Annotated in this window: 33 protein-coding genes and 2 riboswitches; of the genes, 18 read left to right on the top strand and 15 right to left on the bottom strand. The window is 69.8% G+C overall.

The features are described 5' to 3' along the window. The 5 genes from VSO01S_RS13660 to VSO01S_RS13680 all read right to left on the bottom strand — a co-directional run. The coding region (locus VSO01S_RS13660; RefSeq protein WP_153305263.1) for a CinA family protein at positions 1–321 on the bottom strand (321 nt) is incomplete at its 3' end. Between the two features lie 13 nt (positions 322–334). Beyond that, on the bottom strand, positions 335–901 hold the full coding sequence (locus VSO01S_RS13665) for a phosphatidylglycerophosphatase A family protein (RefSeq protein ID WP_068643269.1): 567 nt from the start codon (positions 899–901) through the stop codon (positions 335–337). A gap of 75 nt (positions 902–976) precedes the next feature. Continuing rightward, positions 977–3,535 (bottom strand): DNA ligase D, encoded by a 2,559-nt coding sequence (gene ligD / locus VSO01S_RS13670; RefSeq protein WP_068643271.1) that lies wholly within the window; start codon positions 3,533–3,535, stop codon positions 977–979. A gap of 30 nt (positions 3,536–3,565) precedes the next feature. Then, positions 3,566–4,591 (bottom strand): non-homologous end joining protein Ku, encoded by a 1,026-nt coding sequence (ku, locus tag VSO01S_RS13675; protein ID WP_084241860.1) that lies wholly within the window; start codon positions 4,589–4,591, stop codon positions 3,566–3,568. 93 nt (positions 4,592–4,684) lie between these two features. Beyond that, positions 4,685–5,689 (bottom strand): M14 family metallopeptidase, encoded by a 1,005-nt coding sequence (locus VSO01S_RS13680; protein ID WP_068643273.1) that lies wholly within the window; start codon positions 5,687–5,689, stop codon positions 4,685–4,687. Positions 5,690–5,779: 90 nt separating this feature from the next. On the opposite strand from VSO01S_RS13680, the gene VSO01S_RS13685 reads away from it, so the two are divergent. Then, positions 5,780–6,034, top strand: a complete 255-nt coding sequence (locus VSO01S_RS13685; protein ID WP_068643275.1) for a hypothetical protein — start codon at positions 5,780–5,782, stop codon at positions 6,032–6,034. Positions 6,035–6,059: 25 nt separating this feature from the next. Here VSO01S_RS13685 and rpe read toward each other — a convergent pair whose 3' ends face one another. After that, complete coding sequence (rpe, locus tag VSO01S_RS13690) at positions 6,060–6,743, bottom strand: ribulose-phosphate 3-epimerase (RefSeq protein WP_068643277.1); 684 nt, start codon at positions 6,741–6,743, stop codon at positions 6,060–6,062. A gap of 70 nt (positions 6,744–6,813) precedes the next feature. Here rpe and apaG point away from each other — a divergent pair, with 70 nt between their 5' ends. The 9 genes from apaG (at position 6,814) to VSO01S_RS13735 (ending at position 22,314) form a co-directional block, all read left to right on the top strand. Continuing rightward, complete coding sequence (apaG, locus tag VSO01S_RS13695) at positions 6,814–7,215, top strand: Co2+/Mg2+ efflux facilitator ApaG/CorD (RefSeq protein ID WP_068643279.1); 402 nt, start codon at positions 6,814–6,816, stop codon at positions 7,213–7,215. A gap of 66 nt (positions 7,216–7,281) precedes the next feature. Further along, positions 7,282–8,547, top strand: a complete 1,266-nt coding sequence (locus tag VSO01S_RS13700) for a cation:proton antiporter (protein WP_068643281.1) — start codon at positions 7,282–7,284, stop codon at positions 8,545–8,547. 23 nt (positions 8,548–8,570) lie between these two features. Further along, the gene (locus VSO01S_RS13705) at positions 8,571–9,692 is read left to right on the top strand and encodes a YbdK family carboxylate-amine ligase (RefSeq protein ID WP_068643323.1); all 1,122 of its coding nucleotides are present in this window, start codon (positions 8,571–8,573) and stop codon (positions 9,690–9,692) included. Positions 9,693–9,734: 42 nt separating this feature from the next. Further along, positions 9,735–10,712 carry a thiamine-phosphate kinase gene (thiL, locus tag VSO01S_RS13710; RefSeq protein WP_068643324.1) on the top strand — a complete coding sequence of 326 codons (978 nt, stop codon included), beginning with the start codon at positions 9,735–9,737 and terminating at the stop codon, positions 10,710–10,712. Positions 10,713–10,842: 130 nt separating this feature from the next. Then, the gene (locus VSO01S_RS13715; RefSeq protein WP_068643283.1) at positions 10,843–11,265 is read left to right on the top strand and encodes a YciI family protein; all 423 of its coding nucleotides are present in this window, start codon (positions 10,843–10,845) and stop codon (positions 11,263–11,265) included. Positions 11,266–11,548: 283 nt separating this feature from the next. Then, entirely contained in the window at positions 11,549–13,684 is a 2,136-nt protein-coding gene (locus tag VSO01S_RS13720; RefSeq protein ID WP_245684207.1) for a CHAT domain-containing protein, read from the top strand. Beyond that, on the top strand, positions 13,681–15,471 hold the full coding sequence (locus tag VSO01S_RS13725; protein WP_245684208.1) for a ShlB/FhaC/HecB family hemolysin secretion/activation protein: 1,791 nt from the start codon (positions 13,681–13,683) through the stop codon (positions 15,469–15,471). The genes VSO01S_RS13720 and VSO01S_RS13725 overlap by 4 nt, the downstream gene beginning before the upstream one ends. A 26-nt stretch (positions 15,472–15,497) precedes the next feature. After that, the gene (locus VSO01S_RS13730; RefSeq protein ID WP_084241862.1) at positions 15,498–20,747 is read left to right on the top strand and encodes a two-partner secretion domain-containing protein; all 5,250 of its coding nucleotides are present in this window, start codon (positions 15,498–15,500) and stop codon (positions 20,745–20,747) included. Between the two features lie 10 nt (positions 20,748–20,757). Next, positions 20,758–20,864: riboswitch (glycine riboswitch) on the top strand. Position 20,865: 1 nt separating this feature from the next. Continuing rightward, positions 20,866–20,987: riboswitch (glycine riboswitch) on the top strand. A gap of 55 nt (positions 20,988–21,042) precedes the next feature. Further along, entirely contained in the window at positions 21,043–22,314 is a 1,272-nt protein-coding gene (locus VSO01S_RS13735) for a D-amino acid dehydrogenase (RefSeq protein ID WP_068643287.1), read from the top strand. A 10-nt stretch (positions 22,315–22,324) separates the two neighbouring features. Here the strand turns inward: VSO01S_RS13735 and VSO01S_RS13740 are convergent, their stop codons facing one another. From VSO01S_RS13740 to VSO01S_RS13760, 5 genes are all read right to left on the bottom strand, one after another. Continuing rightward, on the bottom strand, positions 22,325–22,981 hold the full coding sequence (locus tag VSO01S_RS13740) for a glutathione S-transferase family protein (RefSeq protein ID WP_068643292.1): 657 nt from the start codon (positions 22,979–22,981) through the stop codon (positions 22,325–22,327). Positions 22,982–22,993: 12 nt separating this feature from the next. After that, positions 22,994–23,788, bottom strand: a complete 795-nt coding sequence (locus tag VSO01S_RS13745) for a hypothetical protein (RefSeq protein ID WP_068643293.1) — start codon at positions 23,786–23,788, stop codon at positions 22,994–22,996. Continuing rightward, complete coding sequence (locus VSO01S_RS13750; RefSeq protein ID WP_084241863.1) at positions 23,781–25,799, bottom strand: ATP-binding response regulator; 2,019 nt, start codon at positions 25,797–25,799, stop codon at positions 23,781–23,783. Before VSO01S_RS13750 ends, VSO01S_RS13745 begins: the two co-directional genes overlap by 8 nt. After that, complete coding sequence (locus VSO01S_RS13755; RefSeq protein WP_245684209.1) at positions 25,796–26,833, bottom strand: ABC transporter substrate-binding protein; 1,038 nt, start codon at positions 26,831–26,833, stop codon at positions 25,796–25,798. The genes VSO01S_RS13750 and VSO01S_RS13755 overlap by 4 nt, the downstream gene beginning before the upstream one ends. Positions 26,834–26,998: 165 nt before the next feature. Then, positions 26,999–28,927 carry an ATP-binding response regulator gene (locus VSO01S_RS13760; protein ID WP_068643294.1) on the bottom strand — a complete coding sequence of 643 codons (1,929 nt, stop codon included), beginning with the start codon at positions 28,925–28,927 and terminating at the stop codon, positions 26,999–27,001. 91 nt (positions 28,928–29,018) lie between these two features. Here VSO01S_RS13760 and phnD point away from each other — a divergent pair, with 91 nt between their 5' ends. Together phnD and VSO01S_RS13770 are read left to right on the top strand one after the other, a co-directional pair. Then, positions 29,019–30,083 (top strand): phosphate/phosphite/phosphonate ABC transporter substrate-binding protein, encoded by a 1,065-nt coding sequence (phnD, locus tag VSO01S_RS13765; protein ID WP_068643299.1) that lies wholly within the window; start codon positions 29,019–29,021, stop codon positions 30,081–30,083. Positions 30,084–30,308: 225 nt separating this feature from the next. Beyond that, entirely contained in the window at positions 30,309–30,554 is a 246-nt protein-coding gene (locus VSO01S_RS13770; protein ID WP_068643301.1) for a hypothetical protein, read from the top strand. A 40-nt stretch (positions 30,555–30,594) separates the two neighbouring features. Here the strand turns inward: VSO01S_RS13770 and VSO01S_RS13775 are convergent, their stop codons facing one another. The 4 genes from VSO01S_RS13775 to VSO01S_RS13790 form a co-directional block, all read right to left on the bottom strand. Continuing rightward, positions 30,595–32,712: a sodium:solute symporter family protein gene (locus tag VSO01S_RS13775; RefSeq protein WP_068643303.1), complete on the bottom strand. Its 2,118-nt coding sequence runs from the start codon at positions 32,710–32,712 to the stop codon at positions 30,595–30,597. Position 32,713: 1 nt separating this feature from the next. Beyond that, positions 32,714–32,971 (bottom strand): DUF4212 domain-containing protein, encoded by a 258-nt coding sequence (locus VSO01S_RS13780; RefSeq protein ID WP_068643305.1) that lies wholly within the window; start codon positions 32,969–32,971, stop codon positions 32,714–32,716. Between the two features lie 101 nt (positions 32,972–33,072). Next, positions 33,073–33,636, bottom strand: coding sequence for a tetratricopeptide repeat protein (locus VSO01S_RS13785; protein WP_245684210.1), 564 nt, complete (start codon positions 33,634–33,636; stop codon positions 33,073–33,075). After that, positions 33,636–33,932, bottom strand: coding sequence for a YggT family protein (locus VSO01S_RS13790; RefSeq protein ID WP_068643309.1), 297 nt, complete (start codon positions 33,930–33,932; stop codon positions 33,636–33,638). Before VSO01S_RS13790 ends, VSO01S_RS13785 begins: the two co-directional genes overlap by 1 nt. A gap of 165 nt (positions 33,933–34,097) precedes the next feature. On the opposite strand from VSO01S_RS13790, the gene VSO01S_RS13795 reads away from it, so the two are divergent. The 6 genes from VSO01S_RS13795 to VSO01S_RS13820 all read left to right on the top strand — a co-directional run. Beyond that, complete coding sequence (locus VSO01S_RS13795; RefSeq protein WP_068643311.1) at positions 34,098–34,490, top strand: hypothetical protein; 393 nt, start codon at positions 34,098–34,100, stop codon at positions 34,488–34,490. Positions 34,491–34,588: 98 nt separating this feature from the next. Beyond that, positions 34,589–35,923 carry a type VI secretion system baseplate subunit TssK gene (tssK, locus tag VSO01S_RS13800; protein ID WP_068643316.1) on the top strand — a complete coding sequence of 445 codons (1,335 nt, stop codon included), beginning with the start codon at positions 34,589–34,591 and terminating at the stop codon, positions 35,921–35,923. 31 nt (positions 35,924–35,954) lie between these two features. Further along, positions 35,955–37,292, top strand: coding sequence for a DotU family type VI secretion system protein (locus VSO01S_RS13805; RefSeq protein ID WP_068643317.1), 1,338 nt, complete (start codon positions 35,955–35,957; stop codon positions 37,290–37,292). Continuing rightward, positions 37,289–40,891 (top strand): type VI secretion system membrane subunit TssM, encoded by a 3,603-nt coding sequence (tssM, locus tag VSO01S_RS13810; protein ID WP_068643319.1) that lies wholly within the window; start codon positions 37,289–37,291, stop codon positions 40,889–40,891. Before VSO01S_RS13805 ends, tssM begins: the two co-directional genes overlap by 4 nt. Then, positions 40,891–41,568: a type VI secretion system-associated protein TagF gene (gene tagF, locus VSO01S_RS13815; RefSeq protein ID WP_068643321.1), complete on the top strand. Its 678-nt coding sequence runs from the start codon at positions 40,891–40,893 to the stop codon at positions 41,566–41,568. The genes tssM and tagF overlap by 1 nt, the downstream gene beginning before the upstream one ends. Continuing rightward, a partial coding sequence (locus VSO01S_RS13820; RefSeq protein WP_084241864.1) for a serine/threonine-protein kinase occupies positions 41,565–42,886 on the top strand: 1,322 nt, incomplete at its 3' end. The genes tagF and VSO01S_RS13820, both read left to right, overlap by 4 nt.

Consider the following 42,886-nt stretch of genomic DNA (forward strand, 5'->3'; position numbering starts at 1 on the left):
GCCGGTCACCGCCACCGCCACCTGCGCACGCGAGCGGGCCACGGCGCCCGCGGCCATGGCGCGGGCCACCGGCTCGCTCACGGCGCCGTGGGCGGCGATGAGCGCCGCATCCACGCCCAGCAGGTCGGTCTTGGCCTCATTGGAATAGGTGACGAAGCCGCGCTCGAACCAGTCGCTGGAGCCGGCCAGGTCGGTGCAGGCGCCGGCGATCAGGCCGCCGGTGCAGCTTTCGGCGGTGGCCATCATCCATTGCTGGCTGCGCAGCAGTTCGGCCAGCAGGGCCACGAGTGCGGGGGTGTCCATCGCGTCGATGCCTTTCATCGGGCGGATTCCATCATCCGAAGACGAAGCGCCACAGCGCAATGACCAGCAGCGTGCAGAAGGCCGCCACCAGGTCGTCGAAGAGGATGCCGAAGCCCGCGGCACTCCAGCGCAATTGGCCGGGCGCGGCGCCCTTCTGCTTGAACAGGGCATCGGCCCAGCCCACGGGGCCGGGCTTGGCCGCGTCGAAGTAGCGGAACAGGCCGAAGGCGATCAGCTGGGCCAGCAGCCCGGCGGGCGTGACGAGCCACAGCACGATCCAGAAGGCGACGACTTCGTCCCACACGATGCTGCCGGGGTCGGCCACGCGCATATTGCGCGCGGTGACGGTGCTGGCCCACCAGCCGATGGGCACGGAAGCCAGGATGACCCAGCCGATGGTGGCGGCGGAAAGCCAGCGCTGCATGACCAGGAAGGCGACCCAGGCCCAGAGCGTGCCCACGGTGCCGGGCGCCAGCCGCGACAGGCCCGAGCCGAAGCCCAGCGCGATGAAGTGCGCGGGGTGCGAGAGCATGAACCTGGCCGTGGGGCGTGCAATGGGGGCCTGGGCTTCTTCGGGCCCTGGCGTGGCAGATGACATGAGCGGAGCTGTTTCGGGCATCGGGTGTCGATGGTACCGGGGCCGGCCTGCCGCGCCCCGGCCATCGAAACGGAGCTACCCGCCCAGCCTGCGCATCGCCGCGCCCAGCGCCACGCGCGCGCGCTCCATCTCGACCCACGGCCCGTTGCCCACCGGTATGCGCTCTTCCACGTTGGCGAGCGTCCAGTGTGCGCCGCTTTGAAGCTTGGGCAACTCGTCCCATTCCACCGGCACCGACACGCCCATGCCCGGGCGCGCGCGCGCGGACCATGCGGACGCCGTCGTCGCCCCGAAGCCGTTGCGCAGGTAGTCGACGAAGATCCTGCCCACGCGGTTCTTCGGACCGCTCTTGGCCACGAAGCGCGCTGGAATGGTCTGGGCCAGGTGCTCCACCACCGCGCGCGAGAAATCCTTCACCTCGTCCCAGCCGTAGTGCCGCTTGATCGGCACGATCACATGCAGTCCCTTGCCGCCGCTGGTTTTCAGGAAGGCCGGCAGGCCCAGTTCGTCGAGCAGGGCGCGCATCAGCAGGGCCGCCTCCTGCACGCGCGGCCAGCCCACGCCCTCGCCCGGGTCCAGGTCGAAGCAGATGCGGTCGGGCTTGGCAATGGCGTTCGAGGTCGCATTCCAGGTGTGGAATTCCACCGTGTTCATCTGCGCCGCCGACGCCAGCGCGGTGGCGGTGTCGACCTGCAGCAGGGGCTCGTGGTCGCGGTCCAGTTCGGGCGGCAGCAGCGTCATCCCGGCGATCTCCCGCTTTTGCGCGTGCTTCTGGAAGAACAGTTCGCCGCCCACGCCCTCCGGCGCGCGCACCAGCGACACGGGCCGGCCCTTCAGGTGCGGCAGCATGAGCGGCGCAATGCGCTGGTAATAGGCCACCAGCTCGCCCTTGGTGGTGCCGCTCGCCTTGTCGATGACGCGCTCGGCATGCGTGACCCGCACGCGCGGCGTGGCCGGCGCTTCCTGCTCGGCCGAGCCCGTCTTTGTCGTCGAAGTGGCGTTGTTCTTCCTGCCCGAAGCCGCCTTGGTGCCCGGCGCCTGCTTCGCCTCCTCGCGCCCGATCTGCCGCGCCGGCTTGTCGATGCGCAGGCCCTGGAACACCGAGTGGCGTATGCGCCCGTCGCGCGTCCATTCGCCGAAGGACACCTCGGCCACGAGGGTGGGCTTGAGCCACTGCGCCACCTTCACGCTGGAAGGCACCGGGCCGGCAAAGGGCGATGCCTTGGCGGCCACGGCATCCATCCGCTCCTTCAGGTCGGCCAGCAGCGCTTCGTCGAAGCCCGTGCCCACGTTGCCGCAGTACTGCAGCTTGCCCGCCTCGTCGTGCACGCCGAGCAAGAGAGAGCCGAAGCCGGTGCGCGAGCCGCCGGGTGCGGTGTAGCCGCCGATCACGAACTCCTGCCGCAAGCCGCTCTTGAGCTTGACCCAATGCGGCGAGCGGCGCGACACATAGGCTGAGTCGCGCTTCTTGCCGACGATGCCCTCGAAGCCCAGGCGGGTGGCGGCAGCCAGGAGATCGCGCGGCGATGCATCGAAGGTCTCGCTCACCCGCAGCTGCGGCGGCGAGTTCTCGTCCACCAGTCCGCGCAGCAGCACCGTGCGCTCCTCGAAGGGAATCTCGCGCAGGTCGTGGCCGTCAAAAAACGGCAGGTCGAACATCCAGTAGGCGATCTTCGAGGTGGTGCTGCGCTCGAAGGCGTTCTGCAGCGCCTGGAAGTCCGGCGCACCGTTGTCGCCTTCCACCACGATCTCACCGTCGATCCAGGCCGAACGCAGGTTCAGCGAACGCAGGGCCTTGACCAGTTCGGGCAGCTTGTCGCTCCAATCGTGGCCGTTGCGGGTGAAGCAGCGCACGTCCTTGCCTTCGATGCGCGCCAGCAGGCGGTAGCCGTCGTACTTGAGTTCATAGAGCCAGTCGCTGGCCGGCTGCGGCGGCGCGTTGACCAGCGTTGCCAGCTGCGGCGATAAGCTTTCAGGCAGCGCCGCCTTGGGCGGCAGCTTGGCCTTGGGGGCCGGCTTGTGCGCCGCCTTCTTCGAGCCTGTGGCCGAAGCGCTGCCGCTCTTCTTCTCCGGCAGGCCCGCCACGCTGTCGGGCATGGCCTCGAGCACGTCGTATTCGGCCTCGGGCCGCACATGCGAATCGCGCTCCTTGATCAGCAGCCAGGGCGGCTGCTTCTCGTCGCCCTTGCCCTTGATGCGCACCAGCACCCAGCGGCCCTGCAGCTTGTGGCCATAGAGGTTGAACTTCAGGTCGCCCTTGGCCAGGCCCTCGTGCGGATCGCCCACCGGCTCCCATTCGCCGCGGTCCCACAGGATGACGCGGCCGGCGCCGTAGTTGCCGGCCGGAATGGTGCCCTCGAAGCCGCCGTAGGACAGCGGATGGTCTTCCACCTGCACCGCCATGCGCTTGACCGACGGGTCGAGGCTCGGGCCCTTGGGCACCGCCCAGCTCTTGAGCGTGCCGTCCAGCTCCAGCCGGAAGTCGTAGTGCAGCCGCGTGGCGTGGTGCTTCTGGATGACGAAGGACAGGCGCGTGGCCGAAGCGCTGGCCCGCCCGCCTTCGGCCGGCTCGGGCGTGCGCGAGAAGTCACGCTTGCGGTGATAGTGGGCCAGTGCGTCGCGGGTCTTGTCCATGCGCTGCGGTGCTCCCGTGCGTGTTGAAGATCAGGCGCGCTTGCGGGCCGCCTTCTTGCGGGCCGTGCCGGTGCGCTTGGACTCTGGCGCCGTCGCTTCTGCATCGGCCTCGGCCTCGGCCTTCTTTCCGCCGCCTCTTCGCAGGCTGCGCTGCAGCAGCTCGGTCAGGTCGACGATGTTGGAGGCGCCGCCCGCGCCTTCTTCCTGCGCCTCCAGCGGTTCCAGCTGCGCCACCGTCTCGGTCTTGCCGGCCTCCGCCTTGCGCTGCACCAGCTTCATGATTTCGTCGGTGAAGGAGTCGTGGTACGCCTCGGGGTCGAAGTCGGCGCGCATGTCCTCGATGAGCGCCTCGGCCATCTTCACCTCGCGCTCGCTCACGCCGGCCGCCTTGAGGCCCTCGGGCGGCAGCGGCAGGGCCTTCCAAGGGCGCAGGTCCTCGCTCCAGCGCAGCAGGTGCAGCACCATGCCGGGCCCGGCGGGCATCAGCATCGACAGGTGCTGGCGGCTCTGGATGACGACCCGCGCGATCCCCACCTGGCCGCTGCGCTTGAGCGTTTCGCGCAGCAGCGCATAGACCTTCCCGCCCCGGTTGATGGGTGCCAGGTAATAGGGCCGGTCCAGGAACACGAGCGGGATGCTCGCGGCCGGCACGAAGCTCTCGATCTCGATGGTCTGGGTGGTGCGCGGATAGGCGTCGGCGATCTCCTTGTCGCTGAGCACCACGTACTGGCCGTCCTCGTACTCGACGCCCTTGACGATCTGCTCCTTGGTCACCTCACGCCCGGTGCGCTTGTTGATGCGCTTGTAGCCCACCGGGTCCATCGAGCGCTTGTCCAGCCAGTCGAAGTCGATGCCGTGCGGCCGGGTGGCGGTGTACAGGCCGACGGGGATGTGCACCAGGCCGAAGGTGATGGCGCCTTTCCAGAGCACGCGCGGGGCGCCCTTGGCGGCGCTCGAAGAAGCATGCTTGCCGGCGGCAGCCTTGGTGCGCGCGGTGCCCTTGTGCGCGGTGGACGAGCGCTTGCGCGCAGTGGCTTTCTTGGCGGAAACGGCCATCTGAAATGCACCTCCAGACTGTGCACTCTAAGGGCTCGGCGCCGCAAGCGCGTGTAGGAAGCGCGCGCCGCCCGCCGTGCGCGCCGGGCGCGTTCAGGCCAGCCGCCGCTCGCTCTCCCGGGCGAAGTAGAACCATTCGGTGCCGGGCAGGGCCTCGTCGTTGGGAAAGACGATGTAGCCGTCGTCCGGTGCCTGCACCACGCGGCCGTCGGCCCGCTGGCCGATGGGCTCGCCGCGCGCCACCGCGTCGAAGGTGGCCCAGTCGCGCACGAACTGGTCGTCGGCATGCAGGCGGTCGGTCACGCTGGCCAGGCGCAGCAGCTGCGGATGCGCGGGCGGGGTCTCGCCCGCAACGGGCGGCAGCATCTGCAGCAGCCGCAGGGCGGCCAGGATGGCCTGGTAGGCCACCTCCGGCGCGGTCGGGTCGTCGTGCTGGCCGCATTCCAGCGTCACGCCGTAGCCGCCGCGGGTGCGCATGTACTCGTTGGTGCCGCGGCCGAAGTCGATGGCGTCTTCTTCCACCGCGATGCCGGCCCGCGCGCGCTGCGCCAGGCCGGCGGCATAGATGTCGAGCCAGCCTTCCACCACACGCGGGGTGCGCAGGTGCAGGGCCAGCAGGCCTTCTTCGGCGGCGCGTGCAAAGGGCTCCAGCGTGCCGGTGTTGTCGCGCGGGCCGATCATGGCGAAGGCCTCGCCGGCGCTCTGGAAGGAATGCAGGTCCAGCAGCACCTCGTGCCGGTCCAGCAGCGGGCACAGCAGGTCGGTGATGCGCGCCTCGTAGTCGGCCGGCGCCTGGCCCTTGGCGCTCGGGCGGAAATTGCGGTTGAGGTTGCGCTCGCCCTCGCGCGTGAGCTGCCGGCGCGCCAGCGGGTTGGCCACCGGCACCAGCGTCAGCTGCCCGCGCAGCAGGGCGAGCTCGCCCGCATCGAACTGCGCCACGACGCGCTCGATGGCCAGGCTGCCGCAGGTCTCGTTGCCGTGCACGCCGCCCAGCACCATGAGGCGCGGGCCTGGCTGCAGTGCGGCAAATCCATGCACGCGCAGCATGTCGGGCAGGTGCGCCCAGCGCGACGGGTCGTTGTGTGCGGGAGAAGACATGGCGGCCGATCCTACAGCCGGCCGCACGCCGCTCCTACCCTCGCCCCGCCCGCGGCATGGGACAACAGCAACCGGCATCAAGGAAGAAACATGTCCGCAGCAACACGCAAGAAGCCCGGCGACCTGCAGGACGCCAGCGGCGGCAAGACCAAGGTCGTCCAGCACGGCAAGTCCAGGGGGCGCCTGCCGCACGAACGAGACGAGTCGTCCGACAGCCAGCAAGGCCAGGGCGGGGAGCCGCCCGAGGTCGGCAAGCGCGCGCACGAGGATATCGAGCGCGGCCTGGTCGACACCGACCGCGGCCCGGTGATCGAGCGCCTCGACCGCGAGAAGTACAGGCGCTAAAGAAGAAAAAGAAAGCGCGGCGCGCTCAGCGCGCCAGGTTGGCCCGCATCTGGCCGATCACGGCCTTGTAATCCGGCGCATTGAAGATGGCGCTGCCGGCCACGAAGGTGTCGGCGCCGGCGCTGGCCACGCGGGCGATGTTGTCGGCCTTGATGCCACCGTCCACTTCCAGGCGGATGTCGCGGCCGCTTTGATCGATGCGCTTGCGCGCCTGCTCGATCTTGCGCAGCGCCGAGTCGATGAAGCTCTGGCCGCCGAAACCGGGGTTGACACTCATGATGAGGATCAGGTCGATGTCGTCGATGGCCCAGTCCAGCGCCTCCAGGCCCAGGCCCGGGTTGAACACCAGGCCCGGCCTGGCGCCTGCGGCGCGAATGGCCTGGATGCTGCGGTGCGTGTGCGGCGAGGCATCCGGGTGGAAGCTGATGTAGTCGGCGCCCGCCTGCGCAAAGGCCGCGGCCAGGGCGTCCACCGGCTGGATCATCAGGTGCACGTCGATCGGCACCGCCTGGCCCTCGGGCGTCTTGGCATGCGGCTTGAGCGCCTGGCACACCATGGGGCCGAAGGTGAGGTTGGGCACGTAATGGTTGTCCATGACGTCGAAATGGATCCAGTCGGCGCCGGCGGCGATGACATCCGACACCTCCGCGCCCAGGCGCGCGAAGTCGGCCGAGAGAATGGAGGGGGCGATGCGGTACGTGGGGTGCATGGAGGTCGGGCGGGTCATGACTGGGGATTGTCGCAGGCCCACGGCGCGAGGTGTCCGGTAGGATGCGGGGATGACTACCAGCAGCAGCACGATCGGCATCCTGGTCGAACCTCGCTACCTGCACGAGCAGTCGTCGCCTGGGGATCGGGTCTACACCTTCGCTTACACCATCACCGTGACCAACAACGGCACGGTGCCGGCCCAGCTGATTTCAAGGCACTGGGTCATCGACGACGCCGCAGGGCACCGGCAAGAGGTCAAAGGGCTGGGCGTGATCGGGCAGCAGCCGCTCATCCCGCCGGGCGAATCTTTTCGTTACACCAGCGGCTGTCGGCTGCAGGCCTCCACCGGGACGATGCACGGCAGTTACTTCTTCGTGACGGAAAGCGGCGAGCGTTTCGACGTGCCCATTCCGATGTTCGTGCTCGACTCGAGCACGGGCGACATCCCCGCCTCGCGCGTCCTCCATTGAGTCCGGCCCGAGGCCGGACCTCCCTACGGCGCGGCGCCCAGGCGGCGCGCTGCAAGAACGATACGCATGACAGCTTTCTTCAATGATCTGTTGGGGTTCTGGTCCGAGTGGGTGCGTCCCTCGGCCGGTTTCCCCACCGTGGTCTGGTCCCTGCTGCTGGCCGCGGCCGCGGCGGCCGGGCACCTGGTGCAGCGCTACACGGGCATGCCCAAGCTGGTGGGCTACACCATCGTGGGCACGATCGCGGGCTTTTCCGGCTTCGAGGGCGCGATGTGGCCGCTGCAGGGCATTGGCCTCTTCCTTCTGGAGCTGGGCGTGGCCATCGTGCTCTTCGAGGCGGGCGGGCGCCTGCCGCTGCGCTGGTTCCGCCACAACCCGATGGTGCTGGTGCAAAGCATTCTCGAAGCCACGCTGACCTACTTCGCCGTGTTCTGGACCATGCAGTGGCTGGGCATGGCCGACGTGGTGGCGGGCCCGGTGGCGCTGATCGCGGTGGTGGCTTCGCCGGCGGTGCTCAGCCGCGTCGCCCTCGACGCCAATGCATCGGGCCCGGTGATCGAACGCGCGCTGGCCCTGGCCACGCTCAACACGCTGTACGCGCTCACGCTGGGCTATGCGCATGCGGGCCTCATGGAGCGCGCACCCGCCAGCCTTCTGCAAAAACTCTATCCGGTGGCGGTGGTGCTGGGCCTGTCGTTCGTGGTGGGCGCCCTGATGGCGCTGGCCCTGCGCTCGGCCCTGCGCGTGATGAGCCCCAGCAGCGAGAACACATCCATCTTCCTGCTGGCCATCATCGCCGCCGGCGCGGCGGTGGCGGCGCACCTGGGCGGCTCGGCGGCGCTGGCGGCGCTCATCGGCGGCGTGCTGCTCAAGCAGCTCAACCCCAAGCCCTGGACCTGGCCGCGCCAGCTGGGCACGGCCGCATCGCTGCTGACCATGCTGATGTTCGTGCTCGTCTCGATGGTGGCAGCGCAGGCCGACTGGAACGCGCCCGTGGCCAGCACCGTGCTCATCCTGCTGGGCGTGCGCCTGCTGGCCAAGATCGCCGGCGTGGCCATCGCCAACCCGGGCAGCGGCGCCAGCTGGAAGCAGTCGCTGTGGCTGGGCGTGGCCATGTCGCCGCTGTCGGGCGTGGCGCTGCTCATCGCGTCCAACTTCGTGAGTGCGTCGCCGCTGCTGGGCAACATGATCACGCAGATCGCGCTGCCCGCCATTTTGCTGATGGAGGTGCTGGGCGCGGTGCTGGCCACGGTGGCCATCCATGCCGCGGGCGAGAGTTCGCAGCCCTGGCTGGCGCAGGCCTTCAACAAGAGCGGGGAGACCATCCGATGAAGTCAGCGCATTCCGAACGCGTGGTGGGGCTGGAGCCCTTTGCCCGCTCCGAGGCGCTGTCGCTCGGCGTGGAGCTGGAGCTCCAGCTGGTCAACACGCACGACTACGACCTCACGCCCTATGCCGAGGACATGCTGCGCCTCATGGCCCAGACGCCGCTGCCCGGCAGCGTGGTGCCGGAGATGACCTCCAGCATGATCGAGATCTCCACCGGCGTGTGCCACTCGGCGCGCGACGTGCTGGCACAGCTCACGCCCATCCGCGATGCGCTGGTGAAGAACGCGGACAAGCTCAACATCGCGGTGCTGGGCGGCGGCACGCACGCCTTCCAGCAATGGCACGAGCAGCGCATCTACGACAAGCCGCGCTTTCGGCAGCTGTCGGAGCTGTACGGCTATCTCTCCAAACAGTTCACCATCTTCGGCCAGCATGTGCACATCGGCTGCCCCGACGCCGATGCGGCCTTGCTCATGCTGCACCGCATGTCGCGCTACATCCCGCACTTCATCGCGCTGTCGGCATCGAGCCCGTATGTGCAGGGGCAGGACACGCAGTTCGACTCGGCGCGCCTCAATTCGGTGTTCGCCTTCCCGCTGTCGGGCCGCGCACCCTTCGCGCTGACGTGGAAGGAGTTCGAGGCCTACTTCACCCGCATGACGCGCACCGGCGTGGTCAGCAGCATGAAGGACTTCTACTGGGACATCCGCCCCAAGCCCGAGTACGGCACCATCGAGATCCGCGTGTTCGACACGCCGCTCACGGTGGAACGCGCCGCGGCGCTGGCCGGCTACGTGCAGTCGCTGGCCGCCTGGTTCCTGCAGGAGCAGCCCTTCATGCCCAGCGAGGACGACTACCTGGTCTACACCTACAACCGCTTCCAGGCCTGCCGCTTCGGGCTGGATGCGGTGTATGTCGACCCGGCCACGGGCGACCACATGTCCTTGCGCGAGCACATCCTGATGACCATGACCCAGCTCGAATGGCACAGCGAGGCGCTGGACGCCACCCAGGGCATGGCCCAGCTGCGCTCGAGCGTGGAAGCCAGCCAGAACGATGCCCGCTGGCTGCGCGAGCGCCAGGGCCGCGAGCGGATGCTGGGCGAGGTGGTGCGGCAGGCGGCGCTGCGTTTCCGAGGGGCCGTATGACGCCGATGAAACGCACGATGGCGAAACAGGGCCATGGCCGCCATGGGTGAGTTCGACCTCATCCAGCGCTACTTCACCCGCCCCGCACGGCGCTCGCCGCTGGGCGTGGGCGACGACTGCGCGCTGCTGGCGCCGGCGCCGGGCATGCAGCTGGCCGTGTCGTCCGACATGCTGGTCGAGGGCCGCCACTTCCTGTCGACGGTGGATCCGGCCCGGCTCGGCCACAAGTCGCTGGCGGTCAACCTGAGCGACCTCGCGGCCTGCGGCGCCAGGCCCCTGGCCTTCACGCTCGCGCTGTCGCTGCCCGGCGTGGACGAGGCGTGGCTGCAGGGCTTTGCCCAGGGCCTGTTCGCGCTGGCCGATGCGCATGGCTGCGAACTGGTGGGCGGCGACACCACGCGCGGGCCGCTCAACATCTGCATCACCGTGTTCGGCGAGGTGCCCGCGGGCGCGGCGCTGCTGCGATCGGGCGCCCGGGTGGGCGACGACATCTGGATCAGCGGCAACGTGGGCGATGCGCGCCTGGCGCTGGAAGTGTTCCGCGGCAAGCTCGCCCTGCCGCCCGGCCTGATGCAGCTGACGCGCGACCGCATGGAAATGCCCACGCCCCGCGTGGCGCTGGGCCTGGCGCTGCGCGGCATTGCCACCAGCGCCATCGACCTGAGCGACGGCCTGGCGGGCGACTTGTCGCATGTGCTCGAGCAAAGCGGCGTGGGTGCCACGCTGGATGCCGACGCCGTGGCATCCCGGCTGGCCGCGGCCTGGCATCCGGACGGCCAGGCGCTGCAACTGCCGGGTGAAGCGCGCCACGCCGTGACCCTGGCCGGAGGCGACGACTACGAGCTGGCCTTCACCGCACCGGTCGCGGCCCGGGAGCAGGTGGAGCACGCCGGCCGCGCCGCCGCCACGCCGGTCACCCGCATCGGCCGCATCGAGGCCGAGGCCGGCCTGCGCCTGGTGGACGGCAGCGGCCAGCCGCTGGCGCGCCAGCAGTTCGCCTCCTTCGACCACTTCGGGTAAACAGCGCTGTTACAAAAAAGATCGCGCGAACTTGTCGATTCGCGCCGGTCTGCTTCGACGTGCATGCGAAGACCGGAAAAAAAGCAGGCCGGCTTCTCCATTCATTCATCCATCATCCAAGGAGCAAACGATGCGATTCATGGTCATTGTGAAAGCCACCCCCGCCAGCGAAGCCGGCCAGATGCCCGACGAGAAGCTGCTGGCCGCCATGGGCAAGTACAACGAAGAGCTGGTGAATGCCGGCGTGATGAAGGCCGGCGAAGGCCTGCACCCCAGCTCGAAGGGCGCGCGCGTGAAGTTCTCGGGCGCCAACCGCACGGTGGTGGATGGTCCCTTTGCCGAATCGAAGGAGCTGATCGCCGGCTTCTGGCTGTGGGAGCTGAACTCGCTCGAGGAAGCCATCGAGTGGGTCAAGCGCTGCCCCAATCCGCACCATGAAGACTCGGAGATCGAGATCCGCCAGATCTTCTCGGCCGAGGACTTCGGTGCCGAGTTCACGCCGGAGCTGCGCGAGCAGGAAGAGCGCCTGCGCGAGCGCATTGCAGGCAGCTGATTCGTCGTTGCATCGTCCGCAGCGCAACCTTCCGGTGAGTTAAGCCGTAAGGGCTAGACCGTCTTGAGAATGGTCACACCCAGGAGGCACTTCTAGACTGCGCCGCACGTTGTCTGAGGTAGGCGCGCACTTCTGCAGCGTCTCTTGGGGGAAAGACATGCCCATGCGCATGCCGGCTCCCGACAGGCGGCGCGCTGGGGGTCGAATGCAACGGTGGATGGCGAAGACAACACGGGTCCGGGTTCGCGCTGACGCGGCGCGACCTCGATGCTTTCAACCACCCGTGCGCTCCTCCGGATGGCTGCTGGCCGCCGCCGCGCTGCTGGCGTTCGGCATGGCGGCCATGCCCAGGGCCTATGCCCAGGTGCGGGCACAGGCCCAGGCACCTGACGCAGAAGCTGCCGCGGCCCGCCAGGAAAAGGCGCGCCTGGCCGATGCCGACACCGTGTTCGCCCTCACGCAGGACGGCGCCATCCTCTATTCGCAGGATGCGATCAAGCTTTCGGGCTACCAGTACTGCAGCCAGGCCGTCGCGCTGGCCGAGGCCGGCGATTTCCGCCAGGGCGTGCGCGCGGCCAGCAAGGCGCTGCACCTGGCCAACACCACGAACGACCCCACGCTGGTGGCCTATGCCAACCGCGACCTCGCCATCGTCTACAGCTACTCGGGCCAGCTGGAAAAGGCCGAGGAGTTCGCACGCGAGGCCCTGCGCCATCCGGCCAAGGACCCCAAGCTCGTCATCGGCCCGGCCTACAAGGTGGTGGGCGACGTGCAGACGCGGCGCGGCGACTATGCCGGCGCGGTGCTCAGCTATGACACCGCCCTGGCCAACAGCTCGCCGCGCTACACGCCGCTGGTGCAGGCCTCGCTGGTCAACGCGCTCATCGAATCGGGCAACACCGAGCGCGCGCGGCAGCTGCTGTCCACCATGGAGGTTCCGAAGGATCCTTCGCTGGCCGCGCAGTTCGAGCGCACCAAGGCGCGGCTGCTGCTGGCCGAGAACAAGCCCCAGGAGGCGCGCGACGCCTACCAGCGCCTGACCAGCTACAAGTCCGGCGCCGATGCGCAGTACACCCGCATGTGGGCCTGGGACGGCGTGGCCCGCAGCGACATCGCGCTGGGCCAGAAGCAGGCGGCGGCGGATGCCTCGTCGCGTGCGCTGCAGGACGTGGACGCCGTGCGCGCCAAGTTCCGCAGCGAGGAATTCAAGATGGGCCTGTTCTCCGATCTGCAGACCATCTTCGACCGCGCCGTGGGCCTGTACAGCGATGTCGGCAGTGCCGGCCAGGCGCTGGAGGTGAGCGAGCGCAGCCGCTCGCGCGCCCTGCTCGATGCGGTGCGCGGCCGCGCCGCGCTGGCGGGCCCCGAGGGCGCGAGTGCCAGCAGCGCCAACCTGGCGGCGCTGCAGGGTGTGCTCAAGAGCGACGAGCGCGTGGTGCAGTTCCACTCGCTGCCGGATCGGCTGCAGGTGTGGGTGGTGGGGCCGGGCGAGATCAAGACCAGCGCCATCCCCATCAAGCGCGACGAGCTGACCGAACTGGTCGAGACCTTCCGCAACTCGGTGGTGCGCGGCCGGCGCAATGCCATCACCAATGCCGACAAGCTGGGCGCCGCGCTGATCGCGCCGCTGGGCCTGGCGCCGGGGCAGCGGCTGGTGTTCGTGCCGCACGGGGCGCTGCACTACCTGCCGTTCCAGGCGCTGCGGGTGGACGGGCGCTATCTCGTCGAGACCCATCCGATCGCGGTGGCGCCGTCGATGACCATCGCCACCCAGCTGGCGCAGCGCGGCTCGCGCGCCGCGCCGGCGCTGGTGGCCTTCGGCAATCCGCGCATCGAGGCCAAGTACGACCTGCCCGGCGCCGAGGTGGAAGTGAAGCAGCTGGCGCAGCTCTTTCCGCGCAACAACCTCTACCTGGGCGCGGCCGCCACCAAGACCCAGTTCCGCGAAGCGGTGGGCAGCGCGCCCATCGTGCACGTGGCGGCGCATGCCGAGGCGGACCAGGTCGATCCGCTGTATTCGCGCATCCTGCTGGCCAACGAGAACGGCAAGCAGAATTTTCTGGAAGCGCACGAGATCCTGGGCATGCCGATGCGCGGCACCTCGCTCGTCACGCTGTCGGCCTGCGAATCGGGCCTGGGCCGCATCGCCAAGGGCGACGAGGTGCTGGGCTTCACGCGATCGTTCCTGTCGGCCGGCACCTCGGCGCTCATCGCCTCGCTGTGGCCGGTGTCGGACGATGCCACCGAAGTGCTGATGAGCACCGTGTATTCAGAACTGTCCAAGGGCAACGACGTGCAGCGGGCCATGCAGGCGGGCCAGCTCGCGGTGCTCAAGAACCCCAAGCTGTCGCACCCGTTCTTCTGGGCCCCGTTCAACCTCATCGGCAATTGGCGCATGACCGTCGGGAGCCCGGCATGAAGCAGAACAACAACAAGAAGAAGAACAAGCTCCGGGCAGCTGCCATGAACCAGGGAGGAGCACGGCAGCACCGCCAGCGCTTTGCCCTGGCCTCGGGCGCGCTGCTGGTTGCGGCATTGGCCCTCGTGTTCGCGCAGCGCGCGCAGGCCCAGTCGCAGCAGATCGAGAGCACCACGCTCACGCCCACGCAGAACCCCTGCACGGCGTGCTCGTCTTCCGCCAACAATGCGGCGCAGGTGACGCAGGCGGCACCGTCGCCCGGCACGCCCACGCAGGCCCTGCCGGCGGCGCCCGCGCCGCAGACCGCGTTCAGGCTCAACGACCTGCGCCTGAACGGCGCGCAGGCGCTGCCGGCCGAAGCGCTGCAGGCGGTCACAAGGCCCTACATCGGCCGCGACGTCACGCTGTCGGACCTGGAGCAGCTGGCCGGCGCCATCACCCAGCTCTACCGCGACCGCGGCTATTTCCTGGCGCAGGCGGTGGTGCCCGTGCAGACCGTGCGCGACGGGGTGGTGGAGATCAGCGTCATCGAAGGGCGCCTGGGCCGCGTGCTGGTGAACGTGGCGCCCGACGCGCCCATCAGCGAAGCGCGCGTGCGCGCCTTCCTCGCCAGGCTCACCCAAGGCAGCGCGGTGGACACGCCCAACTACGAGCGCGCCATGCTGCTGCTGTCGGACCAGCCGGGCATTCGCGTCACCTCGGCATTGCAGGAAGGCGCGCAGCCCGGCACCACCGACCTGACGGTGGACGTGGCGGCCGCGCCGCGCTGGGAGTTCTCGGCGGATGCCGACAACCACGGCACCGAGGAGTCGGGCCGCTACCGCATCGGCGGCACCGCGCGGTGGCTCAGCCCCTTCGGCATCGGCGACAACATCGACCTGCGGCTGATGGGCTCGGACGAAGGCATGGTGTTCGGCCGCGCTTCGTACGAGGCGCCCATCGGCGCCGACGGCCTGCGCGTGGGCGTGGGCGCGGCCCATGTGCGCTATGAGCTGGGCGGCGACTTCGCAGCGCTGGATGCCCACGGCACCGCCGACATCCTGGACGCGTCGCTCAACTACCCGCTGATCCGCTCGCGGCGGCAGAACCTGTTCCTGCGCGCCGGCGCCGACCTGCAGGACCTGTCGGACCACTACGACGCCATCGGCTTCGATTCGAAAAAGCGCGTGTACGGCCTGGGCCTGGGCTGGGCCTGGGAGCTGCGCGACGACTGGCTGGGCGGCGGCTACTGGGCGAGCTCGGGCAACTACTACCACGGCAAGCTGGACATCCGCGACCCGCTGAGCGAAGCCATCGACCAGATCGGCCGGCAGACCGAGGGCAGCTTCGACAAGCTGGCCTTCCGCTTCTCGCGCCTGCAAGCCGTCGTGCCGCAGCACTCGCTCTACCTGAGCCTGGGCGGGCAATGGGCCGGCAAGAACCTCGACCCGTCGCAAAAACTGTCGCTGGGCGGCCCGCGCGCGGTGCGTGCGTATCCGACGGGCGAACTGCTGGTGGACGAGGGGCTGATCGGCACCGTGGAGTGGCGCTGGTCCCTCAACGACGAAGTCACGCCCTATGTGTTCTACGACGCCGCGCGCGGAAAGATCGCCAAGGACCCGTTCCTGAGCGAAACCGACAACACGCAGAGCCTGCGGGGCGCCGGCTTCGGTGTGTCGTGGGCACGGCCGGGCAACTTCGCCCTCAACGCCACGCTGGCCTGGCGCGCCGGCACGCGCGAGGCCATCACCGACGGCGGCGGGCACAACCCGCGGCTGTTCGTGCAGTTCCAGAAGTTCTTCCAGTAAGCAAGCAAGCAGGGCGGGCCAGACAAATGAAGCAATCCCCAGTCCGTGATGTGTCCCGCGCGCGCCGGCGGCCTGCTGCTGCGGTGCGCGAGTTGCGGTTGACGCCGTTGATGCTGAGCCTGGTGTGCCTGGGGGTGACGCCGGTGTTGGCGCAGGTGCTGCCGGTGGCGCCCGGCGGCGGCATTGCCGTGCCCGGTGGTGGGACGGTGTCGATCACCGGCGTGGCCCCCAACCCTCAGGGTGGGCAAACGATGACCATCACGCAGGGCGCGAATTCGCCGCGCGCCATCGCGCAATGGCAAAGTTTTTCCATCGGCGCGCTCGACGCAGTCAACGTGGCGCAGCCAAGCGCCAGCAGCATCCTGCTCAACCGGGTCGTCGGCAACGAGATGTCGACCATCGCCGGCAGGCTCACGGCCAACGGCCATGTGTTCCTGACCAACCCCAACGGGGTGCTGTTCAGCAGCGGGTCGTCGGTGAGCGTGGGCGGTCTCGTGGCGACCACGATGAAGATGTCGACCTCGGATGCCGACTTCATGAATCCTGCCACCAGGCAGTTCAAGTTCGAGCGTGTCGATCCCTTCCCGATCGTCGATGGCAATTCATACACCGTCGTGAACCAAGGGGCCATCCAGACGACCAGCCCCGGCGGCACAGTGGCGCTGATGGGAGCGGAGGTGCGCAACGAAGGAGCCGGAACCATCGACGTCGCGCGCGGTTCCGTCGGCCTGGTGTCCGCGGACAGCATCACGGTGGATTTTGTCGGCGACGGGTTGACGCAATTCACCATCCCGGCCGGCTCCGAGGCCGCGCAGGCGCTGGTGCACAACAGCGGCACCATCACCGCTAACGGTGGCCGCATCGCACTCATGGCCGCGGATTCGTTCGGGGCGCTGGTGGTCAACCAGACCGGCACGCTGCGCGCCAACACGCTGGAGTCGCGCAACGGCGAGATCATCCTCAGTGCCGGCCGCACCACCAAGGCCGACGGCACGGCGGCCTATGGCAACAGTGCCTTGTATGTGTCGAACACGAGCACGATCGAGGCGACCGGCGGCCAGGTGCGCATCTATTCGGGGCAGGACATCACGGTTAGCAACAACCCGCCCTTCGGCTTCTCCGGCAACTCGCCCTCGGCGCCGTCGGACGGCGGCAGCATCATCAACGCGGCCGTCCTCGGCGCCACGCTGGGCAGCGCGGCCGGCGTGACCCTCGAAAGCGCCGCACTGCGCACCTTCAGCGAAGGTGGCCCCAGTTCCGCAGGCAATGGCGTGCGCTTCGATGCCGGCGCGCAGGTGCTCAAGACGCAGGGCGGCACCGCGACCCTCACGGTGAACTCGGCGCGCAACATCGAGATGGCGGCCAACTCGGTGATCTCGTCCAGCAGCGGTGCGCTCAACGTCGACTTCAACGCCGACGCCCAGGGCGCCGCGCTGCCCGATGCACTGCCCATCGACCCGTTTGGCGAAGGCAGCCAGGGCGGGGCCATTGTCATGAGTGGCGCGAGGATCGACAGCAACGGCGGCAATATCCGTTTCTATGGGCAAGGCGACCCGGTCAACGGGCGCGCCGTGGGCGGCCGGGATGCCGTTGGCAATTGGACGGTCGATGGCGTCAGGCTGAGCAACAGCACGCTCAACACCTGCATCGGCGTCGATACCTGCGGCGGCAGCGGCAGCATCAGCCTGCGCGGCCAGGGCGACACCGGCACCTTCCCCGACAGCAGCCAGATGCAATCGGGCGCCGGCGTGGGGTTGAGTGCCAGCTTCCTGATCGCGGGCGGCAATGTCGCCGTCGACGGACGCGGTGCGCTGGGCGCGTTCGGGGTGAGCATCATCGGCGCCCCGCCAAGGGACCTGCTCTCGGAGGCGGCGTTTGTGGGCCCCGGACCCAGCGGTATCGGATCGGCCAGCGGCAACATCAGCATCAACGGGGCCACGCGCGGGTGGAGCGCGAGTGACACGACGACGCCGGACCCTGCCCTGGTCAGTGGCCCCTCCGGGGGCGTGGGGATCGGGGGAACGCCCGTCATCGCGCTGCAGGGAGACGTGCGCATCACCGGCCAGGGGGGCGATCTCAGCGCGCTGGCTGCCAATGCCGAATTCACGAGGCAGGCATTGGCCAGCTCCAACTCGGCAACGGTGGGTGCTTCGCACGGCGTGCTGCTCGCGGGGAGCAATGTCACAGCCGGCACGGGCCGTCGGGTGGACATCAGTGGCCAGGCCGGCAGCAACGGCTTCACGATGAATCGCGATCCAGCCACCGGCGCCGAGACGGTGGTGCCCGATACGGCCCCGGCGACCGGTGTGTCGGTGACGGCCAGTGGCAATCAGGGCACCCTCCGCGCGGAGGGCGGGCAGGTCACGCTGAATGCGCAGGGCGGTGACCTCCAGCTGCGCTACAGCGACAACAGTGCGTCCGGCCAGGCGATCAAGCTGGTCGATGTTTCCTCGACCACCCGCAAGGGTGGCGTGATCGACATTGGCGGGCGCAACATCCTCATTGCCAACACCTTCGGGCCGACCGCCAACTTCCTGGACGCCAGCGGCGCCGGCGGTGGCGGAACGATCTCGGTGCGCGGCACCGGCAGCATCGCCATTGACCAGAACGCGGGCATCGCGGCCGATGCGGCGGGTGGTGCTGCAGGCAACGGCGGCACGATCCACGTGGTGGCCGGCGGCGACCTGCGCAGCCACGGCAGCTACAGCGCGCGCGGTAGCCAGCAGGGCGGCAACGGCGGCCTGATCGAAACCTCGGGCGCCAACTTCGATCTCACCGGCATTCGCGTCAATGCCTCGGCGCCGGCCGGCACGGCAGGCACCTGGTTGCTCGACCCCGCCACCGTCACCATCGCGAGCGGCACCGCCAGCGGCAGCCTGCCGCCCGACGGCTCGCTCACGCCGCTGGTGAACTCCACCGTCCAGGACGGCGACATCAACTTCGCGCTCAACACCGGCACCAGCGTCACCATCGCCACGACCCTGCCCAACGCCAACTCCTTTGGCGGCGACATCAACTTCAACCAGGGCGTGGTGATCAACGTCGACAAGGGCAGCGCGCCCGTGTCCTTCAACCTGGAAGCCTCGCGCGACATCAACGGTGGCTTCGGCACCGTCATCCGGTCGACCGCCGCGCCGCTGAACGTGAACTTCACGGCCGGCAAGAACAGCAACAGCGGCACCATCGACTACAACGGCGGGCAGATCATCACCAACGGCGGCAGCCTAACCATGACTGCCACGGGCAACGGCTTCGGCCCGTGCGCCATCTGCATGGGCAACACGCAGATCAGCACGCTCGGCGGGGCGGCCGACGGCAGCGTGCGGCTTTCCGTGCCGGCGCCCGGCACCAACGTGCCCTTCGGCGGCTTCACCACCGCGGCGATCGCGCTGGACAGCACCAACATCACCGCAGGCCGCGGCAACGTCGACATCACCGGCTTCGCGCAGAACGGCACCGGCGTGCGGGTGGGCGGCACGCTGCTCTCGGTCGAAGGCGGGCTGGGCATCATCAGCACCACGACGGGCAACATCAACATCACCGGCGTGGGCGCGTTCTCGAGCAACAGCAGCGACGGCTCCGGCCATGGCGTGGTCATCGACAACGCGCGCGTGACCAGCGTGAACGGCAACGTCGCGGTGCGCGGGCTGCGCCAGGTGTCGGGCGAAGAATCCGGCCCGCCCCCGGGCACCGGCGTGCTGCTGCAGAACGGCGCGCAGGTCACCACCACCGGCACCGGCGACATCGAGGTCACGGGCGAGACGCAAGGCAGCGGCGCCGGCCTGGTCCTCATGGGCAGCAACGGCGACGGCGGCCCAAGCTCGATCATCGACGGCAACCGCCACGTGGTGCTGCGCGCCGCCAACGACCGCAGCAGCGACGCGATCGTGCTGAACGGCACGGTGCGCGCCGGGCAGGTGCTGGACCTGCGACCGGGCGGCGTCAACGCAGCCACCGGCGCGGGCGAAGACCGAACGGCCGAGCCGATCTACCTGATGGGCAATCCGACGCTGGTGCCGTCCATCTTCACCGACTCGGTCCTGCTGGCGCCCGCCTTGTCGAGCGGCTCGGACCCCGGCGGCTTCTGGATCTCGACGGATGAGATGAGCCGGCTCACGGCCGCGGCCATCGTGGCCGGTGGCAGCACGCATGCGGCCGACATCCAGGTGCTGGCGCCGCTGGCCAGCGGCGTGCCGGTCACGCTGCAGAACAACGCGGGCGGCAACATCGACCTCGGCGCGCCGGTGTCGGCGCCCACGCTGGGGCTGATCAGCGGCGGCAACATCACGCAGGCGGCCGGCGCGAGCATCACGGCCGGCACGCTGCTGGCGCAGTCCTTCGGCGGCAACGTGATCCTGAACGACCCCGGCAACAAGGTGAGCGCCGACACGCTCGGCGGCGGCGCGGCGGGGCGCTTCGAGTTCGTCAACAGCGGGCCGCTGAAGATCGGGCCGGTCTCGGTCATCGCCTACGACTCGAACGGCAATCAGCCGCAGGTGCAGGCCGCCGACTCCATGGCAGCCAACACGCTGCTGGTGCGCACGCTCTCGGGCGAGCTGATCCTGGACACGGCGGTGAACACCACCGGCGGCGCCGACCTGGTGGCGGCCACCACCTTCCAGAACACCGGCCGCGGCCGCCTGGGCGGCGCACCGTGGCGCGTGTGGGCCGACACCTGGGTGGGCGAGTCGCGCGGCGGCCTGGTGGGGTCGGGCCAGTTGCCCAACCTTTATCACTGCGCCTACCTGGGCGTGTGCACGGTCACGGTGTCGCCGGGCGACAACCACTTCATCTACGCGCAGCAGCCCAGCTTGACGGTCAACATCGGGAGCTTCGCGCGGCTGGTGGGCCAGCCCAACCCCAGCTTCACCTACACGCTGGCCGGGCTCATCCTGGGCGACACGGGCGCGGGCATCGCGGGCAGCATGGGCACCGAGGCAGGCCTGCAGAGCCCCGCGGGCCGGTATCCGGTGTTCGGCACCTTCACCTCGGCCGAGGGCTACCTGGTGAACGTGGTACCGGGCGAGCTGGTGGTGACCAGCGTGCTGCCGCAGCCCGCGCGCTTCGTCGACGTGTTGCGCGAGGAGCCCACCACCTACCTGTACGACCGCAACATCGGCCAGGCGCCGATCTGCCTGGCCACCGGACCGCTGGATGGCGAGCGGGCGCAGCAGGGCAACGACGTGCTCGCGCGGGAATGGTCGCGTGTGCGCACCCGGCCCAACCTCACCAGTTGCGTGGACACCGAAAGAACCAACGGCTGCGGCGATTTCTAAAATAGAATCCGCAGGTCGATCGGGAGAGACTGGCGCCTTGAAGCAGTGAATGCAGGCGCCGGCGCCGAAGGAGCAACCGCCCCGGAAACTCTCAGGCAAAAGGACCGGTCGATGCATTTCTCAACTCTCTGAAGAGCGCCCGGTTTCGTCGACCGGGACACCGCAGGAGCAAGCGGCACCCGCCAGCCACCCAGGCCGGCCGCCCGCGAATCTCTCAGGTTCCAAGACAGAGGGGGCGCGCACCACGGCAACGAGGCCGTGCGCGCCTTCATCTTGACGTTTTGGAGCTTCTCTCATGCAATCGATCGCCGTCATCGGTGGTGGCATCACGGGTGTCACCACGGCCTATGCGCTGGCCAAGCGCGGCTTTTCCGTCACCCTGTTCGAGCGGCACCGCTATGCCGCCATGGAAACGTCCTTCGCCAACGGCGGCCAGCTCTCGGCCTCCAATGCCGAGGTCTGGAACCACTGGTCCACCGTGTGGAAGGGCATGAAGTGGATGCTGCGCGGCGACGCGCCGCTGCTGGTCAACCCCAAGCCCAGTTGGCACAAGCTGAGCTGGTTCGCCGAGTTCGTGGGCAACATCGGCCGCTACAAGCAGAACACCGTCGAGACCACGCGCCTGGCCATTGCCGCGCGCGAGCATCTCTTTGCCTGGGCGCAGGCCGAGGGCGTGGACTTCGACCTCAAGCGCGAAGGCATCCTGCACATCTACCGCGACAAGGCCGGCTTCGACCATGCGGCCGAGGTCAGCAAGCTGCTGGCGCAGGGCGGGCTCGAGCGCCGCGCCGTCACGCCTGACGAGATGCGCGCCATCGAACCCACGCTGGCCGGCCGCTACTACGGCGGCTTCTACACCGAGAGCGATTCCACCGGCGACATCCACAAGTTCACCAACGGCCTGGCGGCGGCCGCGCAGCGCCTGGGCGTGCGCATCCTCTACGGCCAGGACGTGGAACGCCTGGCCAGCGACGGCCGGCAGGCGCGCGTGACGGTACGCGCCGGGCACGGCGGCGCGCAGGAGCACCGCTTCGACGGCCTGGTGGTGTGCACCGGCGTGGCCAGCCGCGACTTCGCGGCGCAGCTGGGCGACCGCGTCAACGTCTATCCGGTCAAGGGCTACTCGATCACGGTGAACCTGCTGGATGCCGCCAGCCAGGCGGCAGCGCCCACGGTGAGCCTGCTGGACGACGAGACCAAGCTGGTCACCAGTCGCCTGGGCACGGAGCGCTTTCGCGTGGCCGGCACGGCCGAGTTCAACGGCGTGAACCGCGACATCCGCGCCGACCGCATCCGCCCGCTGGTCGATTGGGTGAACGAATGCTTTCCTGGCGTGAACACGCGGCAAGTGGTGCCGTGGGCGGGCCTGCGGCCCATGATGCCCAACCTGATGCCCCGCGTGGGCGCCGGCCGCCGGGCCAACGTGTTCTACAACACCGGCCACGGCCACCTGGGCTGGACGCTGTCGGCCGCGACGGCGGAGATGGTGGCCGAGCAGATCCGCGATGCCAGCGAGCGCGCCCAGCCGCGCTTCGCGGGTGGCGGTGTGGCAGCGGCTTCGGCCTGAGGCTCCTGCGTCAGCCCTTGGCCGCGGCGGCGGTGAACACGGCCAGCTGCGCGGCGAATGCCCGCTGGAAGGCCGGCCGGTCCTCGCCGCGCGCCACGTAGGCATGCAGGTTCGGATATTCCTGCAGCAAGCCCGAGCTGCTCAGCCGGCGCAGCACCATCACCATCATCAGGTCGCCGGCGCTGAATGCGCCGTCGAGCCATTCGTGCCCGGCCAGCCGCGCTGAGAGTTCGCCCAGCCGCTTGCGCACGCGCTCGTCGAGCATGGGCGCATGCTCCGCGTACCAGGGCTTGTCGCGCTCCACGAACCAGGCGGTCTCGCGCTCGACGATGGGCGGCTCCACGGTGCTGAGCGCGGCAAAGATCCAGTTGACGGCCCGCGCCCGGGCGTGTGCATCGCGCGGCAGCAGCCCCGCATGCTGCTGCGCGATGTGCAGCACGATGGCGCCCGACTCGAACAGCGCCAGGCCGCCTTTTTCCTCGTACGTGGGAATCTGGCCGAAGGGATGCAGCGCGCGGTGCGCCGGCTCCTTCATCTGCCTGAACGACAGCAGGCGCACGTCGTAGGGCTGGCCCACTTCTTCGAGCGCCCAGCGCACGCGCATGTCGCGCGCCTGTCCCTTGCCGCGGTCGGGCGATGCCTCGAACGCCGTGATGGTGGGGGTCATGGGCCGGCTCCTTCAGCCGTGCGCGTCGCGCAGCGCGCGGCCAAAGTCGCCAGTGTAGGTTTTCAGTCCCTGGTGCGTCAGGTTCGAGGCGGTGTCCACATGCACCTTGCCGCCGATGGACTGCCAGCGCCGGCAGAAGGCGTAGTCCTCGGTCAGGTAGCGGCCGTTGTCGGGCTCGGCCAGCACGTCGAAGAAGCGGTAGTGCGGGGGCGGCGCCGGCTGGCCGCGGCGCACGTCGGGGTGGCCGGAGACATCGGGCGTGTAGCGCAGCTCGGGCATGGCAACGGCCATCTGCTCGAACACGCGGCGCGCGATCACCATGAAGCCGGTGGGTGCGTCCAGCACCTCCATGAAGCCGTCGGCCTCCACCCGCCCATGCGCGAGCAGGTTGGCCGGAAAGCTCGGGTAGCGCGCCTCGAAATCCTCGCGCGTGCTGCCGGCCGGCAGCGGCTGGGCCAGGCCCTGCGTGGGCCAGGCGTCGATCTTGTGCGGATAGACGCCGGCCACCACGTCGCGCCCGGACAGCAGCAGGCGCAGCGCCGCCTCGGGCTCGAAGCCGATGTCGGCGTCGATCCAGAACAGGTGCGTCCAGCGCGCGTCGGCCATGAACTCGGCCACCATGCGGTTGCGCGCCCGGGTGATCAGGCTGTCGCCGTCCAGGAAGCGGCTCTGCATGGCAAAGCCGTGCTGGTAGGCGAGGTTGACCAGGCCGAGCAGGCTGCGCACGTAGGTGGTGGTGAGCACGCCGCCGTAGTTGGGCGTGGCGACGAAGGGGCGGATGTGCTGCAGCGCGCTGGCATCAAGCATGGGCAGGGTCCGCGAAGTGCGCCTGGCGGCGGGTGGAGAGCAGGGCGCGCAGCTTGGCCGGCGCCACCGGCTTGGTCAGGAAGGTCACGCCCCGCTGGCGCAGGCGCTGCAGCGCATCGGGGCCGGTGGCGCCGGTCACCAGCACCGCCAGCGCCTGCGGGTGCAGCTGGCGCGCGGCCTCGATCACGGCCATGCCGTCTTCGTCGCGCGCCAGCTGCAGGTCGCACAGCACCACGTCGTAGTGCGCGTCTTCCTCGCGCATCAGCTCGATGGCGGCGGTGCCGCTTTCCGAGCAGTTCACGATGCAGCCCCACTGGCGCAGCAGTTGCTCGGTGCCGTGCAGGATGACTTCGTCGTCGTCCACCACCAGGCAGCGCAGGCCGGCCAGCGGTGCCATGGGAGGCGGCGGCGCTACCGCGCGCGCAGCGCCCACCGGCGCGGCGCCGGGCAGGGTGAGTGAGAAGGTGCTGCCTTCCAGCAGCGCCGAGCGCAGTTCGATGCGCGTGCCCAGCAGCGCCGCCACCCGCGCGCAGATCGCCAGGCCCAGGCCGAAGCCCTGGCGCCGGTCGCGCTCGGTGTTGGCCACCTGGTAGAACTCCTCGAACACGCGCTGCTGGTGGATGGGCGCAATGCCGATGCCGTTGTCGCGCACCTCGATGCGCACCGTGCCGGGCAGGGCGCCGCGCCGGGCCGCCACCAGCACCGTGCCTTCGGGCGGCGCATGGCGGATCGCGTTGCCGATCAGGTTGCCGACGATGCGGATGAGCATGGCCGCATCGCTGCGCACCGCGCGGCCCTGCGCCTTGAAGACCATGCGCACGCGCGCATCGGCGGCTTGGGCGGCATGCTGGCCGGCCAGGTGCTCGAACAGGCCCTCCAGCGACACGGTGGCCAGCGTGGGCGTGAGCACCTGCGCATCGAGCCGCGAGATTTCGAGCAGGTCGTCCAGCAGCATGCTCATGAACTGCGTGCTTTCCTGCAGCCGCAGCACGGCGGGCCGCTGGTCCGGCGTGGCGGTGGGCAGCAGGCCGTCGATGAACAGGCCCATGGCATGCAGCGGCTGGCGCAGGTCGTGGCTGGCCGCCGCCAGGAAGCGTGCGCGGGAGAGCGCGGCCTGCTCGGCCTCGGCCATGCGCTGCAAGGCCACGGCGGTGGCTTCGCGCACGCGCTCTTCGCTCACCTGCTGGTTGTGTTCGAGCTGCTCGGCCAGCCGGTTCACGTCGTGCGCCAGGCTGGCCAGTTCGTGCGGCCGTTTCGGATGGCCCCGGCCCGTGGGCGGCGCGGCCTGTACGTCGCAGCGGGCATCGAAATTGCCGGCCTCCAGCGCCGCCACGGTGCGCGACACGCGCCGCAGCGGCCGGGCCACCGTGCGCGCCATGTTGCGCACCGAGGCCCAGGCCACCAGGATGGCCACCAGCGCAATGCCGATGCCGGCCACCAGCGAGCGGGTGCGCTCGCGCGCATAGCCGGTGGTGTCGCGAAAGGTCTGCACCAGGCCGATGGGCGACTCGCCCGCGGCGGTGGTGCCGGCCGGCGAGAAGGCGCTGGCACGCGATGCCTCGCGCAGCAGCACCGGCGCGGTGAACACGCGCAGGTTCTCCATGCTGCCCTGGCTGGGGCCGCTGCTCACGAACACGCCCGCGTTGTTGCTGATCTCCACGCGCGTGACCTGGCTGCTGCCGCGCAGCGCCGCATTGGCCACGTTCTGCAATGCCGAGAGGTCGCCCGCATAGAGGCTCAGGTCGGACAGCGCGGCCACCTGGCGGGCGATGGCCTGGCCTTCGGCATTGAAGGCGTCCTCCAGCGTGTTGAGCCGGCTGTGGGTGAACCAGGCCGTGAGCGCCAGTGCCGCTGCCGCGCAGGGCACCACGCCCAGGCGCAGCAGGTCGCGCTGCAGGCTGCCGCTCATCACCAGGGTGGCCGGCTCCTGGAGTTCGTCGCGCTGGGAGTCGGTCGGGTCCTGGGCGGCTTCCTTGGGCGGTGCGGCGAAGCCGGTGGCTAATCGGTTCATCGCGGCGCGGCCACCCGCTCGGTCAGTTCGCGCTCGTCGGGCAGGCGCAGGCCCAGGCCCCGCGCCACGTTGGCGTTGACGCGCACCGAGGCCGGCTTGGCCGATTCGACCAGCACGCCGGCCGGCGCCAGCGCCAGCTTCTGGCCCATGGCTTGCGCCTGGCGCGCCATCAGCGCCGGTGTGGCCACCGCGGCCGCGAGCCCGCCGGAGCGCACCATGCCCTCGCTGGCGCCGAACACCGGCAGGCCGGCACCGGCGGCCGCGTGCAGCACCGCGAGCGTGGCGGCCTGGTCGTTGCCGATGGCATCGGGCAGCACCATGAGCGCGTCGCTGCCCGAAAGGACGCCGCGCAACGCGCCGGCGATGGACTTGGTGTCCGGCGCGGTGGCCACTTGCAGCGTCCACTGCCTGCCCGCGGCGCGCTCCAGTTCGGCCAGCAGCGGCTGCGAATCGGCGGTGGTCACCACGCCCAGGCGCCGCCGTTCGGGCAGGGCGGCTTCCACCAGCGCCAGCTGGTCGGCCATGGAGGGGTCGCACAACAGCACGCCCACCCGGCGGCCTTCGCGGCGCAGGCCCGGGCTGTCCTTGAGGCTTTCGTACTGGAGGCGGCTGAGCATGGTCAGCAGCAGCGGTTCGCGGCTGTCGCTCTCGATGGCCGAGCGGGCTGCGCCGGGGCCCACCGCCACCGTCAGTGCGTCACCATAGGCGCCGTTGCCCCTGCCCTCGGCGCCGCGCAGGCTGCGCGTGCGCACGCCGGCATTGGCGGCCTGTTCTTCTTCCGCAGACGGGGCGGCCGGCGCCGCGCCCGGGGCGCCTTCGAGGGGCAGGCGAACCACCTGCATGCGCGCGCCCGGCGCCTGCGTGTCGCGCAGCTGCTGGATGAATTCGGCGCTGGCCGCGCGGTCGTCGCCGGTGATCACCGTCAGGCGCGTGAGCGCGGCCTGGGCCAGCCCTGGCGGCATGCCGAGCAGCATCAATGCGGGCACCACGGCCCGCAGCGCGACCAGCGCCACCCCGGAAAGCTTGAAGAACATGGGTAAGACAACCCCAAGTTGAGGGTGCTTCAAACTTTAGGGACGCGCCTGTGTTCGCGCGACTAGGCAGAGGGCTTATGTCTTATCAGACAAGCTTCGCCAAGGCCCGGCGATAGGCCGAACGACATAGTTCACGGGAGGGAGGCGCGCGCTGCTTCAATCGAATCAAGCGCTGGCGCGCACCGTCGCCAGCTGGGTGGCGATGGCCTGGCGCAGCGCCCGCGGCGACACGGGCTTGTACAGCACCATGATGCCGGCCTGGGCCACTTCGCGCAGCCGGTCGGGCTTGGTCTCGCCGGTGACCAGCAGCCGCGCGGTCCCCTCGCGGATGCCGCGCGGGTGGCGCTCCAGCGCGTGCAGCAGGTCCAGGCCGTTGTCGCCGCCCTGCAGCAGCAGGTCGCTGAGCACCACTTCGGGCGGCTCGTCCCATGCGTCGGCCATGGCCAGCGCCTCGGCGCGCGTCTGCGCCGCCATCACCTGCGCGCCCCAGCTCGACAGCACCACCTGCAGGCCTTCGAGGATGGTGCGCTCGTCGTCGATGACCAGCACGCGCACGCCTTCCAGGTTGGCCGGCGCATCCAGCGGTGCGGGCAGGGTGGCGGGCTCCATCGCACCCCCGGCCGCCATCGGCTCGGCGGCGCGCACCAGCAGGCGCACGCCGGTGCCCTTGCCGGGCACCGAGCGCAGCTCGACCCGGGTGTTGAGCAGCGCGGCCAGCCGTTGCACGGTGGACAGGCCCAGGCCCATGCCGCGCGACATGCCCTGCGTGCGCTGCGGATCGACCTGGAAGAATTCCTCGAACACGCGCTCCTGGTGTTCCTGCGCAATGCCCACGCCGGTGTCCCACACGTCGATGCGGATGGCGCGCCCGCGCCGGCGCGCGCCCACCAGCACGCCGCCCTCGTGCGTGTGGCGCAGCGAGTTGGACACCAGGTTGTTCAGGATGCGCGAGAGCATCACGTAGTCGCAGCGCACCCAGGCGTCGGTCTTGCGCGCCACCAGGCGCAGCCCCTGCTGCTCGGCCACGGGGCGGAAGTTGCGGCTGATCTCGTCGAACAGGCTGTCCAGCGGAAAGTCGCTCCAGCGCGGCTGCAGCACGCCGGCATCGAGCTGCGACAGGTTGAGCAGCTCGGAGAACAGCCGGTCCAGCGAATCCACGCATTCGCGGATGTGGCCGATGCGGGTCAGGCGCACCGGGTCGGTCTCGCCATTGGCCAGCCCGTCGGAAAACAGGGTGAGGGCATGCAGCGGCTGGCGCAGGTCGTGGCTGGCGGCGGCCAAAAGGCGTGTCTTGGCCTGGCTGGCCAGCTCGAGCTGCTCGTTCTTGCGCGCCAGCTCGGCGGTGGCGTCGCCGATGCGGCTTTGCAGCATGCGCCGGCTTTCGGCCAGGGCCGAGGCCGCCTGGTTGAAGCCGCTTTGCAGCCGGCGCACTTCGGCCGTGCCGACCACCTCCACCGTGGGGTGTTCGCCGGCGCCCAGCAGGTCCACCGCCTCGCCCAGGCTGCGTATTGGCGCGCTGATGCGCCGCGCGGCCCACCAGCCGGCCAGGCCCACGCCGACCAGGCTGGCGCCGGCCACCAGCAGCACGTTGAGGTACACCGCCTTGCGCGCGTCGGCCACGGCGTCCAGGCTGATCTCCACCATCACCTCGCCGGCGCGCTTGCCGTCTTCGCCCAGCACCGGCGAGATCACGCGCAGGCCTTCGGTGCGCGCCCGGTCGGCGGTTTCGGCGTTGGCCAGGATCTCGCCGTCGTCGGTGCGGATCTGCACCTGCTGCACATGCGGCTGCGAGGTGCCGGCCACCGCGGTGCGCTGCAGGGCGCGCCGGTCCATCTGGATCAGCGGCGTCTGCGCCAGCGTGGCCACCTGCAGCGCCACGTTCTGGCCGCTGGCGCGCATCAGCTCGGTCACGTTGGCCAGGTGCTGGCGGGTGAGCACCACGATCGCGCCCACCGTGGCCATGGCCGCAGGCAGTATCGCCAGCAGCACCAGTTGCTGTGCGAGCGAGAGTCGGGGCAGCCGCTCCAGGACGCGATACGGTCCGCCCAGGATGCGTTGCGCCCGCGAGAGGGATGGCGTGGGCTGTGCGGACATTCTTGGTATCTAATTGTGAGCTACCCTGCCTTCATTGACCACCCGACTTTGGTGGGGGAGGGCGCCAAGGCCCCGCTTCTGGAGTGACGCGATGCAGTTCACCCGTACCGTTTCCCCGTGCCGTCCGCGGCCGGGCTGGCTGCGCCGCTGGGGCGCGGCCCTGCTTCTTCTTGTGATGGGGGCGCATGTGGCAGCCGTCGCCCAGACCCACCTGCCGGCGGCGGGCGTGCAGGACGGCCCGATCCGCTTCGGCATCCTGCCGCTGGGCGGCGTGTTCGAGTCGCGCAACGACTGGGAGCCGCTGCTGGCCGACCTGGCCCGCGTCCTCAACCGGCCGGTGAGCGTGCTCTCGGTCACCTCGTACGACGCGCTGGACCAGGCCATCAAGCGCAACCAGGTCGACATGGCCTTCCTGTCGGGCCGCATGGCGCTGGATGCGGTCACCCTGCGCGGCATGACGGTGGTGGCGCAGGTCACGCGCCACGACGGCCTGCCCGGCTACCGCTCGCTGCTGCTGCTGCGCAAGGGCGGCAGCGTGACCACGCTCGAAGATGTGCTGGCGCAGCCCGAGCGCTGGCGCCTGGCGCGCGGGGAAGCCAAGTCGGTGTCGGGCTTCATCGTGCCGCAGCTGCAGCTGTTCATGCCCGCCGGCATCGCCATGGAGACGCGCTTCAAGAGCGAATTCGTCGGCACCCACCAGGCCACCGCGCTGGCCGTGGCCAACGGCGAGGCGGACGTGGCCACCAACAACACCGCGGACTTCGAGCGCTTCAGGCTGCAGTTTCCGGACGAGTCGCAGCGGCTGATCATCGTGTGGCAGTCGGACCTGATCCCGCATGCGCAGATCGTCACGCGCCGCGAGTACCCGCCGGAGTTCCAGAAGAAGGTGCAGTCCTTCCTTGCCGCGTACGGCCGCACGCCGGGGCCGCGCGGCGACCCGGAGCGCGCGGTGCTCAAGTCGCTGCACGACCTGGCCGGCTTCCTGCCGGCCGACAACACTTCGCTGCTGCCGGCCGCGAAGCTGGCGCACCAACTCGCGCGCCAAAGCGCGATGAACGCGCAATGGGTCAACGAGGAGGCCCGCACCGCGCGGCTGGCCAAGGTGGATGCGGAGTTCGCGCAGCAGACGGCGGCGCTGCGCGGCAATTCGCCCTGATGACCGGGACTGCCGCCGCCGCTGGCGCCTCATCCGCCAGCACTTGTAGGCCTGCGCTCACCGCGTGAGCCCGCGGCCTCCTGCACCGCCGGGCCGCGCGCCACTCCACACTGCGGTCATCGCAAACCCCCTTCAGGAGCGCACCACCATGAAAAGCCTCATCCTCTGGCTGTGCGGCGTGCCCATCGGCGTCATCGTTCTGCTCAAGATCTTCGGCGTGTACTGATGGCCGCGCATGCCCACATCGAGCCCAATGCGCACATCCGCGGCTTGGTGGAGTTCCGCGCCGGCGACGGACCGATGGTGCGCATTCCGGAAGGTCCGGTGCAAGTCGTGCTCGCCGAGGACAGCGCCGTCATCCACTGGGAAGAAGGCGGGGCCGCGCTGAACACGGCGATCCCGCGCACCGACTACGACGAGCACGTGGAGGCCGGCCGCATCGTCGGGCCGGCCACCGGAGCCGGCGCCTGAGCGCGGCGCAGGCCGGCAGGCACCGGGTTGCGCGCCCGGTTCAGGCGCGCTTGAGATCGGGATAGCGCACGTGCTCGACCAACTCCTGCGTCTCCTTCTTCGGCACGCCGGTCATCAGGCTCACCAGGATGATCACCGCGAAGCCCACCGGCACGCCGAACAGCCCCGCGGAAATCGGCTGGATGCCCCACCACAGCTCCACCGGGCTGGTCACGCCGAACACGCTGCGCATCCAGGGCTGGGTGACGGCCATGTAGTAGAAGGTGATGCCCAGGCCCGCCAGCATGCCCAGCGAGGCGCCCCACTTGTTGGCGCGTTTCCAGAAGATGCCCAGCACCAGCGCCGGGAAGAAGGCCGCCGCCGCGAAGGAGAAGGCAGCCGACACCAGGAACAGGATGTCCGCCGGTTTCTGCACGGCCACCGCCGCCGCGCACACCGCCACCACCAGCAGCAGCACCTTGGACATCGCCACGCGGCGCGAGGCCGGCGCGTTCGGGTCGATCATCTTGTAGTACAGGTCGTGCGAGAGCGCGTTGGCGATGGTCAGCAGCAGCCCGTCCGCGGTGGACAGGGCGGCGGCCAGGCCGCCGGCCGCCACCATGCCCGAGATCACGTACGGCAGCCCGCCGATCTCGGGCGTGGCCAGCACGATGATGTCCCCGCCGATGCGCATTTCGGAGAGCTGGAAGATGCCGTCCTTGTTCACGTCGCTCACGCTCAGCAGCGCCGGATCCACTGCCGACCAGTTGGCGATCCAGGCCGGCAGCTTGTCGAAGGGCGTGCCCACCAGCACGTTGAACACCTCGTACTTCACCAGCACCGCCAGGGCGGGCGCGGTGAAGTACAGCAGGAAGATGAAGAACAGCGACCACGTCACCGATTCGCGAGCCTCGCGCACCGAGGGCGTGGTGTAGTAGCGCATGAGGATGTGCGGCAGCGCGGCTGTGCCCACCATGAGGCAGAACACCAGCGCCAGGAAGTTGCGCCGCGATTCGTCGAAGGCCTTCTGCGCCGCCGCGTCGCCCTTCGGATCGCCCGCGTAGATCTGCGCATGGTTGGGCATGCCCGCCAGCGGCCGCGACTGCGCCTCGTTGGATGCCTTGGCGGCGGTCCAGGCCTTGCGGGCCGAGGCCTCGTCCTTGGGCACGGCCGCCAGTGCCTTCTGGGCCGCCGCGACCTCGGCCGGCGGGGCGCTGGCGGCCTGCAGGTCCGCCACCTTCTTCTCGGCAGCGGCGCGCTCCGTGGCCAGCGAACCCGGCAGCGCCTTGATCTTGGCGTCGAACTCGGCGGCGCGCGCCTTGAAGATGCCGGCCACCTCCAGTTCCTTCGGGTCCTTGCGCAACTCGTCGCCGCGCTTGCTCACCTTCTCGAGCTGGTAGCCGTACACCGCCTGCGGAACCGGGATGTTGGTCTGCTTGACCGAAAGCCAGATCACCGGCACCAGGTACGCAATGATCAGGATGATGTATTGCGCCACCTGGGTCCAGGTCACCGCCCGCATGCCGCCCAGGAAGGAGCACACCAGGATGCCGCCCAGGCCCACGAAGATCCCGACCTCGAAGGCCAGCCCCGACAGCCGCGTCGTGATCAGGCCCACGCCGTAGATCTGCGCCACCACATAGGTGAAGGAGCACAGGATGGCTGCCACGATGCCGATGAAGCGCGGCAGGTTGCCTTCGTAGCGCGCGCCCAGGAAGTCCGGAATGGTGAACTGCCCGAACTTGCGCAGGTACGGCGCCAGCAGCAGGGCCACCAGGCAGTAGCCGCCGGTCCAGCCCAGGATGAAGGCCAGCCCGCCGTAGCCGGTGAGGTAGAGCGTGCCCGCCATGCCGATGAAGGAGGCGGCGCTCATCCAGTCGGCGCCGGTGGCCATGCCGTTGTAGATGGCCGGAACCCGGCGCCCCGCCACGTAGTACTCGGCTGCGTCGGTGGTGCGGCTCATGATGCCGATGCCGGCATACAGCGCGACGGTGGCGAACAGGAAGATGAAGCCGATCCAGTTGCGCGGCAGCCCCATCTGCTCGAGCACCGCCAGCACCACGATGAAGGCGATGAAGCCGCCGGTGTACCAGCCGTACACCTTGTTGAGCTGCTTCTTGAATTGGCCTTTTTCGCCCGCGGTGGGGGCGGCGCCGTGCTCGAAGGTCAGTCCGGCCATGTCAGTTCTCCTCGGCCACGCCGTGTTCCTGGTCCAGGCGATTCATGTAGCTCGCGTAGAACCAGATGATCAGCACATACACGATCAGTGCCCCTTGCGCGGCAACCCAGAAGCTGAAGGGCCAGCCGAAGAAGTTGAAGCTCAGGTCGCGGGCGAAATATCCGATCACGAAGGTCACGAAGAACCACACGGCCAGCAGGATGGCGGTGATGCGCAGGTTCTTGTGCCAGTAGTGGCGCTGCGTTTCAGTCAATTCCATCGCATGTCTCCTACGTTGCTTCTTGCACGTTGCTGGCCCGAGGGCCGGCGGACCTTGCGGCCACTGCCCTCCGGCGCGAGCCGGCGGACAGCAGGCCCCAACTACGATGCGGCGGCGAGGCCCGTCTCGCGCTCCAGTTGAGCGGCGATGCGGGGCTCGAAGCCCTGGAGATGCCTGATGATCCGGCGTGCCTCCTCCGGCCGCTGGCAGTCCGCCTGGGCACGCGCCAGGTGGTACCAGCCGTAGGGGCTCATCGGCTGCAGTTCGGTATTGCGCTGGAGCGCCTGCACGGCTTCTTCGCGGCGGCCCTGGCGCAGCAGGGCCAGGCCCAGGCCATACCAGGCGCGGTCGAGCTTTGCATCGCGCGCCACGGCCTGGCCGAAGGCGTCCACCGCTTCGCCCAGCTGGCCATCGGCCTCCAGCAGAAAGCCCAGGTTGAACCAGTCGCCGGCGCTGCGCTGCGGATGCGCGTCCACCAGCCTGCGCGCGTCCTCGATGGCTTCGCCGCGCCGTCCCAGTTGCGCGCGCACGAAGCTGCGGCTGGCCAGCGCGTACGCATCGCGCGGCCAGCGCGCGAGCATGTCGCCAAATACGCGCTCGGCCGCTTCCTGCCGGCCCATCAGCAGCCAGCCCATGGCGCGAAGGCGAAGCAGCCAGTGCGGCATCAGCGGCATCCTTCCATGCCCACCCGCAGGCAGAAGTTGACCTTGGCGAGCGTGGCCATCAGCCAGATCGCCAGCATCAGCAGCAGCGTGGCCAGGGGGATGTGGCGATCGAGCACGACGCGCGGCGTGATGGCCCGCACCACCTTCACGAAGGGGTCCGTCAGGACTTGCAGCAGCCGGTAGAAGAAGTTCTCCTGGCGCCGCTGCCCGGCCAGCAGGCCAAGCAGCCATTGCCCCACCATCGCCAGGATGGCGATCTCGGCAATCAGTTTGACGGACGAGGCGAGCAGAAGCACGATACCTCCGGGTCCGGGCAAGGGCGTACGAAATTGTTGCGTCGATGCTTACGGATCACTTACAAACAGCCGCCTGGGCCGTCATCCCTTGTGGGTGCTTACCCTCTGGTGCAGTGCAGCAGCACAGAGGCATCTGCGGTTGTCGTGTGCCAATGGAGGCCGGGCATGAACGAGCGGCGAATCATCCAGCGCGTGGGCTTTCGCAAGTGGTACGAGCGCGAACTGCTGCAGTGCCACGGGCACCTGGTGCTGCTGTTGCTGTGCTTCGTCGGCCTGCTGGGCGGCATCGAGTTGCTCGGCTCGCACGGCAGCCTTCAAGTGCGGCTCGCGGCCCTGGCCTGCGTCGTGGCCAGCGCCATCGTCGGCCACCGGGCGCTGCGGCGCTACCTGCTCATGCTCGGCCACGCCCAGCACATGGCCGAACAGGCCTCATGCCCCGTCTGCGGCACCTATGCGCGGTGGGACATCGAGGACGAACAGGCCCAGGAGGGCGCGCCCCAAAGCCGCCTGCACGTTCGCTGCCGCCACTGCGCAAGCACCTGGAACATCGCGCTGTGAGCCGGGCTGGCGTACTAGGCCGTTAGGCGGATTTTCCGCGTAAGGCCGGCACTGGAAACTCCGTGCTTCTGGCACCCCTGCCGAAGGACGGAGCGCGGATGAGCTGGCGAAAGAAAGTGGTTTGGAGCGAGGGGATGCTGTTGCAGCCCCAGCACCTGCAGCAAAGCGAACGCCACGCGGACCATGCACGTCACCTGCTGCTGCGCAGTACCAGCCCCTACGCCTGGGGCTTTGCGGAAATCGAGATCGACAGCGCCGCCCTGGCGCTGGGCAAGCTTGCGCTGACGCGCGCCGTGGGCGTGTTCGGCGACGGCACGCCCTTCGACATGCCGGCGGTCGATCCGCTGCCCGAGGCGCTGGACATTCCCGAAGGCCTGCGCGACGAGGCCATCGTGCTGGCGCTGCCCCTGCGCCGCGCCGGTGCGCGCGAGGCGGATGCCGAAGGCTACGAAGACCTGGTGCGCCACCGCGTGCAGGAAACCGAGGTGCCCGACTCCAACACCGCCGGCGAGCGCAGCGCCATGCTGCAGCTGGGCGCGCTGCACACCCGCCTGATGCGCGCGAACGACGCCACCGACGCCTGGACCACCCTGCGTGCGGCGCGCGTGGCCGAGCGGCGCGCGGACAACCAGGTGCTGCTCGATCGCAACCACGTGCCGCCCTTGCTCGACGTGGCTGCGCACCAGCTGCCGCGCGGCTGGCTGGACGAACTGCTGGGCTTGCTGCGCCAGCGCGGCGACGAGCTGGCCGGCTCGCTCACGGCTGGCGGCACCGGCGGCGTGGCCGAGATCGCCGACTTCCTGATGCTGCAGACGGTGAACCGCAACGAAGCCGTGTTCGCGCATCTGGCCAAGAGCGCGACGCTGCATCCGCAGCACTTCTTCGAGCATGCCCTTTCGCTGGCGGGCGACCTCGTCACTTTTCGCGACGCGCGCCGCACCACGCGCTTCGGCCCTTATGTCCACGACGACCTGGCGGCGAGCTTCAGGCCGGTGATGGACGACCTGCGCCGCAGCTTCTCGGTGGTGATCGAGCGCGCCGCCATCCGCATCGAGCTGCACGAGCGCAAGAACAACGTGCACGTGGCCGTGGTGAAGGACACCGACCTGCAGCGCAAGGCCACCTTCGTGCTGGCCGCCACCGCGCAGATGCCGGGCGAATCGCTGCGCGCGCGCTTTCCGACGCAGGTCACCATCGGCCCGGTGGAGCGCATCCGCGACCTGGTCACGCTGGCGCTGCCGGGCGTGGCGCTCACCGCCATGCCGGTGGCACCGCGGCAGATCCCCTTCCATGCCGGCGCCAGCTACTTCGAACTGGAAACCAAGAGCAGCGACCTGTGGCGCCAGCTCGAGCAGTCGGGGGGGATTGCGATGCACATTGCGGGCGACTTCCCTGGGCTGGAGCTTGCCTTCTGGGCCATCCGACCATCATGAATGCGCATCGCCGGCCGTCCGAAGGTGACCTATGAGCACGCCTGACCCCTTTGCCGGCTACGAGTCCGAGCGCACGGTCATCAAGCCCAAGCCGCGCGGCAGTGGTGGTGGCGGCAGCGCGGCCATGCCGCCGCCCACGGCTTTCGGTGGCGCTGGCGAGGCGCCGCCGGCCGACATCGGCGAGATGGCCCTGCTCAACCCGCTGGTGTCCGCAGCCGGCAAGCTTCTGGTGCTCATCGGAAAGCTGCGCAACATGGTGCAGCCGCGCGACGTGGCGGCGCTGCGAAATTCGGCCGCCGAGGCGGTGAACCAGTTCGACGCCCAGGCGCGACGCGCCGGCATCGGCAACGAGACGGTGCTGGCCGCGCGCTACGTGCTGTGCACCGCGCTCGACGAAGCCGTGGCCAACACGCCCTGGGGCACGCAGGCGGGCTGGAACAAGCAGAGCCTGCTGGTGCAGTTCCACAACGAGGCCTGGGGCGGCGAGAAGGTGTTCCAGCTGCTGGCCAAGCTGGCGCAGGACGTGCCCACGCACCGCCAGCTGCTCGAACTCATCTACAGCGTGCTGGCCCTGGGCTTCGAGGGCCGCTACCGTGTGATCGACAACGGCCGCAGCCAGCTCGACAGCGTGCGCCAGCGGCTGGCCGACCTCATCGCCAAGGACCGGCCGCCGCTGGAAGCGGAGCTGTCGCCGCACTGGCGCGGCCAGGGCGCGGGCAACGTGCGGCTGCGCGACTCGCTGCCGCTGTGGGTGGTGGGCGCGCTGTTCCTGCTGGTGCTGGCGCTGGCTTGGTTCGGCCTGCGCCTGGCGCTCAACTACCGCTCCGACGACACCTATGCGCAACTCTCGGCGCTGCGCGTGCCGCAGCTGCAGATCGCGCCGCCGGCGGTGGTGCCGGCCCGGCAGCCGCGCCTGGCGAAGTTCCTCGAGCCCGAGGTGAAGCAGGGCCTGGTCACCGTCACCGACGAGGCCGACCGCAGCACGGTGCGGCTGCGCGGCGACAGTTTCTTCGCCTCCGGCAGCGCCGAGCCCATGGCGCAGTCGCTGCCGGTGCTGGTGCGCATCGGCGAGGCGCTGGCCGAGGTGAAGGGCGAGGTGCTCATCACCGGCCACTCGGACAACGTGCCGATCCGCTCCATGCGCTATCCGTCCAACTGGCATCTGTCGGCCGCGCGGGCGGAAGGCGTGCGGCTGGCGCTGTCGGCGCAGGTCGATCCGGCGCGGATGCGCGCCGACGGCAAGGCCGATGCCGAGCCGGTGGCGCCCAACGACACGCCGGCCAACCGCGCGCGCAACCGCCGCGTCGACATCGTGCTGCTGGCGCCGCCCGACCGGGTGGCGGCCGAGCTGGCGGAGGGCAAGCGATGATCAAGAAGCTCATCGTGCTGCTGCTCATCACGCTGGCCTTGCTGGTGCTGGGCATCCTGGTCTGGTGGGTCGGCCCGCTCATCAAGATCGGCGAACTCACGCCGCTGGGCAGCGAGCTGGTGCGGGCGGTGCTCATCGGCCTGATCGTGCTGGTGGTGGTGGGCCGGGCCATCTGGCGGCGCCTGCGCACGCGCAAGGCCAGCAAGCAGCTGAACGACAGCCTGATGCAGGCGCCCGCCGCGCGGCCCGCTGCCGCAGCGGAAAACGCCGAGCAGAAGGTGCTCGACACACGCTTTACCGAGGCGGTCGCCACGCTCAAGCAGATGCGCCTGTCGGCCGCCGGCAAGAAGCCGGGCTGGCGCGACTGGCTCTCGCTCTCGGGCGGCAACTACCTGTACGACCTGCCGTGGTATGTCTTCATCGGCGCGCCGGGTGCGGGCAAGACGACGGCGCTGGTCAACTCGGGTCTGAGCTTTCCGCTGGCCGAGAAGTTCGGCCCCGGCGCGATCCGCGGCGTGGGCGGCACGCGCAACTGCGACTGGTGGTTCACCGACGACGCGGTGCTGATCGACACGGCCGGGCGCTACACCACGCAGGACAGCCACCAGAGCGAGGACAAGGGCGCGTGGGACGCCTTCCTGGCGCTGCTCAAGAAGGTGCGTCCGCGCCGGCCGCTCAACGGCGTGTTCCTCAGCATCAGCGTGGGTGACCTGCTCACCCAGGGGCCCGAGCAGCGCGCCACGCTGGCGGCCTCGATCCGCGCGCGCCTGCAGGAACTGGACGAGAAGCTCGCCACCCGGCTGCCGGTGTACGTGATGGTCACCAAGACCGACCTGCTGTACGGCTTCACCGACTACTTCGACGACCTGGGCAAGGAGCAGCGCGCGCAGGTGTTCGGCTTCACGCTGACGATGGAAGAGGGTGCCACGGTGGCGCAGGAGGGCATCGGCGGCGCCTTCGGGCGCGAGTTCGCGCTCTTGCACAAGCGCATCAACGATGGGCTGATCGCCCGCATGCAGCGCGAGACCGACGGCGCGCGGCGCGCGGCCATCTTCGGCTTTCCGGCGCAGTTCGGCTCGGTGGGGCCGCTGGTGGCGGAGTTGCTGGAGCAGATATTCACCGGCTCGCGCTTTGCGCAGCCGCCGTGGGTGCGCGGCGTGTACTTCACCAGCGGCACGCAGGAAGGCAGCCCCATCGACCGCGTGATGGGCAGCATGGCCCGAAGCTTCGGGCTGGAGCGCGCGATGCTGCCCGCCCAGCGCGGCAGCGGGCGCAGCTACTTCCTCACCAACCTGCTGCGCGAAGTCGTGTTCCCCGAACAGCGCCTGGCCGGCGCCGACGTGAAGCTGGAGCGGCGCCGCCACACGCTGCGCCTGGCCGCGGTGGCGGGCATGCTGGTCGTCACCTGCGGCCTGCTGGCCGCCTGGGGCTGGAGCGGCTGGCGCAACATGGAATACCTCAAGTCGGTGGAGGCGCGCGTGGCACCGGCCAAGGAGACCTTGTCGGCCCTCACCGCGCGCACCACCCACCTGGTCGACGTGGCGCCCATCCTGGCGGGCCTGCGCAACATCTGGCGCACGCCGCAGAACGGCGAAGGCGATCCGCCGCTGGCCATGCTGCTCGGCCTGTACCAGGGCGACAAGCTCGATGCCGCCGCCATGCTGGCGCACCAGCGCGCGCTCAACGAGGCCTTCCTGCCGCAGGTGGCCAAGCGCATCGAGGACCAGCTGCGCACCGCGCAGAAGGACAACCTCGAATACACCTACGAGGCGCTCAAGACCTACCTCATGCTCAACCAGCCCGAGCACTTCGACGCCGATGCGCTCAAGGCCTGGATCACGCTCGACTGGGCGCGCAGCCTGGACCGCGGCGTTCCCGAGGACAAGCGCCAGCTGCTGGAAGAGCAGCTCGACGTGCTCATCGCCCAGGGCCCGCCGCGCGTGCCGATGAAGATGGACGAGAACCTGGTGCGCAACGTGCGCGCCCTGCTCGCCAGCTATCCGCTGGAAGCGCGCGTGTTCAGCCGCCTCAAGCGCCAGAACCTGGGCAAGGACATTCCGCCCTTCACCGTGGCCAATGCCGCCGGCCCTTCCGGCCCGCTGGTGTTCGAGCGCATCAGCGGCAAGCCGCTCACCGAAGGCATTCCGGGCGTGTTCACCTACGACGGCTACCACAAGCGCTTCCAGAAGGAAGTGGTGGTGGTCAGCGCGCTGCTGGCCAGCGAAGACCCGTGGGTGCTGGGCCAGGACAAGGGCATGGCGGACCGGCTGAAGGATGCGGCCGCGCTCGATGCGCTCACCGACCGCGTGCGGCGCCTCTACCTGCAGGAATACGTGAAGGTGTGGGAGGCGCTGCTCTCCGACGTGCGCCTGGTGCGCGCCCAGGGCCTGGACAAGAACATCGAGATTGCGCGCATCCTTTCTGGCGCGGCCTCGCCGCTGGCGCTGTTCCTGCGCGCCGCGGTGAAGGAGACCACGCTGATCCCGCCCGAAGGCAAGGACGTGGTGAGCAAGGCCACCGAGACGGTGCGCAGCACGCGCAAGGGGCTGGAGGAACTGCTGGGCAGCGTCACCGGCACCGGCAGCGCCAACGCGGCCACGGTGGCGCCGGGCAAGCGCATCGAGAGCATCGTGGACGACCGCTTCGAGCCGCTGCGCCGGCTGGTGAACGCGCCGGCGCCCGGCGCCCCCGCACCGCTGGACGATGCGCTCAAGCTCTTCAACGAGGTCTACGTGTACCTCACGGCGGTGGACACGGCCGTCAAGTCGCGTGCCTCGCCGCCGCCGGGCGACGTGGCCGGCAAGCTCAAGTCCGACGCGGGCCGCCTGCCCGAGCCGGTGCGATCGATGGTCGAGAACCTGAGCCAGGCCGGCGCCGCGCAGGCCAGCGTGGCCGAGCGCGGCAACCTCAACCTGGACCTGAAGCCCGTCACCGAGTTCTGCCAGCGCGCCATCGCGGGGCGCTATCCCTTCGTCACCAGCTCCAAGCGCGATGTGCTGCCCGAGGACTTCGGCCAGTTCTTCGGCCCCGGCGGGCTGATGGACGAGTTCTTCCAGAAACGGCTGGCCGCGCTGGTGGACACCAGCACCCGGCCGTGGAAGTACAAGCCGGTGGCCGAGCGGCCGGCCGTCACCACGCAGGCGCTGGTGCAGTTCGAGCGCGCGGCGCGCATCAAGGACATCTTCTTCCGCGGCGGCGGGCGCGGGCCGTCGATGCGGCTGGACTTCAAGCCGGTGGAAATGGACGCGAACATCACGCAGTTCATCCTCGATGTGGACGGCCAGCTGGTGAAGTACTCGCACGGCCCGGTGGTGCCGATGGCGGTGCAGTGGCCCGGCCCCAAGGGCAGCAACCAGGTGCGGCTGCAGGTGAGCCCGCCCTCGGCCAGCGGGCCTTCGGGCAGCACCGCCGACGGCCCGTGGGCCTTGTTCCGCGTGCTCGACGAAGGCCAGCTCGAATCGGGCGACGCACCCGAGAAGTTCTTCATCACCTTCCAGGTGGGCGCACGGCGCGCGCGCTTCGAAGTCACCACCAACAGCGTGCAGCATCCCATCCGCTTGAAGGAGCTGCGCGAGTTCGCCTGCCCCGAGGGCTTGTGATGGACGAGTCGCTCCTGCCCGGCTGGTACGGCAAGTTGCCGGGCATGGGCGACTTCGCCCATCGGCGCCTGCCCGACGACTTTCGCCACGCGTGGGACCGCTGGCTGCAGGGCGGGCTCACGCAGTTGCGCAGCCGGCATGCCGACTGGACCGAGCGCTACCTGCAGGCGCCGCTGTGGTGCTTCGTGCTCGGCGAAGGCGTGATGGCGGGCGATTCGCCCTGGATCGGCGTGCTGATGCCTTCGGTGGATTCGGTGGGGCGCTACTTTCCCTTCACGGTGGCGACGCCGCTGGCCTGGTCGCCCGCGGAAATCCACGGCCAGGTACTGGCGCGCGCACAGCGCTGGCTGCGGCAGGCGGCGCAGGCCGCGGTGGACGGCCTGGAGCAGGACCTGGATGCGGCGCGCTTCGATGCCCTGCTGCACGCGCGCTTCGGCCGTGCCGAAGCGGCCGAGCCCGCGCAAGCCGAAGACGCTGCCGCCAACATCGATGCGCCGCCGGATGGCAGCGAGACCGCGATGCTGGTGTTTCCCGAATACGGCGCCTCGCTGTGGTTCACCGATCCGCAGGCCGAGGCCGGCCAGGGCATGAGCACGCACGGCCTGCCGCAGGACGAGCAATTCGACGCGCTGTTCGGCTTCTGGGCCGGCGCGACGTCGCCGGAGGACAAGCAGTGAGCGACAACGATCCGCTGGAGCCCACGCAGGTGGTCGGCGCCGGCACCACGACGCAGCAGCCGCAGGACGACGGCGCCACTGTCGTCGTCTCCGGTGTGCCAACCTCCCAAGGGACCGCCGCGCCGGCACCGGGCGGCGATGCGCCGGAGGCGGGCCTGCTGCCGCTGGGCAGCCGGCTGGCCGAGTTCGAGCTGACGCGCGTGGTGGGCCAGGGCGGCTTCGGCGTGGTCTACGAAGCCTGGGACACCGACCTGGAGCGCGTGGTGGCGGTGAAGGAATACCTGCCCGTGTCGCTGTCCAGCCGCGCCGGCGACGGCACCGTGTCGCCGCTGTCGCAGCGCGTGCGCGAGACCTTCGACCTGGGCCTGCGCAGCTTCATCAACGAGGCGCGTCTGCTGGCGCAGTTCGACCATCCGTCGCTGTTGAAGGTGCTGCGCTTCTGGCAGGAGAAGGGCACCGCCTACATGGCCATGCCCTTCTACCGGGGCGACACGCTGCGCCAGGCACTCAATGCCAGGCCGGGTGGCGTGGACGAGGCCTGGCTGATGGCCATCCTCGACGGCGTGACGCAGGCGCTGGCGGTGATGCACGCGGCCAACTGCTACCACCGCGACATCGCGCCGGACAACATCATCCTGCTGGCGGACTCGGGCCGGCCGGTGCTGCTGGACTTCGGCGCGGCGCGCCGGGTGATCACCGACAAGACGCAGGCCATCACCGTCATCCTCAAGCCCGGCTACGCGCCTGTGGAGCAGTACGCCGAGATGCCCGACATGTCGCAGGGCGCGTGGACCGACGTGTATGCGCTGGCAGCGGTGATGCATGTGGCCATCACCGGCCGCGCGCCGCCGCCCTCGGTGGCGCGGCTGCTCAACGACAGCTACGTGCCGCTGGCCGGCGATGCGCAGCTGGCGGGGCGCTACAGCGCGCGCCTCTTGTCGGCGGTGGATGCGGGGCTCGGCGTGCGGCCGGATGCACGGCCGCAGTCGATGGCGGAATTTCGTGCCCTGCTGGGGCTGGCCGACGAGGCCGCGCCGGTGCGCCGGCCGGTGGTGCAGGACGACGACCGCACGGTGATTCTTCCGCCAGGCGGTGCCAGGACGAATGCCGGCGCAAGTTCGGGAGCAGCAGCTGCGGAGGGTGCAGCCAGTCCCGCAGGCAAGGGCCGTCAGGTGGCGCTGGCCGCTGTCGTGGTGCTCGCATTGATCGCCGGCGGTGGCGCATGGTGGTGGATGCAGTCGTCCAGCAAGGGCGACGCGCAGCTCGCTGCGAAGACGCCGGCAGGCACGGCAGACGGCGGGCCTGCAGCCGCGCCGGC

This window comes from Variovorax soli NBRC 106424 (assembly GCF_001591385.1).
Taxonomy (GTDB): Bacteria; Pseudomonadota; Gammaproteobacteria; order Burkholderiales; family Burkholderiaceae_C; genus Variovorax; species Variovorax soli.

Bases quoted from the DNA above. Each gene is read 5' to 3' on its own strand.
- VSO01S_RS13665 (WP_068643269.1), bottom strand. From the start codon at position 901: ATGTCATCTGCCACGCCAGGGCCCGAAGAAGCCCAGGCCCCCATTGCA.
- ligD (WP_068643271.1), bottom strand. From the start codon at position 3,535: ATGGACAAGACCCGCGACGCACTGGCCCACTATCACCGCAAGCGTGAC.
- ku (WP_084241860.1), bottom strand. From the start codon at position 4,591: ATGGCCGTTTCCGCCAAGAAAGCCACTGCGCGCAAGCGCTCGTCCACC.
- VSO01S_RS13680 (WP_068643273.1), bottom strand. From the start codon at position 5,689: ATGTCTTCTCCCGCACACAACGACCCGTCGCGCTGGGCGCACCTGCCC.
- VSO01S_RS13685 (WP_068643275.1), top strand. From the start codon at position 5,780: ATGTCCGCAGCAACACGCAAGAAGCCCGGCGACCTGCAGGACGCCAGC.
- rpe (WP_068643277.1), bottom strand. From the start codon at position 6,743: ATGCACCCCACGTACCGCATCGCCCCCTCCATTCTCTCGGCCGACTTC.
- apaG (WP_068643279.1), top strand. From the start codon at position 6,814: ATGACTACCAGCAGCAGCACGATCGGCATCCTGGTCGAACCTCGCTAC.
- VSO01S_RS13700 (WP_068643281.1), top strand. From the start codon at position 7,282: ATGACAGCTTTCTTCAATGATCTGTTGGGGTTCTGGTCCGAGTGGGTG.
- thiL (WP_068643324.1), top strand. From the start codon at position 9,735: ATGGGTGAGTTCGACCTCATCCAGCGCTACTTCACCCGCCCCGCACGG.
- VSO01S_RS13715 (WP_068643283.1), top strand. From the start codon at position 10,843: ATGCGATTCATGGTCATTGTGAAAGCCACCCCCGCCAGCGAAGCCGGC.
- VSO01S_RS13725 (WP_245684208.1), top strand. From the start codon at position 13,681: ATGAAGCAGAACAACAACAAGAAGAAGAACAAGCTCCGGGCAGCTGCC.
- VSO01S_RS13730 (WP_084241862.1), top strand. From the start codon at position 15,498: ATGAAGCAATCCCCAGTCCGTGATGTGTCCCGCGCGCGCCGGCGGCCT.
- VSO01S_RS13735 (WP_068643287.1), top strand. From the start codon at position 21,043: ATGCAATCGATCGCCGTCATCGGTGGTGGCATCACGGGTGTCACCACG.
- VSO01S_RS13740 (WP_068643292.1), bottom strand. From the start codon at position 22,981: ATGACCCCCACCATCACGGCGTTCGAGGCATCGCCCGACCGCGGCAAG.
- VSO01S_RS13745 (WP_068643293.1), bottom strand. From the start codon at position 23,788: ATGCTTGATGCCAGCGCGCTGCAGCACATCCGCCCCTTCGTCGCCACG.
- VSO01S_RS13750 (WP_084241863.1), bottom strand. From the start codon at position 25,799: ATGAACCGATTAGCCACCGGCTTCGCCGCACCGCCCAAGGAAGCCGCC.
- VSO01S_RS13755 (WP_245684209.1), bottom strand. From the start codon at position 26,833: ATGTTCTTCAAGCTTTCCGGGGTGGCGCTGGTCGCGCTGCGGGCCGTG.
- VSO01S_RS13760 (WP_068643294.1), bottom strand. From the start codon at position 28,927: ATGTCCGCACAGCCCACGCCATCCCTCTCGCGGGCGCAACGCATCCTG.
- phnD (WP_068643299.1), top strand. From the start codon at position 29,019: ATGCAGTTCACCCGTACCGTTTCCCCGTGCCGTCCGCGGCCGGGCTGG.
- VSO01S_RS13770 (WP_068643301.1), top strand. From the start codon at position 30,309: ATGGCCGCGCATGCCCACATCGAGCCCAATGCGCACATCCGCGGCTTG.
- VSO01S_RS13775 (WP_068643303.1), bottom strand. From the start codon at position 32,712: ATGGCCGGACTGACCTTCGAGCACGGCGCCGCCCCCACCGCGGGCGAA.
- VSO01S_RS13780 (WP_068643305.1), bottom strand. From the start codon at position 32,971: ATGGAATTGACTGAAACGCAGCGCCACTACTGGCACAAGAACCTGCGC.
- VSO01S_RS13785 (WP_245684210.1), bottom strand. From the start codon at position 33,636: ATGCCGCACTGGCTGCTTCGCCTTCGCGCCATGGGCTGGCTGCTGATG.
- VSO01S_RS13795 (WP_068643311.1), top strand. From the start codon at position 34,098: ATGAACGAGCGGCGAATCATCCAGCGCGTGGGCTTTCGCAAGTGGTAC.
- tssK (WP_068643316.1), top strand. From the start codon at position 34,589: ATGAGCTGGCGAAAGAAAGTGGTTTGGAGCGAGGGGATGCTGTTGCAG.
- VSO01S_RS13805 (WP_068643317.1), top strand. From the start codon at position 35,955: ATGAGCACGCCTGACCCCTTTGCCGGCTACGAGTCCGAGCGCACGGTC.
- tssM (WP_068643319.1), top strand. From the start codon at position 37,289: ATGATCAAGAAGCTCATCGTGCTGCTGCTCATCACGCTGGCCTTGCTG.
- tagF (WP_068643321.1), top strand. From the start codon at position 40,891: ATGGACGAGTCGCTCCTGCCCGGCTGGTACGGCAAGTTGCCGGGCATG.